The sequence below is a fragment of the uncultured Cytophaga sp. genome (assembly GCF_937863595.1).
Lineage (GTDB): Bacteria > Bacteroidota > Bacteroidia > Cytophagales > Cytophagaceae > Cytophaga.
Genome location: NZ_CALMGQ010000066.1, coordinates 1 through 57671, shown reverse-complemented (window position 1 = coordinate 57671; position 57671 = coordinate 1). Strand labels below are relative to the sequence as shown.

51 protein-coding genes (1 of these 51 running past the window's edge) are annotated in these 57671 nt (G+C 33.8%); 25 read left to right on the top strand and 26 right to left on the bottom strand.

What is annotated here, in order from left to right; translation table 11 throughout:
- Positions 1 to 1280, top strand: the 3' portion of a protein-coding gene (locus tag Q0543_RS06020) for a hypothetical protein (RefSeq protein WP_299250394.1). Its footprint begins 409 nt before the window's first position; 1280 of the gene's 1689 nt are visible here — the last part of the coding sequence; its start codon lies beyond the left edge, outside the window; the stop codon is at positions 1278 to 1280.
- 73 nt (positions 1281 to 1353) lie between these two features.
- Here the strand turns inward: Q0543_RS06020 and Q0543_RS06015 are convergent, their stop codons facing one another.
- The 6 genes from Q0543_RS06015 to Q0543_RS05990 all read right to left on the bottom strand — a co-directional run bounded on the left by Q0543_RS06015 (position 1354) and on the right by Q0543_RS05990 (position 6236).
- On the bottom strand, positions 1354 to 1914 hold the full coding sequence (locus Q0543_RS06015) for a hypothetical protein (RefSeq protein ID WP_299250392.1): 561 nt from the start codon (positions 1912 to 1914) through the stop codon (positions 1354 to 1356).
- 324 nt (positions 1915 to 2238) lie between these two features.
- Positions 2239 to 2577: a hypothetical protein gene (locus tag Q0543_RS06010; protein ID WP_299250390.1), complete on the bottom strand. Its 339-nt coding sequence runs from the start codon at positions 2575 to 2577 to the stop codon at positions 2239 to 2241.
- 42 nt (positions 2578 to 2619) lie between these two features.
- The gene (locus Q0543_RS06005; RefSeq protein ID WP_299250388.1) at positions 2620 to 3978 is read right to left on the bottom strand and encodes a hypothetical protein; all 1359 of its coding nucleotides are present in this window, start codon (positions 3976 to 3978) and stop codon (positions 2620 to 2622) included.
- A gap of 347 nt (positions 3979 to 4325) precedes the next feature.
- Positions 4326 to 4955 carry a hypothetical protein gene (locus Q0543_RS06000; RefSeq protein WP_299250386.1) on the bottom strand — a complete coding sequence of 210 codons (630 nt, stop codon included), beginning with the start codon at positions 4953 to 4955 and terminating at the stop codon, positions 4326 to 4328.
- A gap of 416 nt (positions 4956 to 5371) precedes the next feature.
- Complete coding sequence (locus Q0543_RS05995) at positions 5372 to 5596, bottom strand: hypothetical protein (protein WP_299250384.1); 225 nt, start codon at positions 5594 to 5596, stop codon at positions 5372 to 5374.
- A 10-nt stretch (positions 5597 to 5606) separates the two neighbouring features.
- Complete coding sequence (locus Q0543_RS05990; protein ID WP_299250383.1) at positions 5607 to 6236, bottom strand: hypothetical protein; 630 nt, start codon at positions 6234 to 6236, stop codon at positions 5607 to 5609.
- 134 nt (positions 6237 to 6370) lie between these two features.
- Between Q0543_RS05990 and Q0543_RS05985 the strand changes: the two genes are divergently transcribed.
- Positions 6371 to 6574: a helix-turn-helix transcriptional regulator gene (locus Q0543_RS05985; RefSeq protein ID WP_299250382.1), complete on the top strand. Its 204-nt coding sequence runs from the start codon at positions 6371 to 6373 to the stop codon at positions 6572 to 6574.
- Positions 6575 to 6607: 33 nt separating this feature from the next.
- On the opposite strand, the gene Q0543_RS05980 is transcribed toward Q0543_RS05985, so the two are convergent.
- The 9 genes from Q0543_RS05980 to Q0543_RS05940 form a co-directional block, all read right to left on the bottom strand.
- A complete protein-coding gene (locus tag Q0543_RS05980) occupies positions 6608 to 7339 on the bottom strand; it encodes a DUF5712 family protein (protein WP_299250380.1) in 732 nt (243 codons plus the stop codon).
- Complete coding sequence (locus tag Q0543_RS05975; protein WP_299250378.1) at positions 7339 to 7824, bottom strand: BfmA/BtgA family mobilization protein; 486 nt, start codon at positions 7822 to 7824, stop codon at positions 7339 to 7341. The genes Q0543_RS05980 and Q0543_RS05975 overlap by 1 nt, the downstream gene beginning before the upstream one ends.
- 185 nt (positions 7825 to 8009) lie before the next feature.
- Positions 8010 to 8426 carry a hypothetical protein gene (locus Q0543_RS05970; RefSeq protein WP_299250376.1) on the bottom strand — a complete coding sequence of 139 codons (417 nt, stop codon included), beginning with the start codon at positions 8424 to 8426 and terminating at the stop codon, positions 8010 to 8012.
- 509 nt (positions 8427 to 8935) lie between these two features.
- Complete coding sequence (locus Q0543_RS05965) at positions 8936 to 9703, bottom strand: ParA family protein (protein ID WP_299250374.1); 768 nt, start codon at positions 9701 to 9703, stop codon at positions 8936 to 8938.
- A gap of 13 nt (positions 9704 to 9716) precedes the next feature.
- Positions 9717 to 9944, bottom strand: coding sequence for a hypothetical protein (locus Q0543_RS05960; protein WP_299250372.1), 228 nt, complete (start codon positions 9942 to 9944; stop codon positions 9717 to 9719).
- 254 nt (positions 9945 to 10198) lie between these two features.
- Positions 10199 to 11410 carry a primase-helicase family protein gene (locus Q0543_RS05955; RefSeq protein ID WP_299250370.1) on the bottom strand — a complete coding sequence of 404 codons (1212 nt, stop codon included), beginning with the start codon at positions 11408 to 11410 and terminating at the stop codon, positions 10199 to 10201.
- Between the two features lie 108 nt (positions 11411 to 11518).
- A complete protein-coding gene (locus tag Q0543_RS05950; RefSeq protein WP_299250368.1) occupies positions 11519 to 11860 on the bottom strand; it encodes a helix-turn-helix domain-containing protein in 342 nt (113 codons plus the stop codon).
- A 64-nt stretch (positions 11861 to 11924) separates the two neighbouring features.
- The gene (locus Q0543_RS05945; RefSeq protein ID WP_299250366.1) at positions 11925 to 13220 is read right to left on the bottom strand and encodes a hypothetical protein; all 1296 of its coding nucleotides are present in this window, start codon (positions 13218 to 13220) and stop codon (positions 11925 to 11927) included.
- A complete protein-coding gene (locus Q0543_RS05940) occupies positions 13132 to 14379 on the bottom strand; it encodes a site-specific integrase (RefSeq protein ID WP_299250364.1) in 1248 nt (415 codons plus the stop codon). Before Q0543_RS05940 ends, Q0543_RS05945 begins: the two co-directional genes overlap by 89 nt.
- A gap of 359 nt (positions 14380 to 14738) precedes the next feature.
- Here Q0543_RS05940 and Q0543_RS05935 point away from each other — a divergent pair, with 359 nt between their 5' ends.
- Positions 14739 to 16598, top strand: coding sequence for an ATP-binding protein (locus tag Q0543_RS05935; protein WP_299250363.1), 1860 nt, complete (start codon positions 14739 to 14741; stop codon positions 16596 to 16598).
- A gap of 590 nt (positions 16599 to 17188) precedes the next feature.
- On the opposite strand, the gene Q0543_RS05930 is transcribed toward Q0543_RS05935, so the two are convergent.
- Complete coding sequence (locus tag Q0543_RS05930; protein WP_299250362.1) at positions 17189 to 17476, bottom strand: hypothetical protein; 288 nt, start codon at positions 17474 to 17476, stop codon at positions 17189 to 17191.
- Positions 17477 to 17756: 280 nt separating this feature from the next.
- Between Q0543_RS05930 and Q0543_RS05925 the strand changes: the two genes are divergently transcribed.
- The 12 genes from Q0543_RS05925 to Q0543_RS05870 all read left to right on the top strand — a co-directional run bounded on the left by Q0543_RS05925 (position 17757) and on the right by Q0543_RS05870 (position 32566).
- The gene (locus Q0543_RS05925) at positions 17757 to 19364 is read left to right on the top strand and encodes a class I SAM-dependent DNA methyltransferase (RefSeq protein ID WP_299250361.1); all 1608 of its coding nucleotides are present in this window, start codon (positions 17757 to 17759) and stop codon (positions 19362 to 19364) included.
- A gap of 106 nt (positions 19365 to 19470) precedes the next feature.
- Positions 19471 to 20901: an ATP-binding protein gene (locus tag Q0543_RS05920; protein ID WP_299250359.1), complete on the top strand. Its 1431-nt coding sequence runs from the start codon at positions 19471 to 19473 to the stop codon at positions 20899 to 20901.
- A gap of 188 nt (positions 20902 to 21089) precedes the next feature.
- Positions 21090 to 22850 (top strand): hypothetical protein, encoded by a 1761-nt coding sequence (locus tag Q0543_RS05915; protein ID WP_299250357.1) that lies wholly within the window; start codon positions 21090 to 21092, stop codon positions 22848 to 22850.
- A complete protein-coding gene (locus Q0543_RS05910) occupies positions 22851 to 24047 on the top strand; it encodes a restriction endonuclease subunit S (RefSeq protein ID WP_299250355.1) in 1197 nt (398 codons plus the stop codon).
- A gap of 5 nt (positions 24048 to 24052) precedes the next feature.
- Complete coding sequence (locus Q0543_RS05905; protein ID WP_299250353.1) at positions 24053 to 27046, top strand: type I restriction endonuclease subunit R; 2994 nt, start codon at positions 24053 to 24055, stop codon at positions 27044 to 27046.
- A gap of 22 nt (positions 27047 to 27068) precedes the next feature.
- Positions 27069 to 27620: a hypothetical protein gene (locus tag Q0543_RS05900; RefSeq protein ID WP_299250351.1), complete on the top strand. Its 552-nt coding sequence runs from the start codon at positions 27069 to 27071 to the stop codon at positions 27618 to 27620.
- Between the two features lie 113 nt (positions 27621 to 27733).
- On the top strand, positions 27734 to 28666 hold the full coding sequence (locus Q0543_RS05895; protein WP_299250349.1) for a hypothetical protein: 933 nt from the start codon (positions 27734 to 27736) through the stop codon (positions 28664 to 28666).
- A gap of 80 nt (positions 28667 to 28746) precedes the next feature.
- Positions 28747 to 29103, top strand: a complete 357-nt coding sequence (locus Q0543_RS05890; RefSeq protein WP_299250347.1) for an STAS domain-containing protein — start codon at positions 28747 to 28749, stop codon at positions 29101 to 29103.
- A 193-nt stretch (positions 29104 to 29296) separates the two neighbouring features.
- A complete protein-coding gene (locus Q0543_RS05885) occupies positions 29297 to 30055 on the top strand; it encodes a metallophosphoesterase (protein WP_299250345.1) in 759 nt (252 codons plus the stop codon).
- A gap of 81 nt (positions 30056 to 30136) precedes the next feature.
- Positions 30137 to 31141, top strand: coding sequence for a hypothetical protein (locus Q0543_RS05880; RefSeq protein ID WP_299250343.1), 1005 nt, complete (start codon positions 30137 to 30139; stop codon positions 31139 to 31141).
- The gene (locus Q0543_RS05875; protein WP_299250341.1) at positions 31135 to 31905 is read left to right on the top strand and encodes a hypothetical protein; all 771 of its coding nucleotides are present in this window, start codon (positions 31135 to 31137) and stop codon (positions 31903 to 31905) included. The genes Q0543_RS05880 and Q0543_RS05875 overlap by 7 nt, the downstream gene beginning before the upstream one ends.
- 292 nt (positions 31906 to 32197) lie before the next feature.
- On the top strand, positions 32198 to 32566 hold the full coding sequence (locus Q0543_RS05870; RefSeq protein WP_299250339.1) for a hypothetical protein: 369 nt from the start codon (positions 32198 to 32200) through the stop codon (positions 32564 to 32566).
- Between the two features lie 250 nt (positions 32567 to 32816).
- Here the strand turns inward: Q0543_RS05870 and Q0543_RS05865 are convergent, their stop codons facing one another.
- Positions 32817 to 33929 (bottom strand): AI-2E family transporter, encoded by a 1113-nt coding sequence (locus Q0543_RS05865; protein ID WP_299250337.1) that lies wholly within the window; start codon positions 33927 to 33929, stop codon positions 32817 to 32819.
- 336 nt (positions 33930 to 34265) lie between these two features.
- Between Q0543_RS05865 and Q0543_RS05860 the strand changes: the two genes are divergently transcribed.
- Entirely contained in the window at positions 34266 to 34838 is a 573-nt protein-coding gene (locus Q0543_RS05860; RefSeq protein WP_299250335.1) for a DUF1543 domain-containing protein, read from the top strand.
- Between the two features lie 188 nt (positions 34839 to 35026).
- Here Q0543_RS05860 and Q0543_RS05855 read toward each other — a convergent pair whose 3' ends face one another.
- Entirely contained in the window at positions 35027 to 37903 is a 2877-nt protein-coding gene (locus Q0543_RS05855; protein ID WP_299250333.1) for a PAS domain-containing protein, read from the bottom strand.
- A gap of 391 nt (positions 37904 to 38294) precedes the next feature.
- Complete coding sequence (locus Q0543_RS05850) at positions 38295 to 38738, bottom strand: hypothetical protein (protein WP_299250331.1); 444 nt, start codon at positions 38736 to 38738, stop codon at positions 38295 to 38297.
- Between the two features lie 441 nt (positions 38739 to 39179).
- On the opposite strand from Q0543_RS05850, the gene Q0543_RS05845 reads away from it, so the two are divergent.
- From Q0543_RS05845 to Q0543_RS05820, 6 genes are all read left to right on the top strand, one after another.
- Positions 39180 to 39524, top strand: a complete 345-nt coding sequence (locus Q0543_RS05845) for a hypothetical protein (RefSeq protein ID WP_299250328.1) — start codon at positions 39180 to 39182, stop codon at positions 39522 to 39524.
- A 29-nt stretch (positions 39525 to 39553) separates the two neighbouring features.
- On the top strand, positions 39554 to 39700 hold the full coding sequence (locus tag Q0543_RS05840; RefSeq protein WP_299250326.1) for a hypothetical protein: 147 nt from the start codon (positions 39554 to 39556) through the stop codon (positions 39698 to 39700).
- A 312-nt stretch (positions 39701 to 40012) separates the two neighbouring features.
- Entirely contained in the window at positions 40013 to 40807 is a 795-nt protein-coding gene (locus Q0543_RS05835; protein ID WP_299250324.1) for a LuxR C-terminal-related transcriptional regulator, read from the top strand.
- Between the two features lie 131 nt (positions 40808 to 40938).
- On the top strand, positions 40939 to 41625 hold the full coding sequence (locus Q0543_RS05830; RefSeq protein ID WP_299250322.1) for a hypothetical protein: 687 nt from the start codon (positions 40939 to 40941) through the stop codon (positions 41623 to 41625).
- A 242-nt stretch (positions 41626 to 41867) separates the two neighbouring features.
- The gene (locus tag Q0543_RS05825; RefSeq protein ID WP_299250320.1) at positions 41868 to 42869 is read left to right on the top strand and encodes an LLM class flavin-dependent oxidoreductase; all 1002 of its coding nucleotides are present in this window, start codon (positions 41868 to 41870) and stop codon (positions 42867 to 42869) included.
- Positions 42870 to 43161: 292 nt separating this feature from the next.
- Positions 43162 to 44052 carry a DUF2911 domain-containing protein gene (locus tag Q0543_RS05820; RefSeq protein WP_299250318.1) on the top strand — a complete coding sequence of 297 codons (891 nt, stop codon included), beginning with the start codon at positions 43162 to 43164 and terminating at the stop codon, positions 44050 to 44052.
- A gap of 243 nt (positions 44053 to 44295) precedes the next feature.
- On the opposite strand, the gene Q0543_RS05815 is transcribed toward Q0543_RS05820, so the two are convergent.
- Positions 44296 to 45270 carry a c-type cytochrome gene (locus Q0543_RS05815; protein ID WP_299250316.1) on the bottom strand — a complete coding sequence of 325 codons (975 nt, stop codon included), beginning with the start codon at positions 45268 to 45270 and terminating at the stop codon, positions 44296 to 44298.
- Positions 45271 to 45586: 316 nt separating this feature from the next.
- Here Q0543_RS05815 and Q0543_RS05810 point away from each other — a divergent pair, with 316 nt between their 5' ends.
- Positions 45587 to 46909, top strand: a complete 1323-nt coding sequence (locus Q0543_RS05810; protein ID WP_299250314.1) for a hypothetical protein — start codon at positions 45587 to 45589, stop codon at positions 46907 to 46909.
- A gap of 114 nt (positions 46910 to 47023) precedes the next feature.
- Here the strand turns inward: Q0543_RS05810 and Q0543_RS05805 are convergent, their stop codons facing one another.
- The 5 genes from Q0543_RS05805 to Q0543_RS05785 form a co-directional block, all read right to left on the bottom strand.
- The gene (locus tag Q0543_RS05805) at positions 47024 to 48724 is read right to left on the bottom strand and encodes a sodium:solute symporter (RefSeq protein WP_299250312.1); all 1701 of its coding nucleotides are present in this window, start codon (positions 48722 to 48724) and stop codon (positions 47024 to 47026) included.
- 120 nt (positions 48725 to 48844) lie between these two features.
- The gene (locus tag Q0543_RS05800; protein ID WP_299250310.1) at positions 48845 to 51331 is read right to left on the bottom strand and encodes a PIG-L family deacetylase; all 2487 of its coding nucleotides are present in this window, start codon (positions 51329 to 51331) and stop codon (positions 48845 to 48847) included.
- Positions 51332 to 51431: 100 nt separating this feature from the next.
- On the bottom strand, positions 51432 to 51674 hold the full coding sequence (locus tag Q0543_RS05795) for a hypothetical protein (RefSeq protein ID WP_299250308.1): 243 nt from the start codon (positions 51672 to 51674) through the stop codon (positions 51432 to 51434).
- Positions 51643 to 52110, bottom strand: a complete 468-nt coding sequence (locus Q0543_RS05790) for an META domain-containing protein (protein ID WP_299250306.1) — start codon at positions 52108 to 52110, stop codon at positions 51643 to 51645. The genes Q0543_RS05795 and Q0543_RS05790 overlap by 32 nt, the downstream gene beginning before the upstream one ends.
- Positions 52097 to 52726 (bottom strand): hypothetical protein, encoded by a 630-nt coding sequence (locus Q0543_RS05785; RefSeq protein ID WP_299250304.1) that lies wholly within the window; start codon positions 52724 to 52726, stop codon positions 52097 to 52099. Before Q0543_RS05785 ends, Q0543_RS05790 begins: the two co-directional genes overlap by 14 nt.
- Positions 52727 to 52991: 265 nt before the next feature.
- Here Q0543_RS05785 and Q0543_RS05780 point away from each other — a divergent pair, with 265 nt between their 5' ends.
- Together Q0543_RS05780 and Q0543_RS05775 are read left to right on the top strand one after the other, a co-directional pair.
- Entirely contained in the window at positions 52992 to 55760 is a 2769-nt protein-coding gene (locus Q0543_RS05780) for a phosphoenolpyruvate carboxylase (protein ID WP_299250302.1), read from the top strand.
- 247 nt (positions 55761 to 56007) lie between these two features.
- Positions 56008 to 56343 carry a translation initiation factor gene (locus Q0543_RS05775; RefSeq protein WP_299250300.1) on the top strand — a complete coding sequence of 112 codons (336 nt, stop codon included), beginning with the start codon at positions 56008 to 56010 and terminating at the stop codon, positions 56341 to 56343.
- A 476-nt stretch (positions 56344 to 56819) separates the two neighbouring features.
- Here the strand turns inward: Q0543_RS05775 and Q0543_RS05770 are convergent.
- A partial coding sequence (locus tag Q0543_RS05770; protein ID WP_299250299.1) for a T9SS type A sorting domain-containing protein occupies positions 56820 to 57671 on the bottom strand: 852 nt, incomplete at its 5' end.

Here is a 57671-nt window from a genome sequence, read left to right as displayed (position 1 = left end):
ACGAAACAACAGGAGTTGAGCAGTTCGATAAAATGAGTATAGATTTTTTTAAAAAAGAAATTGTTGAACGCTTAATAAACGAAAAGAAAAAATCTAAATCATTTGATGAAAATAAAATTAGGTATGAGTTAAGAAAAATTATTAAAAGCCCTGATGGTAAAATGATCAGCTATAACACTACTTCAGAAATTGATGAGTATTATAATCAACAGGGGCACTATCATATTCTGCGTTTACAAGGTTATGACAATTTCGATACAACTGACAGATTTGGGGGAATTGAATATTGGAAATATGTTGATATTATTGAACTAGTAACTGGTGTAGGGATTATGCATATGGAAGCATGTTTAGAACTAGTTAAAATGAATCCCAATATCAATTTACTTAATATATTATCTTATACTCATTTTAAAGACAAGACGATAAGTGCTTTTTCAAATTATCTTGGAGTAAGCGATCAAGAAATTGAACAAATTATTTCTTGTTTAACACTTTCTAAAGAAAATTTCAATTACTATTTAGAATATCCTTCAACTTCTCCTCCAATGTATTTTCAAGTATCGGAGAATATTACTATTCGTTCTATTGCCGGCTGCCTTAGTAATCCTTTTGATCTATTAAATAGAGAACTAAAAAGAAAATATCGAAGTGATTACGATAAAGCTGTAAATCGCAGAGAAGATCGATTCAGGAAAGAACTATTTGGATTCTTTCCTGATGAAAGAATCATCAAAATTCCTAGAGAAATAAATATTTCATATAATGGGATTAAAACAGACATTGATGCAGTATTATTTGATAGTAAAACAGGAACATTAGGAATATTTCAACTTAAATGGCAAGACCCATATACTCAGGATATGACTGAAAGGTATAGTAGGATGAGTAATTTATTCCCGAAAGCGAATGAGTGGGTTAAAAAGATGAAATACTGGGCAACGAATAATTCAAGTAAAACAATTTTCAATTCTCTTCAAATCAATAAACAGTTAAAAGAAAATCAAGAAATAAAAGAAATTTGTTGCTTTGTTATATCAAGAAATCAAATGAATTTTACTGGAATGGAAATTGCTGATGAAACTGTTGCGTGGAGTTCTTGGTATCAAATGATTGAGGCGCAAGTTAGAATTAAAACTGATTTCGACGATCCAATTAGAGAAATGTTTGTGAAAATTAAGTCCTTTAGCCCAGAAGCAAGAGTTAGGATTGACGAATTACCTAAAGTTGAGGATGTAGAAGTTCAAATTGGGAAAATAAAAGTGTTTTACAAGAAATAATTTAAATGATAATATAAAATCCCTTAACTGTTTACTAGCAAACGAACCTATAAATTAAATGTATTCAAGTGTTTTATGATTTTTTTGTATTTAAGAATTCAACATGATTTGAAAGCTCTTCATAATGAAAGTTAAAACTTCTAAACCATCCTTCAATAATTGGCAACTCATCATGTAAACTTGTCCATTGTCCTGTAAATTCTATCATATCAATTATTGTGTCTCTATTCAATTCTTTAACATGTGTTGGAAAATGTTTTCCAATACACATACATAAATAGACATGTAAATAATAGATAATGACAAAGTCATTATCAAAATTGGGAGCGTTAATTTTAAGCTTTTCTTTTCTTTCAAAAAGTGAAGTTTTATCATTTAGTCTCAGATTATGGGCAACAAGTGAATTTCTAAATAATCTTCTTTCTGACCATTTATTAAACCTATCAATTGCAGGTTTAGATTCTCGCTTTAATAAAATGATTTTGTCATTATATTCTGGAAATACTCCAGGTGTCAATACCTTATTAAATTCTTCCAAAATTGATTCACTGTTTAAAAATATTAATTCTGTAGTTGTTGCAATTAATGATTTTCTTAAAGACACTACATTTTCATTCTCAGAAATATTAATCATATCAAGCTCAACTAAATTGCTCTTGAGATATGCGAACTGCTTATAAAAAATTTTCAATTTTGTTGTTAGAGTTAGAATAGTCTTAAGTGAATCATGAATCTGCATGTAGTGAAATTTAATAAGATTTTATATTTATTTAATTTTATACTTGGTTTAAAGTATCAGTTTTTATGTTAAATCAATATTGTAATTCTATTCTTAACCTTTAAAGATATAACTTGATTTTCAGACATATCTATATTCTGACTATATGTCCTATAAAATTATCCATAGATTATCCCGTTCTTAATTTTAGTTATCTATTGTTATCGAATTATTCATTTCTTATAATGGTAATGCGTTGAACTTATCAATAGTTTCCCTCAAAGGGTTAAGCCATTCTCTTAACTCATCTAGATTTGCTTCACAATGTTCTATCAAACCATTTAAGATAGGTATACTAAGATATGATGGTTCACAAAACCATAATGGATAATTAGCTTGCCCAGGATAACCTCTTGAAGTACTCCAACCATTCCATCTGCTCGCAATGCACCACTTTGGTATATCGTCTGCAGAGTGAGTATAAAGGCCCCAAATAACAGAGAAATTCTCAATTCGAGTGTCATTAAAAATTAATGTGATATTGCTCCATTTACCAGGGGTTACTAAACTTGGATCCATAACAATTTAAAGATTAAAGTATGAGTGTTAGAATAATATTGATTATTTAAAAAGATTATAAGTAAGTCCAAAGAAAAACCCTAGTTGCCATTTATCATAAGTTGGTACAGAAGAAATACCTGTTGGTAAAGTATCTCGAGGATCTTTACCATTATCCGACACAGTTTGAGACAATGTTTTTACTTTACTCGTAGCTATTCCTGCCGATATGGCTAGTTGATTTTTTCTACCTCTTATATAACTACAACCTAATAGATACCTTGTTTTACTGTCCAATGGTGAAAGTGCAACACCTAAGCAAAATCCAGCTTTAGCTCTACTAGTAAACCTATAAGATATATGACCTAAAGCACCAATTGCAATATCAAATTTTAATCCGTTCTCTTGCTTTATTTGTCTGATACTATCGTTTGTTAAATAGTAATCTCTATTATATAAAGTATTGTAGAAGAATCCCGTAGAAAAACTAAAATCCCAATCATGACTTGCATAGAAAAATTGGTTACTTTTTAATATAGTGTCTTGGGAGGCATCAGTACTTAAAGGTGTATTTTTAATCATTGTAGTCGTAAGTGTGACATAATCGCTAGTGACTTTAAATGGCTTTGTTTCGACATAGTCGTTTGCATTTATAACCGTTTTTATATAAGCTATGCATTTAATAAAAACTTCCTTGTTAGCTTTCACATTTGTGTATTCTATTGAAAACTTAGTAGAATTATCTAAAAATTCTTTTGTTAATGCAATGTTAGTGGGTATTTTAGAAATTATTTGAGAAAATACTTCATATCGACTTATAAAGTTAGATGATGAAGCATTTATAGAATCTTTCAACTGCTCAATATTTTTTTCTGGATTATTATATAAATATGTAACACCATAATGTCCACATAGCTTTTCTAAGGCTTCGTGACCTTTAACTTTACAAATAGTTACATCATCCCAATTAGAATTAACATAATTTATTAAGGCCTTTGACTCTGTTAAGGTCATCGAAAGTTTTTTGTAGCTCTCATTAGCACTTTCAAAGATCGCATTAATTTGATCCTCTATGGTTGAGCCTCCTGTTAGGCCTTTCATAAACCCTCTATTCGGACTAGGAATTAATTCTTCATTTCCTGTAATACCAGGCATAATTGCTTTAAGAATATCTGGAATATCATTTGATCTATTAACAGCTTTAGGATTGATATTTATTATATGATAAGCGGTATTGATATTTGTGATTTTAAAAATATATTCTGTATGATTTTTTTTTCTATTACGAATTAACTCATCAGCGTTAGCATTAGATAAGTTTAATTTGTTATTAGTCTTATCAAAGTTAAGTATGATTGGAGTTTGAGAGTATGACTCATTTAAAAAGCTAAAAGTTACGAGTAGTAAAATGAAATTTTTCATAGATAAAAATGAGTTTGTTCTTTATGAATGTAACAGTTAATTTGGAAAGTAGAAAATAATATAACCGAATTTAAAAATATTTTTTTTTAACAAGGGGCAAGTGATTATTTTTATATTTAATATGGTATAAGCAATACTATTTTGTTCATCCATATAATATTAACGATAAGATTTAATCAATTTTATATATAGATTAAGTATTTATAAATTCGTTATTAGTTAGGGTTTTATAAAATATTGAGAATAAAATTTCCCTATATCTTTTAACATAAGACCATGATTGTCGATTAATCCTAGTAAAATTTGAATATAATCTTAAGAAATATGTTTCTGGAGATTATTGTTCTTTAAACCCGTTCAAACAAAGATCTCTTATTTTGCTCATACCAGTAATAATGCCAACTGCCGTAGTCGTCAAATGATATTTTTTCACTTACTCTATTTGGGCAATTTACTGAGAATTCTCTTTGCTGGATTTCTGGTAAATCCTTAAAATAAATATACTTTCTACCCTCAATCAAAATAGGAGGGATCCTTCGTAAAACATTTTCTTTAACGAAGTTTTCACCATCATACTTAAAAAGAGGAGATTGGTAACCACAAGCAATATGAGTTATTTCAAAATCGTTCAGGTCCGAATAGGTAAAGGAAAATAGATTCCCAAACTGATCCATTGTTATACCTTCAGCAATTTTGGGTAGGGTTAGTGTCAGTTTTTCTGAAGAATTTAATATTGGATTTAGATTACTGGTACTGTAGGATAATTTTTCAATTTCAATATCAGTACTGTTAGTATCCTTTTGCGATTTAGTTAACGCAACTTCTCTTCCATCTAGCCAGACAAAAATTGTTAAACCGTTTCTAGAAATCATAATTGGTCGTTTCAGCATATCCCAATGCTTTCTTAAAACACTTAGTCCCATCCTTGGGACAATTGGTGAAATCACAACTATATAACCTTCAGCTTTATATTCCATAATAAACCAACAATTAAAGATGAATTTTAATTCTATTTACTTCAGCTGTTTCATGCAATGAAAAACTGCTGATTCAACATCTTCTTTTCTCATTAATGGCTCCTGATTAACTAGAATACACGGGTACTCAAATAGTGCTTCTATATAATCTTTTTTCTTTATTAATGGGAAATTTTTAAAAAGATCATCTAATTCAATTTGTAGAAACCCTTCTACAAAAAATGTTTTATAAGTGTAAATGTAAAAACTAGCTAGCATATGGTTGAAAGTTTGATAATTAAAAATAAAAAATAGTATGGGTATTTACAATTTAAAGGAATAAAAATAAAACAATCAAATTGGACTCACTTACTCTATTCCTTTGCACCCTTCAATTTTTAAAAATACACTGGTTGAATTTATTTTGGTATTGGATACTAAAATTTAGGGATCTTATTATTATCTCGGTTATGTATTTTATCAATGTATTTATTCAGATCAGTTAATAGATACTCCAGATCTCGTTTCATCGCACCCTTTTTAAATGGACTTTCTCCTTCGTACGTTAGTTCGCCAAGTATAGGTTCTATAGTCTTTAATTTTTCTATACACGAATTGATTGCATTTTCAATCAATACATATTTTTGATTATCCGTTTCCATTACAAATTTTTTAATTTATACCAAAACAATAGATTCGATAATTACCAGAAGGAGTAGTTATACTAGTGGCTTGCGAACCTTTATAGATTGGCATAAAAGCATATTCCCCTGCTTCCAGCTTAGGAAGTATAATTTGGTATTTGTCGGTGCCAATCAATTTTAATTCTGGTATTACTTGGTGCGAACTCATATCTTTTGAACCAGCCATTGAAATACCAGATTTTACAAATCGTCTGTAGGTTTTATTTTTGACCACATCTGCTTTTACAATCAAAACCATTTCAAATACATCCGTTCCTGGATCTACTGTAATAATAAATTTTGGAATAGAATCATGATGAAAATGAACAGATGATTTTGGACTATCAAAAATAGTAAAATAAGAGTTAACACCTCCGTATCCCATTCCAATGGCTTTTGATTCCATTTTAGCTCCAACCTTCTCAAAATTCATTAAGGAGTCATTTTTCAAATATTGAGGTGTAAAAGTAGTCTTAGATCCAGTTGTATTGGTTGGAGTTGTTGTCTGGGTTCCTTGCGCTGCATCCAGCAAAGCATTTCCTGTTTGAGCAAAGGATAGGTTAGAATTTAAAATAATAGTTCCTAAAAGAACTTTAACGTAACTCTTAAAATTGTACATAATCTTTAAAATGAATTGTATAATGGCGGTTGATTTAAAGCCTCAATTTAAATAAAAAATCCATTAGGTTGTATGTTCGTACAACCTTTTTTAGTCGAGAAAAATTTTCATTGCCAATTATTAAAACAATGAAAATGATCGACAAAGATACATTTACGCTAAAGCTTGGTGCTCAGCTTAGAAAAATTAGGAAAGAAAAGGATATTAGTTTATCTGAACTTGGACTTAGGGGCGATTTTGATAAGCATGCACTTTCAAAGATTGAAAATGGTAAAAAGGAGATTACGGTATATTCACTACAAAAAATCTGTCATTCGTTAGAAATTACAATCGAATAGTTTTTCAAAGGATTTTAAGGTCAATAGGAGGGATTAAATCTCCGGACCTTTATCATTTCCTTTTTTAGGCTTAATTTCCTTATTTTTAGGGTTGATTTTTTCCACTATTTTAGGCTTTACATCCAGCTTATGATGTTTTTTAGCAAATTGGTAATCCCAACTTTCTTCTAGAGTTCTATTATAATTAAAGGATTTGTCAAATAGCTTCTCGCTTTCAATCATTAAATCCTTACGGCAAAATCCACCTTTAACCGGGCCTGATTTTGTATTTTGGTGGTTTGTCATCGGGCTTAATTTGTAATATTGGTTCTTGTCCCTTCTGCTGACTATGATATGTACATGTAGATTATTGCCATCTTTAATATCTTTTTTCTTTTCATCATATCGATTCCACTCCACTTTGGCATAATAAACCAAATCGCTTCCTTGAAGTCCTTTATTGAAATTTGCTGCATAGGCATTCATAAATTCACGCGTATATGTTTTAAGCTTATCTGGGTCATTTCCCAAGAATTCATTTTCCTTTTCAGACGGACTTAAAATCAACATATAAAACTTAGCATCATTTGCGCCTAGTTTTTTTTTGTTGTTATCTATCCGATTGATAACATCTATTGGGAATACAGTATTATTCTCATGGTCAAAGAAATATTCGCGGTCTCCAATACTTTTGTCCTTATTCTCCTTTTCAAGATAGTTGACTAGGGTTCTAACAGATTCTTTGTTTCCAATCTTTTTTTCACTTGCTGTAAATTTAAGGTTCATTAAAGTAGTTTTTTAGATAGCTTGTTTTGAACGGTTTCATTCAATTGTCTTAGACTTTCAGTGTTCTCTTTAATGTGTTTTGAAAAAATGGGTAATGAATTGTTATTATGCTCTACTAATTTTTTGTATTGCTCACTCATGTTTTTATGAATATCAAGTAGTTTTAAATATTGATCTGAAGGTTGGCTTGTAGTATTGACCATAGGTGATACTGGCTTATTTAATTTCTCAATTACATAATCAAGCTTTTGTAAAATGGGGTCTAGCTTTTCTTTCTCCTGAGTTTTAATAAAACCAACAAGAGAATTTCTTAATGCTTTCAATTCAGCGGCAGAGTCATTGGGTTTTATATTTTCGGGATTGATTTTATTCTTATATATATATCGAATGCATAATTGAACAATTTTTTTTTTGTCCATCTCATGAATTGTTTTTAATTCATTTAACATATCGTCAAATTCTTTTTCTATATGTAAGCTTGCCATAGTATATTGATTATATATTTATAAGTAATGATTATGAATGAGTTATTTTGAATAGTATATTCAAAATATATTCATACACTAGAATAGTGTATGAAGGGATACTGATTTTCAGTATCCTAGCCCCGCAGGGCAAGTCAGAACGGTGGCTCTGCCCCGTTCCGACTTGCTTGTCCGAAAAGGACAAATTAGTTTTTTTTAAGTGACGATCTAAGTACGTCTGAACGGTGCAATTCTTTTTGGATTACGCTTTGTGGCCGTTCAATTATTGCTATATCTTTAAAGAGTAATTCAAGAGCATCTTTAAATGCATTCTTTTGAGAGTAATCATATTCACCATTTATTCGCCTGGTATGAACGTAATTTTTTAGTCGTTCAAAATTTGACGGACTTATTAAAATAGTTTGTCTTAAATCTTTAGTAGAATCTTCGTTTTTAGGGCTTTTGGGAGGAGTAATACTAGTTACACTAGTAATATTATGTTCCTTTTCTTCGATTGTTAAATCTAAGATGTCCTTCTGTGACTCAGGTTTGATGATGGTTTTGAATGATTTGCCCATAGTATTATAGTTTAATTGAAATATTTCAACTTGTACTAAAATCATACTAAAATCGTACTAATCTGATTTTAACTTAAAAACAACTCCCAAAATCATACTAATTTGTTACTAATATCTTACTAATGATTTTGATCTAGCATTGAGTAAAGTCGAAGTAATATTTAAGTAATTAGTTAAATCGTTATTTTACTCAATAAAACATTTAGTAAAATTCAAGTAAAATCTAAGTATTCACGTTTTCGATTTGTAGTTATTTTGTAGCAAAATTGTAGTTGTTTAAAATTGAATTTGAAATTTGTAGCAGTTTTGTAGTAAAATTGTAGTAGTTCCAAATCGAAATTTATATTTGTAGCATATTTGTAGGAGTTTTGTAGTTGTAGTAACATTGGATAAATCTTAATCAATATTACTGATGTTACTAGTATTACTGATGTTACTAGTATTACTGATGTTACTAATGTTACTAATATTACTAATGTTACTAATATTACTAATGTTACTAATATTACCAATGTTACCAGTATTAACTATATTACTAGTGTTACCGAGTAATACTAATTTAAATACTGAGTTAGATTTTCTCTTCGCAGAATCTCTTCAGTTAATTTAGAATAGTCTACACAACCAATTGCATCATGGTCGTATCGGAAAATATCTTTGCCTACATGCGGAGCTTCGCTTAAAGAAATATTTTCTCGAATATTTGAATGAAGAATCAAATCTGGATACTCTTCTGAAATGGATTCCATAATATCTCGTTTCAAAATTTTTCGTTTGTCGTATCGAGTGAAGAAAATCCCCTTTAATTGTAATGAAGGATTTAATCGATTTTTGATTTTATGAATCATTTCAAAAACCTTATTCAAGCCATCGGTAGAAAATAACTGAGCTTCTAAAGGTGTGTAAACCGAATTGGACGCAACAAGTGCATTGATGGTTATTAGTCCCAGGGAAGGAGGGCAGTCTAAAATAATTACATCAAAATTATTTGAAATAGTTTTCAACTTTTCTTGAAGTATAAATTCTTTGTCAATTTCATTGGCAAGAGAACGTTCCAAACCTGATAGGGCAGGAGTACTAGCTACAATAGATATATTCTTTTCAACTTCAAATGCTTTAAATGGATATTCATTTAGAAGTGTTCCATAAATGGTATACTCAGGATCCTTGATTCCGAAGGCTGCAGTAAGATTCGCTTGCGGGTCCAAATCAATGATTAGGACTTTATAGCCAAGAATAGACATCCAGCTGCCGACATTCATAGAGCTCGTGGTTTTACCTACACCACCCTTTTGATTTAATATTGATATGATAGTTGCCATAGTTTTTTTTTAATTAAAATCCTTTTTGAAAAGACGCTGGTTGAATACCATTGTTCTTTATTACTTCTTTTTCATTCGTTATCCTGTCATATATGGTCATGAATTTCCATGAAGGATACTTTGTGTCAACATAACCTTGAAAGCGTTTCAGAGAGGTTTGTTTTCGGTATTTAACGAAGCCATTATTGCCTGTATTTACATCTCCAGTAAATACGATAACATTGAAATCTTTATAATTCATAAAATTCAACCAGCGTCTTTTTATATACTGTTTATACTGTAGAGAAAATTCTCTCAAAAGTTTGATGAAAGATGAAAATCGTATTTAAGTATTTAATATTTAATTTATTAAGTGCTCATCAAAGGCTCATCAAGTCCTCATCATTGGTAGTGAATGATGAGCGTTTTAGTCTTTTTGCTCATCTTTCTTTTTATTGATGAGTAAAAGATGAGTAAATGATGAGCCCGTAATTGTTTGAGAAATAAAATATTAAATCAATAATTCATCAACTCATCATAAATCTTGTCGAAATCCTCTTTTTTTAAAGAATAATATCTGCCGACAACATCTCTTTCATAGATAAATCCTGTTCCGTCATAATAGAATTCTTTATAGGTTAATGAATTTGATTGTTGCGTTAAGCTGAATTTTTCTTCAAGAATTTTTCGGACATCATTTCTCGAAAGCTTAATTCCTGCTCGTTCTAATAGTGCCTTTACATTAGTATTGGTAAAACATAATTTAGCAGGTTCTTTAGCTTCCATGATATCCCTGAAAATTTCTAATAACTCCATTTCTGCTCTATTCAAAAACTTTCGCTTAACCCGTTTTAAAGCATCGGTTGCTATTTGTTCAGAGCTGAACCACATTCTTGTGATGACTTTAGGCGGAACAAGTGTTCTTTGAGTTAGAAAATATAAAAACTGGGGGATCTCTTTTTCAAGTTCATTTAATAGATTTTCATTTTCACTCGTGAATGGTTCTATTTTTCGGATCCAATACCTTGTTTCTTCAGGCTCTATAATGATAAAATTGTCTTCATTGTTTGAGCACAGTATGAATTTGCCAATAAAGACTTCCTCAAACTTGTCCTTATTTTTTGCTTCTGTTTTATAAGTCTTTGCTGTACTAAGATTTTTAATCCGTTCAGAATCCTCTCTTCGGTCAAGTAAGGCTTCATCAACTCCGACAATCAACTTATCCGACCAGTCAGCATTAAAATTTGATCTGAAATCCTCGTTGGTATTTATGGTCATGTTATTTTCGAAAATTGCTTTCAAAAACATTAAAAATGTGGACTTACCTGTATTTCGCTTTTTACTTACCAAACATAAAATAGGCAACCTTCTTGTAGGTTGCAGATATAGTAGTGATATATAGTCTAGTCCTAGTTCGTATTGCTCGCCAAATATGTGACGGATAAAATCTGTAATTTTATTGCATGTGCCTTCCATTGGTTTGTTATTTATAGAGTGATATTTATTAATGAATCCAAGGTTTTCGTATTTATAGTCTATGTGGCCAGGATAAAAGCCAAAGCCATCATACTTTGGTACCTCACTCAAATAGTCTTTACCGTGGTCTTGTTTGATGGTTTCTGAATCCCATCGAACCAATAGTTTAATTTTGTCACCATACAAGTTGGGTTTGTATATTGTTTTATAATAAACTGTTCCAACCCGCATATAGCTGCATTCTTTTTTCATAGGTCACAATGATATTTTAATATCATTCCCTATCTTTGTTCTAGGAAATGATTCAGGAGTGAATTGTTTTAAAGAATTAGTAAAAGCACCGCGTCAACGGTGCTTTTTTTATTTTCTAGAGTATTTGGTGAGCTTTGGCTCTTGCTTGAAAGCTTCTTTTAATTCTTCAAGTTCATAAAAAACGGTACCTCTTGCTTTCAACTGATAGAAAGGTACTAGACCGGCATAGCGCCATTTAGTTAATGTTGTTTCCGATACACCTAAAACTTTTGAAGCCTCTTTATGCGATAGCCGTTTTGGCTCTGCAGGGATATTGGGTTCAGTAGAATTGGTTCCCGATTTAAAGAATAGACTTAATGCATTAATGAATGCATTTTGGATATCATCAGGTGATAATAAGACAAGTGTTTGTTTAGAATTGCTCATGATTTCTATGTGTTTGTTTAGCATGATGCAATTCTATAGATAATAAACATGTATTGAAGTAAGTTAATTGTTAACCTACTTATAAAACCTACTCTAAGAAAGATTTCACTGTACTTATTGATATGTAATTGTTGTCTTCCCTTATTTTATTTCTTCTTTCTTCAGTAGATAGATAAGTTAAAAAAGTAGACTTGCTAATTTTATTGCTTCGAGAATTTTGGAAAAAAAATGATAATGTATCTGACAGTTCAATATTTGTTGCATTTACATATCCTTTAGTTTTTAATTCATGCCACATAGAAGCCCAAATTGCACCTGTAACCTCAATATTAAATGATGGAATGCCCGATTCATTAATTCCAAAGTCAAATAATGAATTTATAAAGTTTGCTAAGTCACATTCTTTGATGTTAAGCCATTCATACTTTGACTTATATTGTTTAGAAATTTTAGAGAAGAATATATGAATACTTTCGAATGATTTACCTGGAGTTAAACGTTTATTTAATATTAGTTGGCTAGTGTTTGTTTCATTTTGGTTAATTACATGAATCTTTTGATCAATAAAATTTGAAAATGTCTCATGATTTTTGACAATGTGACAAGGGAAAATATAAAGTCTTCTTGTGAATGCCTTTAAAGACTGGTTTAATTTTAGCTCCTTGAATTTATTTGAAGTCTCTGTTATCGGTAATGAAATTATTGTGTTTACTATTTTATCTGTTTTTTTTACTTTACCCGATTTATATTCATCAAATGTTGGAGGGGTATTAATGTAAATCTCTGGAAAAGTTCCTGTATTTCGATCATAATGAAATGTATACATGTAAATTCTCATTTCTAATTTTTGAATTACAGTTTCATGTATTTTTGAATACGTATAAAAGTTTTCTTCAAATAGATTTAGATAGTGAGGATCAGACAGGGTTCTTATATATTTATATTTTAGGTTATTTAGATATTCATTATTAATCTTTAATAATCCAATATGCTCTATTTTTTTATTATTTAAAAAGTCGATGTCATCACTATATAAATCATTTATTATTTTTATTTCTACAGATTCATTGAAATAAAATATTCTATAATTTATTTCAAGAAATGATTTATTTAATAGAAATACCCAACTATATTGTCTGAATAAGTCTTCTCTCAATTTAATTAATTGATCAAAATCTAAATTTTGTATTGAGAATTCATACTGCTTAGCTCCACTCCAATTCCCTTTAATATATTTAGGGAATTGTTCTACAAATTGATCATGACTATATAAAGTCTCAAAATAACCAACAGTATCATATTTTATCGACTTGGTTCCAAGCTTTGTCCATTTCCACTTTTTTATTTTCGTCAGTGTATTTGATATATTTTCTGAAATGTTCATCTCGTTTATGACCAGTTATTAGTTTGACAGCAGTTTCGGACATCCCTTTTACAAGAGAAAGTGTAGTGAAAGTTTTTCTACCTACGTGTGAGGTAATTAATTCGTATTTAGGGTGTATTGTTGATGTACATGTGTTTCCTACGTGCCGTGAAATCGAAGTGGGAGTGTCTATGCCTGCAATTCTGCAGCATTCTTTTATGTATTCATTATACTTAGGTCCGGAAATAATTGGTAAGGGACCTGTGATTAAGTCATTATACTTCTCCAATATTTGGATAGCATGTTTTGTTAATGGGATGCGAATTTTTTGTCTTGTTTTAACAACATCCTTAATTAAATACCCATTAATAATATGTTCACTTTTTAAAGAAAGAATATCTGAAAGTCTCAAGCCTGTATAACAAGAAAAGCAAAAAACATCTCTTACCTTTTCTAGTCTTGCTGTATCATATTTGCAATTCAAAAGTTTGTTTAATTCTACTTCATCTAATGCAATAATATCAACTTCCTTTTCTATAGCTTTGAATTTCTTATAATTCTGATTGTTTGTATATCCTCTCTCTTCAGCCCAACTCATAAATGTTTTTAGTGTAGCAATAACTTTTACGAAATAGTTTGAAGCATATTTTTTATCATCAAACATATAAGATCTGATTCTTTCGTAGAATTCAGTATTGATGTTTTCAAATGATATTATATATTCTTTTTCTTTTTCAAATTCTCTTATTTTATTGAAGCAGGTCACAAACCCCTTAACAGTCTGAGCTGCTTTTATAGGAGGCTTAATCATTTCTACATATTCATCATATTTGTCATAGAAATAGTTGTCATATTTTGTTTTCCTATTATATGAAAGTCTTTCCAAAAGTAAATCCTCTGAAAATGTGACGTGTTTAATTCCTATTTCTTTTTTTAAGTGGATTAGTTTTTTTTCGTACTCCAAGATTACGTCATTATACTCATCAGCATAATTATCTAACTCATTTTTCGTATGATGTTTTATTCTTTGCTTTTTAGCATCCCAATTATTAATTGATGATTTAACATTGGGAATTGCCTTTCTAATTCTTTTATAATTATAGATTATTGTAAGCTGAATGGGGCAAAGTCCATGTCTATCCTCTTTTTGAATTATGATATTGAAATTGTATTTAAACATGGGGTGGCAGATATGGTGGCAAAATTTTGTATATTTGATGATAATAGATGCTAATAGAATGTAAGAATATTTACACTTTTATGTAAGTTTCTTTACATCAGTAAGTTATATACAATATTAGTCTATTATATTCTAATATAAAAATGGGGGATTCCGACTCTAGGTACAGGCTAAAAATCCCCTGAAGAGCAATCTTTAGGGGATTTTTTTTGGACTATTAATGTAAATATTGATTGTTACAGGTCTAAATGTCAATCAAGGTTACTTGTATTGTTTTTATTACGTTATAATCTAAAATCTTATATTTAAAATAAAATTTTTCACTTGCATCATTAATAGATAATAAATATAAATTAATAATGGAGTCATCCAAAGAATTAATAGATCAGTTAAATATCACTGATGAGTGCACAACCATCGAAGCTAAAAGAGGATCTGCTATTGATCGCTCCATTATGGAAACGGTTTGTGCTTTTTCCAATGAACCCGGTTTGGGCGGTGGCTATATTCTATTAGGTGTAGAACTTGAACTCCAATCGTTATTTCCTGCTTATACAGTTACTGGCATTGAATTTCCTGATAAATTACAATTAGATATTGCTACTCAATCATCGAGTATTTTTAATCAACCGGTAAGGCCAGATATTGAAGTTGAAAAAATGGCTGGAGGTAAGCTTGTAATGAAAATATTCATTCATGAATTGCCCGATGGACAAAAGCCATTATATTTTAAAAATGAAGGTTTGCCCAGAGGCGCTTTTCGTAGGATTGGCTCTAGCGATCAAAGATGTACCGATGATGATCTTTTTATTTTTTATAATAAAGAAGATACGTTTGATAGTTCTCCAGTAAAAGATACTTCTATAGAAGACGTAAGTGATGAGGCACTTTCTTTGTATCGTTCCTTAAGAGGAAAAGTAAATCCATATGCCGAAGAACTTAACTATTCAGACGAAGAGTTACTACAATCCTTAGGTTGCATTAAAAAAGATAAGCAAGAATTAATGCTTACCTATACTGGACTTTTAGTTTTTGGTAAAAGACAAGCGTTGAGAAGGTTATTACCCATGGTTCGGGTAGATTATATTCGAGTGCCTGGTAATGAATGGGTGGCTGATCCCGAAAATAGATTCACGACTATTGATATGCGTGGTCCTTTAATTGAACTTGTACAGCGCACGTTTAGTGCCATTGCCGATGATTTGCCAAAAGGGTTTCTGTTGCCAGAAGGGCAACTCCAAGCCGAAAGCATCGGTTTGCCTGCTAAGGTATTACGTGAAGCCATCGTTAATGCATTTATGCATCGAACATATAGAGAAAATCAACCCATTCAGATTATTCGTTATGGAAATAGAATTGAAATAAAAAATCCTGGCTTTTCATTAAAGCCAGAAGAACAATTAGGTGAGCCGGGCTCTAAAAACCGCAATCCATTTATCGCAGCTATTTTTCATGAAACCAATTTGGCTGAAACCAAAGGAAGTGGTATACGCACCATGCGGTTGCTGATGGAAAAAGCTGCCATGGTTCCGCCAACTTTTGAAAGCGATCATGGTGCCAATCAATTTAGTACACGATTACTTTTACACCATTTTTTAAATGAGGAAGATATCGTATGGCTGCAAGAATTTAAATCATATGATCTGAATGATCCTCAAAAACGTGCGCTGATTTTTGTGCGCGAAGCAGGGGCTATAGACAATGCTACTTACCGCCAGATTAATGGCGTAGATTTAATGAAAGCCAGTGTCGAACTTCGTGTATTGCGCGATGCTGATATTATAGAACAAAAGGGCAAAGGACGTTATACGTATTACATTACAAATAATTCCTGCAAATCATGGTTCATTTATGCTACAGATCTTGCAGGTAATCAGATAAATACTTTTAGTGCACCAGTTGACGATCTTAGTGCACCAGTTGACGATCTTAGTGCACCAGTTAATCAGGATTTAGTGCACCAGTTGCCCCTAAATTTGCAAGAAATAGTTAAAAATCTCCCTGTACGTATTATAGATGCAACTGTTTTACAAGATGTTGTTTTGCAATTATGCACGTATAAAGAATTTAAATCTGCTGAACTAGCTGGTATATTAGGACGTAGTGAAAAATACTTGCTGCGTAATTTTATTACTCCGTTGCGCGAAGCTGGTATGTTGGAATACACGTTCCCAGATATGGCTAATCACCCGCAGCAGGCGTATAGAACAGTTGCTTAATAAAAGTAATGATTTCATAGTTGACAATCTAAAAATCCCCTGAAGGTAAAATTTAGGGGATTTTTGTTTTTGGGGCAAATCATTCTACAATCGTTGATTATAGTTTTGTGTTTTGGGGAATTTGTTTTTTACAGTTTGCTTATTTGGGCGTGCCCCTACGGGTCGGGCTATCCGCTCCAATCTTTTGCGAAAAGCAAAAAGGATTTCCGCTGCTATCCCTCACGCATGTGGTTTATCAGACATCCGTGTAAAGGAATACGATTTAAAAATCCGTTGAATTTATTAATTGACTAAAATTGAGAAATAGAGTAAATGGAATGACGCTATTTTGTGTATTTGTAAACGAACACGGTATCTTCGCCACTGCTTCATACAAACTTACACCTGCCTGTAAGACTTAAACTTCCTGTTGTATTACCTGTTGCTCGTCTATCGGAAGACACGGCCTTGATCTCTTTGATTGGTATAACATTTTATGCAAGCGGTAAGTTGATGACTGGTGTGAATGCGATGAGAGTGGCGTGGGTGGGCTGATTTATAGGATTTAGGAAATTAGTAGCAGTTGTTCAAACATGTGTGATTGAGGAAGCCTATTTTAATTTGAATGTTTTAGCGCTTTGACTCAATGTTTTTGGAAGTGCCTTAATAAACGTTTCAGAACCATCTAATTTTACTTCATATAACGCATCGTGTTTTACTACAATGCTTGGTAAGTCAAATTTTGAGGCATCTTCTTTTGCTTTCAAGGATGCCATAAGGGCTGTGCGAGCTATAGATCCTATCGTAGAAGATTTATTTGCTATTAAAAAAATACCATAGGTTGTACTAATTAAACCTTCCTTAATTAATGATTCGAATAGTTGATCCTCTTTTTCCATATATCGATCTGTATTTTTTGTTGATTGAATCAAAAGCAGATTCCGTCAAAGCCTAATTCTGTAACCTTACAATTAAAATCTATCGTGGATTCTAATTAGTAATTGGATACGTATTTGTTAATACGATGTTCGAATAGATTTATTTCTTGTTTTCCATCACAAGGAAATTTTCTTCTTGGTGCAATTAATTGTTTAAATGAAATTTACTGATTCAATTGAGTGCATCCCCTTTGCTCCCTTCCATATTAATAGGTAAATTACGAACTGTTACACAATCCCTATGGCTAAAAAAGCACTTGATAACAAACCAAAAGCAGACATTGATTTTGAAAAAGAATTGTGGAATGTCGCCAATGAACTGCGTGGTGCTGTTGCTGAAAATCAATACAAAGACTATGTATTGTCGCTGATTTTTTTGAAACACATGAGCGAACGCTATGAGCTTCGCAGAGATGAATTGTTGAGTCAGACCAATGAGCCTGCATCTCCCTACTATACAAAAAACAAAAAAGAAATTGCGGCGATCGTTAACGATCCCGACGAATATATTGCGAAAAACACCTACATCATTCCGGAAGAGGCGACCTGGCAATACCTTCAGGACAATGCCGAGCAGGATGATATAAAAGTAAAAGTAGATGATGCGTTTGAACTGTTGGAAACAACTGTTGCGCAATATCGACCTGAGTTGAAAGGTGTATTACCGCGTATCTTTGTAAAGAGTCAGCTTACACCGCGCCAATTGGGCGGACTCATCAATTTATTTTCGAACGATAAATTTTCTGAAAAGAAAAATCCGGAGAGCGATGTCTTAGGACGCATCTATGAATTTTATATCGGTCGTTTTGCGCAGGCAGAAGGGGCGGGTGCCGGACAATTTTTTACACCCGGTTGCATTGTACGTCTCATGGTAGATATGCTGGAACCATTAAAAGGACAAATCGCCGATTTGGCCTGTGGTAGCGGCGGTATGTTTGTACAATCATTGAAATTTATTCAAGCACATGGTGGTAGTAAAAAAGATATTTCCATTTACGGACAAGAGCGTTATGATGGTACATTGCGTTTGGCCAAAATGAACCTTGCCTTGCGTGATCTTAATTTTCAATTGGAGTTAGGAGATTCCTTGTTGCAAGATAAATTGCCCGAATTAAAAGCGGATTATATTATTATGAATCCTCCCTTTAATGTAAGTCAGTGGCACCCCGAAGATTTACCCGAACACGATCCACGTTTATTTAAAATTAATAATTCTACAGATGCTTCTGTTACCGATGGCAATGCCAATTATATGTGGTTTCAAACGGTATGGAGTCATTTAAGTAATACCGGTACGGCTGCTATTGTTATGGCAAACGGTGCTATGACTTCCAATAACAAAGGCGAACGTAATGTGCGTGAACACATGCTGCATGAAGGCATGATTGATTGCATTGTGCGCTTGCCCGACAAACTTTTTATCACAACGGGCATACCTGCTTGTATTTTCTTTTTAAGCAAAAATCGTAAAGGAACCAAACAACACCGCGAGCGTAAGAAAGAAGTTTTATTTATCGATGCCAGTAAAATGGGCGAGATGGTGAGTCGTAAGTTGCGTGTATTGACCGATGCTGAAATGGAACGTATTTCAGATGTGTATCACCAATGGCGCAATGTAAAAGGAACGTATGCCGATGTGAAAGCGTTCTGCAAATCGGTTTCGTTGGATGAAGTAATCAAACAAGATTTCAAACTTACGCCGGGTATTTTTGTTGGTAGTGAAGATGCGGCTATTGATGATGTTTCGTTTGAGGACAGAATGCAGGTCTTAAAAGCAACGCTCAAAGAACAGTTTGCTAAAAGCAACGAATTGCAGAAACGCATCGAGAAGAACCTCCAAAAACTATAAAATAAGGATTAAAACGCGCCATTTATTTCTTATTTTACTAAATGTGTTAAAATAGAGTCAATTAATTGATCTTATTTTGTATATTTATAGTGAAATAAGTAAAATTATGCTGCAAAATGTTTCTAAATCGCAGGTGCTTGAACGTCTGCGCTTTGAAAATTCTTGGTGGGTAAATGGACATATTGAAGAAGACTATCTTCAGATGTCGCGACGCTTGTATTTTGAGTTGTTCAAACCACTGGCTATGGATACTGACGTGCGCCGTGCCTTGGTATTGATGGGCCCACGCCGTGTAGGTAAAACGGTGATGCTTTTTCATTTGGTAGAAGAGCTGATATTGAAGGGTGTTAATCCGCAGAAAATTATTTTTATTACCATTGAAAATCCCATCTACATCAATCGTGGTTTGGAACAATTGTTTGAATATGCCAAAGAAGCTGTTGGCTCAGACGATGCCAATGGCTGGTATGTTTTGTATGATGAAATTCAATATTGCAAAGATTGGGAAGTACATCTGAAAACATTGGTAGATACACATCGCCAATGCAAGTTTATTGCTTCGGGTTCTGCAGCGGCTGCCTTGAAATACAAAAGTCAGGAGAGTGGTGCCGGGCGCTTTACCGATTTTCTATTGCCTCCGCTTACCTTTCATGAATACATTTCGCTGAAAGGATTGGATGCCATTATTAAACCCATAGATATAAACTGGCAGGGAAATAGTGCCACCTTTTATACCTCTACGCATATTGATCAGCTGAATAAACATTTTATTGATTACATAAATTTTGGCGGCTACCCCGAAGTTATTTTCTCTGAAAAGATACAGGCTAACCCTGGGCGCTTTATCCGTCAGGATATTGTAGACAAAGTATTGCTGCGCGATTTGCCCAGCTTGTATGGCATCAGTGATGTGCAAGAATTGAATGCCTTATTTACCTATATTGCTTACAATACAGCCAACGAATTTAGCTACGAAGCCTTAAGTACCAGCAGTGGTGTACCTAAAAATACGTTGAAGAAATACATTGATTATTTAGAGGCGGCTTTTTTAATTAAGCAGGTACGGCGTATTGACCAGAGTGGGAAACGTTTTCAGCGCGACAATTATTTTAAGTTGTACTTAACAAACCCATCGTTGCGCAGTGCACTGTTTGCACCGCTTACCGCAACGGATGATTTGATTGGTGCCATGGTAGAGACTGCAATCTTTGACCAATGGATGCACCGCGAACAGTTTACGCCTTGGTATGCACGCTGGAGCAAAGGCGAAGTAGATATGGTGGGCTTAGATGATAAAACATTAAAACCACAATGGGCCTTGGAAATAAAATGGAGCAACCGCTATGTTGAAAATCCGAAGGAGTTAAAAAGTCTCATTCCGTTTTGTTTGGAAAATGACTTGGACGCTGCTTTTGTAACCACCATTGACAAAGAAAGCAAGCAGGTATATAAAGGTGTTCACTTGCAATTTATGCCCGCTGCTGCTTATGCGTATACAGTAGGGAAGAATACGCTGGAAAGTAAGATGAAGAAGTGAGAATGATATATAGTTCTATTATTTTATTAGATTTAAAAAATAAAAAAAGACCTGAATTTTGTTCAGGTCTTAAATTTCTTAGGGGCTGGGAAAATAACTTAATCTTCAAATTGTAAAGATTAGAGGATAAAATCCAGAGCCCCTTTCTGTACTTTAAATGTTTTTGATAATACAATATAACACATAATATGTATAATATAAAAATAAAATACGCAGTTACTGACATTCAGTTACTTTTTATTGAAAAAAGCATAGAATTATTGTATAAAAATACAATTGATACATTTAGGTTGAGACTAAATAATCCCAAAACTGTTATAAAAGAGCTTATGGAAATATGCAGTTTAATGGAAAGAAAGGAACTGACCAATAATGAATATGCAATTTCTTTATCAAAAGAAGTAGTGCGTCTTTTAATACAAGAAAATGAATTGAATTTTCAAAAAGTGAATAAAAAATATTATTTGAACTTATTAAATACACCCAAAGAATATGTTAAAATATTACAAGCAAGTCGAATTGTTTTAAGTGAAAACGACAATTATTTAAAAGTGCTTTTTGAAAAAATAGACAATTTAATTAATCAATATCCTGATTGTGTGATTGAAGATTCAGTAATTTATAATTTTATGGATCTTATTCAATATTTATTTATTGAATTGTTAAATCTTGGTTATTCAAAACAATATTTACATAAATTTACAACTTCAATTTTTTATTTTGGGGAAGAAAATTTTTTAGCTCGATATGAAATTTTGGAAAAACTTGCTCAACGAGAAGAGGAAGATTTTGAATTGATCTTTTGTGTTGAAAATAATAAGGGATTTAATATATCTGATTTAACAATTGTTAACCCAAATATTTCTATTATAAATGCAGGGGATAGAAAACGAATTCGAAATATTTCAAATTCAAAAGTTGCTGATTATTTAGATAAACGCGCAAGCATCGGTGCTGGAGCTTTGTTTAGTATAAAACAAAAAGCTTTAGATTATTACAAGGCTGTCAATATTTCAATAGACATTCTTTCATCTGATTTTGACGTGTATCATTTAGGTCATAGTGATGCAGAGTTTAAGTTGCAAAAGGAAGTTGTTGTAATTGGTTCAAAAAATCCTCAAAAAGCAACTATTATACCATGTGATTATCAAATCGATGGTTATTACAGAAGTAGTAAAAAGGTTTTTGATATGTTTATTCAACGATTAAATAAGCTTACAGAATTAAAGGTTAGTGAAGAAAGCAAAAGGAAAATTAAATCTGCAATTCGGTATTTACGTTTAGGGACAGAATCTCCTCAATTAGAGAATAAATTATTGAATTATTGGATAGGTATAGAATATATTTTTACTAATCATATCGATGGAAGTTCAACACTAATAAGAATAAAAGATATATTTCCTAAATGCCATTCAATAATCTATTTTAAAAGGAATATGTTTCAATTTCATAAAGAATTGGACATGTTAAATGAGAAAGAATATATTGTAGAATATAATAAAAATTTAGAATATCTTTCCAAGCAGGATACCTATCAATTAATTATTGGGAAAACTGATTCTGTATTGATGCGATACAGAGCAAAATATTATTTACAGTTTTTACAACATCCAGAAAAAATTAATACTATTTTAAATACTCATCAAGAAAATTTAAAGCAAAATATTATTCGTTTATATCGAATACGAAACGAAATTGTTCACAATGCTGCAATTAAATCTGGCATCGCAGTTCATGCATCACATTTAAGGTATTACTTAACATTTATTTTAAATTCTATATTAGAATATTTTGTCAATAATCCAGTAGATGTGGATTACGATGATAAACTTACTATTGAAGATTTTTTTATTTCTCAAGATATTATGTTGGGATCTATAGATATAAAAGGGAAAATTAAAATTGATAAACTGTTGAATGTTGCTAACCCTTTAGAATTGCTTAATTAAATGGAACAGTATAAACTAAAAGAGATTACCATTAAAATTGGAAGTGGGTCAACACCTAGAGGTGGTGATAGTGCGTATATAAATGAAGGCATATCTTTAATTAGAAGCCAAAATGTTCATGATTTTATTTTTTCAATTTCTGGTTTAGCTTTTATAAATGAAGCTCAAGCTTTAGAATTGAAAAATGTTACATTGGAAAAGGATGATATATTAGTGAATATTACAGGCGATTCAGTTGCAAGAGTTTGTAAAGTTCCAGACAATATTTTGCCAGCAAGAGTTAATCAACATGTAGCAATTTTGAGATGTAATGTTGAAAAGCTGAATTCCGAATTTTTAAAGTATTATTTGCTTCAACCACAAGTTAAAAATGAGTTGTTAAGCCTTTCATCGTCTGGAGCGACTAGAAAGGCTTTGACTAAATCGATGCTTGAAGAATTGAATATCACCCTCCCGCCACTTAACGAACAAGAAGCCATAGCAGAAATACTATCTTCTCTTGACGACAAAATAGAACTCAACCTGCAAACCAATAAGACACTTGAAGAAATGGCCAATGCTTTGTATAAGCATTGGTTTGTAGATGGTAGCCAATTGCAGTCTACTTTGTCAGATTATATTGAACTAAATCCTAAGTTAGTTTTAAAGCAAGGAATTGGAGCTCCCTTTGTTGAAATGAAAAGTGTTGAAACAAATTTGTTATCAGTATCCAATGTTGACTTTGAAGAATTTTCTTCCGGCTCAAAATTTCAAAATGGGGATACCTTATTCGCACGTATTACTCCATGTCTTGAAAATGGTAAAACTGCTTTTGTTGATTTTCTTAAAGATGATGAAATTGGTTTTGGTTCGACGGAGTTTTTAGTAATGAGAGCTAAAAGAGGTATATCTAAATATATGATTTATTGCTTATCGAGAGATATGAATTTTAGGCAATTTGCTATTTCCACAATGGTAGGAACTTCAGGAAGACAACGGGTTCAAAATGAGCCATTCTTAAAATATGATTTACCTGAAATAAATATTGAAACACATAATAATTTTAACGAGCAAGTTGATCCATGGTTTAAAAATATTAGAGCTAATACAATAGAGAATCAGATTTTAAAACAAACGCGCGACTACCTCTTGCCTAAATTAATCAGTGGAGAAATACGCGTAAACGAAGCACGTAAAGCGGTTAAAGAATTGATATGAATGCAATGAAAGAATATCACATTGAACAGGCCGCTATTGAATGGCTGCAGCAATTGGGTTACGGCTACAAACACGGCAGTGCTTATAGTCGTGATGTGCGCACGGTTGTGTTAGAAGATGTACTGCAAGGGTTCATAGCTTCAAGGTATCCGCAGCTTCCTGCTGATATTGTAAAAGAAGCCGCCAAAGAATTTACCAATAACGCTGGTACCGATGTTGATTACCGCAACCGCGACTTTCATTTAAAACTTACCAAGGGCATAGACATCAGCTGGAAGGATAAAACAGGCAAAGAATGTGCTTTACATATTTATCCCATCGATTTTGAAAATCCTGAAAAAAATACCTTTACCTGTGTCAATCAAATAGAGATTGTAGGCCGCAACCGTCGCATTCCAGATTTGCTTATTTACATCAATGGCATCCCGTTGGTGTTGTTTGAATTTAAAAACTGGTTTGATCACAGCACCACCGAAAACGAAGCGTTTAATCAGATACAACATTACAAACAAGACATACCCGTTTTATTCGAATACAATGCACTCACCATTATTAGTGATGGCAAGACGGCACAACACGGTATGTATCCTGCCAGCATGGAGTGGTTTGCTCCCTGGAAATCCATCAACGGCAGAGACATTGTGGATGCAAACGATTTTCAGTTACATACCTTGTTGCATGGTTTGTTTACCAAAGAACGCTTACTGAATTACATCAAATATTTTATTTTCTTTGAAGACCATAATGGCAGCTTAATTAAAAAAGGTGCGAAGTACCACCAATACTTCGGTGTAAATTTTGCTGTTGAAAAAACCAAACAAGCCATCAAACCCATAGGCGACGGCCGTATTGGTGTGATCTGGCATACACAAGGTTCAGGCAAAAGTATTTCAATGGCCATTTATACCGGCATGCTGCGCCAATTGACCGCCTTGAAAAATCCAACCATTGTTATACAGGTAGACCGCAACGATCTCGATTGGCAGCTGTACGAAAACTTTGTATTGTGTAAAGACATAGTTGGCGATGTAAAACATGCAGAGTCTACCGATGAATTAAGACAATTGTTAGATACCAATGCCGGTGGAGTTATTTTTACCACCATTGAAAAATTCAGAATTCGAAAAGACAAGGAAGAAACGGAACACCCTGTGTTGTCTGCCCGAGATAATATTATTGTTATAGCCGATGAGGCCCACCGCACCCAATACGGCTTGCTAGATGGTTATGCCGCAAACTTACGCACCGCCTTGCCCAATGCGTCGTTCATTGGTTTTACAGGTACACCCGTAGACAATAAAGATGCCGATACCGAACAATTGTTTGGCGAGGTCATTCACACCTACGACATCAAACAAGCGGTAGAAGATGGCGCAACCGTGCCGATCTATTACGAGCCACGCTTAGCAAAATTGCATCTTGCCAATGCAAACATAGATGCAGACATGGAAGCCATTGCCGAAGGAAGCGAAGAAAATGCTTCCTTAAAGTGGGCCGCCATAGAAGATGCTGCTGGCTCAGATGATCGTGTAGAGAAGATTGCTGCGGATATCTTAAAACATTTTATAAGACGTACCGAAACGCTGGATGGTAAAGCCATGGTAGTGTGTATGAGCAGGAGAAACTGCGTGAAGATGTACGATGCACTTAAGAAGCTTGAAGGTTGTCCGGAAATAGCCGTTATTGTAACCGCCAACATATCCAAAGACCCTGCAAGTTGGAAAGAACACGTTCGAACTAAAGAACAGTTTGAAGCTATTAAGAAACGCTTTAGAGACGCCGATGATCCCTTGAAGATTGTGATTGTGCGTGATATGTGGCTCACCGGATTTGATGCACCCATCATTAATACCATGTATGTAGACAAGGTAATGACAGGGCACAATTTAATGCAAGCCATTGCACGAGCCAATAGAGTATTTGCCGATAAGCAATCGGGTGTCATTGTGGATTACATTGGTATTGGCGATCAATTGAAATCTGCTACAAAAAAATATACGCAAGGCGGCGGCAAGGGCGAAGCCAAAATTGATATGGAGCAGGCATTGGAAATGTTCTTCAATCAATTAGAAGCGTGCAAAATCTATTTGCCCGATACGATTGATTACAGCAGCTGGAGAGGTTTGTCGGATGGAAATAAATGTTTGTTGATTAATACAGGATTAAATGCTGTTTTAAAAACCGACGAGTTTGCAGAAGGCTTCATGAAAGATGAAAAGAAGCTAACCGGTTTATTGAGTATTGTTAAAAGCAGCGAAGAGATTGTACCTTATGTATTGGATATATTATACATTCAACACGTATCTGCAGCGGTTCGCAAAGCCAAGTCGATAACCGGAGGTAAAAAAGACAATCAATCACGAGTGCGCGAATTGATTTCGCAAAGCATAGAATCGGAAGCATTGATTGATGTATTTGCGATGGCTGGAATTGAAAAACCGGATGTGTCGATTTTGAATGAAGAATTTTTACTGGGTGCCAAAAAGAACAAATCAAATTTGTCGTTGCAGATTGAATTATTGCGGAATATTCTAAAAGGTGAAATTGCACTGCGTTTGCATAAGAATATTAAAAAGTATACTTCCTTAAAAGAAGAAATAGAAAAAGTAATTGATAAATACCACAAGAACGCAATTGATTCGTACACGACCATATTGGAATTGATTAAACGCGGTCAGGATTTGCAAGAAGAAAAACGCCGCCAGCAGGAGTTGGGTATTACCGATGAAGAGCTCGCCTTTTATGATATTATTCATGCTAAAAAAGAAATCATTCAGCAGGCCGGTCCAATACAAGATGTGGTGCATGCTGTATGCAAAGCGGTAAAAGATAATTTAGAAATAGACTGGACTAAAAAAGAAGACGCTAAAGCGGCAATACGTTTGGCGGTTAAGAGAGAATTACGCGGGAAAGTGAGTCTGGAAGAATTGACTCAGATTTTAGCCGAGATTATGGATCAGGCAGAAGGGCAGTTTAAGGATTGGCCGATTGTGGGGTAGTAGTTGAATTTTAAAAGAGGCTATGAAAAATGTGTTCGTGGTTTTTCTAATGTTGGTTGCTGTATTTATGGGTGGCTGTGTTCTGTTAAATGTCCAAGGATCTATAATTCTATGCGTACATTTCTTGCTTATATTTAGTTTGTATAGATGTAGTGAATATTTGAAAGATCAATTGAAAAGAATATATTTTGACATTCCTCCAGATGCTTCGCCTGCATGTATTGTATTTGGAAAAGACTTGAAAAATGTCATCATTACTCTTATACTTGGTGCTTCAGGTATTGGTGTTTACTCACTATCTATTGCATTTTTTAAAATTAATATTTCTTATGTGGAACAATTGCGTAATTCAATTATGGAAAATTATTCATTTGTAATGGTTATTATTTTGACATTTAGTATTGCATATTATTTATTTTTGACTTTTTCTGTTTTTGCAATTTGGATTAAATCATTTTGTATTCGTTTATCTCTTATCTACGCACCAGCCACACCGAGCAATAAAAAAATAATTGAGGCGTTGGATGCAAAAATGAAAAAGTATACAATTTCTGGTTTTGATTACAAACGATAAAACCCCATGATCCTCCAATACGCATCCGACCTTCATTTAGAATTCTCTCAGAATAGAGATTATATAAAAGTCCATCCGATACAGCCGAAAGGAGAGGTATTATTTTAACATCTATGAGTCCACTTATTTTAAAAATGCCAGAACGGATTTCTGAAGATTTTGGAGATTCCATTCGCAAGCTTGCTGTTCTTGTTGAACGTATACATTCGACAGGTGGAAATGAAATTATGTTCGATTTTTCGAATTGCAAATTTTCTAGTCCCCTTTTCTTAGGCGGTATTGCAGCGATTGCATTTAATTTGCGCCATAATGGAAATACCGTAGATTTTAATTTGAATTGTATAGACTATAGTTTCAAAAAGTATCTGGAAACTATATTTTTTCCTGCGGGTTTTTGTCCGCAAGAATCAGAGCTTCATTCATTGCATTCAACCTTTGAGAAATATTATACGTGTACTTATATTCCGCTTGTTGCTTTTCCAACAGCTAAAAGTAGTGTTGAAGATACCATTAGAGAAAAAACATTGTCGGCTGTTAATGTTATTTTAAAAAATCAATTAGGTTTGACAGGCTCTTTTAGAGATGCAGTTTATTATATGATTGATGAGTTGAGTAATAATGCATCTGATCACTCTGCTGTAAGTCGAGGGTTTTTATTTGCCCAATATTATAAATCGAAAAATTTTATGGATTTATGCATATCGGATGGAGGCAAAGGCGTGCTTGATTCCTATATCAGATGTGGCAAATATCCAGAAATTACCAGCCATTCAGAAGCCATTAAAGCTGCCATACAAGGTAAATCTACAAAAGACATACCCGAATCGCGTGGGTATGGCTTGTCAACCTCCAGAAGCATATTAATTGATGCATTAAAAGGTAAATTTATGTTGTGGTCTGGTGCTGCACTGGCTAGCCATACGGTTGAGCAAAATGATGTTGTTGCATTAAAGAATGAATTGTTCTTTCCAGGAAGTCTTGTAGCGCTTCGAATACCTACAAACGACCGAAAAAACTTTGATTTTCATGCATATACGCAAGGGTAAAGAAACTAATTCTAGGTATCTTTCGTTATTAATCTGACGAATCTTATATTTGTTATACGAACCACATTACAATTACCATTATGAAAGCAGTATTAGAAATTCATATTGCCTCAGAAATTGATTCCATTATTAATACGCGCGAGGCTGCCCTTAACATTAAAACTCAAATTCAACAAACTGCATGTACGCAGGTTGAATTGAATTTTGACGGTGTTGAATTTGTGTCTAGATCTTTTGCAGACCAACTGCATAAAGAAAAAGTGGAATTGGCGAATCAAGGAATCTTGGTTGTATTGGTAAATGCATCAACTTCGGTAATGGATATGTTTAGAACGGTTGCAAAAACACAAGATGCAACTGATCGTGAAAGACACGATATTCCAGTATATAAAATTACAACGATGGATGCCTTTTCAGAATATTTATATTCGATATAAAACGTTGAAAATATAGTTTAGAAACGCTTCATCGAAAGGTGAGGCATTTTTGTTTTTACAGGAAAAGTTTTTTTCAGCGTCTATTTCTATCAACTAATTATATATACATTCGTTTGTGTTTTCTGCCAAGAATAAACTACAAACACCTACCATATTCCCGAAGTCAGGAAAATGGTTTTAACAATACGATACCATGACCCTCCAATACGCATCCGACCTACATCTGGAATTTTCTCAAAACAGAGATTTTATGAAAGCCAATCCAATACAGCCGAAAGCAGAGGTGTTGGTATTGGCGGGAGATGTGGTGCCGTTTAATGTGATGCACAAACATGCAGATTTTTTTAAGTACGTGTCTGATCATTTCGAAGCCGTGTATTGGGTGCCAGGCAATCACGAATATTACAATTCGGATTTAATGCACTATGCGGGAAGCTTGCTGAGAGAAATCAGTACCAATGTTTTTCTCGTGAATAATACGAGTGTACAAGTAAAAGATGTACACTTGATATTCTCTACCATGTGGACTAAAATAAGCGATGCGTGTGCTTGGGATATAGAACGTGGCATGAGCGATTTTCATTGTATCACCAAGGATGGGAAACGCTTTTCTGCAGCTATGTACAATCAGTTACACGAAGAAAGTTTGGCATTTCTAAGACAGGAGTTGAAGTCTACAGCAGCAACTAAAAAGCTCGTTGTTACACATCATGTACCCACCTATATGCATTATCCTGCGGAATACAAAGGTAGTGTTTTAAGCGAAGCCTTTGCGATAGAATTATTTGATCTGATAGAAGCTAATGGTCCGGATGCATGGATCTATGGGCATCACCATGGTGCTACCCCAGATTTTGAAATTGGTAAAACGAATATGCTGACCAATCAGTTGGGTTATGTGAAGTATGGGGAGCATGGTTTATTTAATCCTGAAAGTGTATTTAATATTTGAAAATCAGTATAATAAACCTATATTTATACAATAAACCTTATAGGTTTATTGTAGCTTAAAGTAGTTTATTTGATAGAGATAATGCAAATTAAGGCATATATAGAGGAAATATTAGGTGTAGACATGAATCTGCAACCTGTGCCTAAAGGTGATATGGGGTCTATTCCTATGTTTATTGGGGCTGCATATCGACTTCATTATGGTATGGTGTTTCATCAGAATCTTGTATTGGTTGAACCCATGCATATAGAAGATTTCAGCATCGCACAGATTGAAAAGCATTTTGACGTGTTGGCTGAAGCATTCTTTCACAAAAAAATAGTATTGGTTATTCAAGAGGTATCTTCTTTGAATCGGAAACGGTTGATTGAAAAAAGGATCAATTTTATTATTCCGGGCAAACAACTTTTTTTACCCGATATGCTGATGGATCTGCGGGAGACTGGAATTACTAGGAAAATAAAAAAAGAAAGCTCTAAACTTTTACCTTCGGCACAGTTTATTCTGATTCATCATATACTTCATAAAAACTTGGAGATCGAACAATATTCCTTTAAAGAATTGGGTGAAAAACTTGGATATACAGCTATGGGTATTACCAAAGCAATTGACAATCTAAAACAATTGGAAGTGGTTGAAGTTGTAGGTGTGAAAGAAAAGTATATCCGTTTTAAGTTGGATCGGCTGGAGTTGTGGCGTGATTTAGAACATCGTGAAAGTTGGGTAAGTCCTGTATTAAAAAAGGTTTATGTAGATGAAAGACCTTTGAACATGGTTATGTTACACAGCAATACCTCTGCCTTGTCTGAATATACAGACATGAACCCAAGCAGACAACAATTTTATGCGGTTGATAAAAGCATCTTTTATGCCTTTCAAAAAAACAATGCATTGGTAAATGCGAATGCATACGAAGGCGAATATTGTTTGGAAGTATGGAAGTATAATCCTGTAACACTTGTAGGGGAGCTGCCAAACGATGGTTCGGTAGTTGATCCGCTTTCCTTATATCTAAGTTTAAAAGATACGCATGACGAACGTATTGAAATGGCCATGGAACAAATTATAGAAAAAATTTCATGGTAACTGGATTAAATACATTTAGTGAATATTTTAAAGAATACCAGAATTGTTATTTAATCATTGGTGGCACTGCTTGTGATATTATTCTGGAAGATGCTGGATTTAGTCCACGTGTAACAAAAGACATTGACGTCATTTTGATCGTAGAAGTAATTGAACCAGCTTTTGTACAACGTTTTTGGGAATTTATAAAAGATGGTGGATATGAAATAATGCAAGAGGAATCAGAAAAAAGAAACTGCTATCGTTTTTCACGTCCTCGAACAGAAGCATTTCCAAAGATGGTTGAACTTTTCAGTCGAACACCAGATGCTATTCCGCGGAAGGAAGGCATGTATTTAACGCCAATTCCTACAGAAGAAGGATTGTCAAGTTTGTCTGCTATTTTATTGAATGAGGCGTATTATGATTTTACTAAAATACATAGTGCGTTTAAAAACAATATACATTTTGCAAAACCACATGCCATTATTTGTCTGAAAGCCTATGCGTATTTGAGCAACCAAAGCAGACAGGATGCAGGACAAGCAGTAAGAACTGATGATATCTTAAAACACAAATACGATGTGTTTAGAATGGTACTAATGTTGCGTCCGGATGATGTATTTGAATTACCTCAAAAAATACAAGCCGACTTACAACAATTTGCAGATGTTATAAAAGATGTTTTACCTGATCCTGCCATCTTTAAAGCAAACGGATTTGGTACGGTAAATGTCCAAGCTGTATTTGAGCAATTGCTAAAATCGTTTAACCTGAAAGCGTGATGAAGGAGGAAAGGAAAGTGAAGCGGTTAATAATCCAAGATTGCTAGATCTCTAAGACTGTGGAATCATGGACAATAATGTCTGTTGCGTTCAGGTCGCCGGCGCAAGAATTTTCAAAATCCTTTAATCCTTAAATCCTGGTTCAGACAATTAGCAAATGATTGTTGGTGCTCCGCGCAAGTTTGGATCATTTAATACGGATTTGTTCCGGCGGTAACACCAACAATAGTAGCTGATTCACACTTTAAAATAATCATCAATCCCTACCACCAAGTTCTGTTAATACTTATCTTTGCATACACAGGACCTTCACAATCGCATACACAACATGGATATAGAATCGCTCCCATCCAGAAATAGAGTCAATAAAATGATTACAGAAAATACCCTTCTTACTGAAGAGGAGTTTAATGATCTGTATGAGCAGCTTTATGCGAGAAGGGATTTTTGGAATATCGGAATCACGATTTTTGATAAGCTGATTGATATCGTTTATGATGACGACGAGGAGCGGGAGCATTGGAGAACACTTTTTGCTGAAACATTTGAAGAGGATCTTTCCATAAAAGATGGTGTCATCTTAGAAATTGGAGGCTTAAAAAGAGACGTGCGCAAATCCTTACGCACACTGATTACTGAAATGAGAAGTGAAAATGTCTGAACCGTTGATTGACCTGATTCAATTGATTTACTGTGGTTATTCTCTTTGATTGATTATGTTTTTTTTGAGCATGAATTGTTAGTACTTGAATATATGATGTTTTGATAACCGTTCCTTAGCACTATCAGTTTTTAATCAGAATAATCAGCTTAATCAATGGTTCAGACAATGAGATGCATACGATAACATACTTACCTGACCAAATGTTACCGTACATATCTTTTCAATGCTACTAATGTATCAAACCATACTACTCTTTATTATTCTCCTTATTTTCTTTTTTTGTATGAAGTTTAAGCGAACCTCTTTCTTCTTCTTCTGGCATATCATCCCCAATTAAATAACCAAAAGGTTCGAGCGCTTCTACGCGGTCGAATATAACTTTAAGGATTGCAATTAAAGGTATGGATAAGAACATGCCTGCAACGCCCCAAAGTGTGCCGCCAATCAATACAACAATGATTGAAATGAATGCATTTACTTTAACTTTTGATGCTACAATTTTTGGTACTAAGAAATTGTTGTCGACAAACTGTATAAGAATATATGCAATCAAAACATAAAGCGCCGATATTGGATCATCTGTCATGAGGCCCATAATCATGGGTAATGCAATAGCTATGATGCCACCGATGTAGGGGATTAAATTAAGAATGGCGCCGATTACTCCTAGTAAGATTGCGTATTTAATACCAATGATCATTAAGGCAGCACTATTCATAGCCGCTACAATAACCATTTCAATCATCAAACCGATTAGATAGTTCTGTATAAGTCCTTTTGTTTCGTTTAATACATCAGCTACAACTTTATGTTTTTCACTTGAAAATAGTTTTCCTATAAATTGCAATAACAACGGTTTATAAAAGAGAAAGAGGAAAATATAAACGGGCAATAAAAATAATCCTACAAAGAATCCCGAAACAGTTCCAAGCGTTGCACCTACGACGCCGCTTGCGCCTTGCATTCCCTTAGATTTTTGTTCATTGATCCAACTGGTTAATTTGGGTGTTGTAATATTAAATGTTTGGGAGAACCACGATAAGCCCTCTTTTGCAAGTTCATTCACTTTTTGCTTTAGTTCTGGAAGCATGTCTGCGAACTTCGAAGCCTGAGAGCCAATAAAGTATAGAATACCCGCAGCAACCAACATCATTAAAATGATAGAGAGGACAATGGCTACAATTTTATTAACTTTTTTTCTTTGTAGAAAATTAACGATGGGGTTTAGTAGTATCGCTAACAGACATGCAAAAGCCAATGGAACTAATATTTCTTGACCAATAAATAAGATGTAAAAAAACACAACTATTCCGATAAGGATAACGGAAAGCTTGTGATACAAAGGTAATTTTTCAGTCATGGTTCTTGTTATTGATTATCTGTTTAATAAACGTTGAGGCACTATTTTATTAATTAAATACAAATATCCAATTTAATAGATCTTTTATTATTATATCATCATGTATTTCTGTTGTATAAATCCCATCGAAAAACCATTTCTAGTACATTAAACGTGTCATCGTTTGCAGAATGGAATCGATGACAGATAAATTTATTCTTTCAAAGGCTAGTATACATACGTGTGAGCCATCGTTTCGCTAAAGATAGGAGTCAGAAAAGACATAGAACAATAAAATGCACATTCAATTGTATAATGCTACTTATTTTGTTAATTTAATAGTATTACACAAATGTTATGAAGAAACCCGTTCAACCAAAATTATTTATGCTTCTGCTGGGATGCAAGCCTGAAGGCCGCAATGTCGAACAACACGATGTGTTTTTCGGTATTGGCACTTCATTGAAAGGTCTTGTGCCTGCAATAAAAGCATTTTGGCCAGAAGGTAAAAAGGGGATTCACATCGATGCATGGCGTGAAGTTACGCGGGTGCAGAACTATGTCATTCGGCCACGGTTAAAAACAGATGTTTTAGAAAAGCAGGGTGCATTAAAATTATTTTTTATAAACTTGGGAGGATATCGCAGAGGGGAGTTTGAAGAACTCCATTATAAAATACTTGTTGTTGCAAAAGATTCTGCAGGTGCAGTACGTTTGGCAAAGAAAGAAAAATTTTATAAGCAAACGGGCTTTAAAGAAGCACCTTCACACATTGATGAAAAATATGGGATTGATGTAGATGACATCTATAATGTAAAAGAAATTTTGCCAGAAGTTTTTTCTGCGAAGTACGTACTTGAAATTATTAAAGAAGAAAGCGAAGAAGATATCATCGAATTGGGATATCTTCCTGTATCGAAAATTAAATAAGTTATTGTTTTCTGAAAGATGAAATTCAATCTGATGTTCCTTGAGGACTATAGATTACATATGCTCTTCACTTTTGTATGTATGCTTTGTAAAATAAAAGAATCCGAGAATCTATTTTTTTTATTTGTGTTTCATTCTGAATACTATTTTTTCAACTCATTTAATTTTCATTAAACGGAATCGCCCACTTAATTCTTCGGAAGTAAAATGTGAAATACGGCTCCTCCATTTTTACCTGTACTCGCAGAGATATGTCCACTGTGGTTTTGAATGATTTTTCTACAAATAGATAAGCCAATGCCTGTGCCTTCGTAATCTGCTTTACTGTGTAGTCGTTGAAATATTTTAAAGATGCGGTCAATATCATCTTCTTTAAAACCGATGCCATTATCACTAAATTCAATTAAATGGTATTCTTTTTTTGTATTCAGTTGGGGATGTTTTTCAAAAATATCTTTTTGGGCAGCAGTACATGTAATTTGAATAATAGGTTTCACATCCGCTCGCGCATACTTTAGGGCATTCGACATTAAGTTGCTAAAAAGTTGCATCATTTGTGCAGGTATTGCATGAATGATGGGTAGGTTTTGTATGATAATTTTTGCGTCTTTAGAATCAATTATCAACTCGTAATCGGATCCTACATGCTGTACCGTTTGTGCCAAATCTACGTGAACAAAATCAGCAGTACTTTGTGTTACTTCTGAAAAGGCCAATACATCCCGAATCAACTTGGTCATGCGTTCAGTAGAGGTATTGATTTTATCAAAATATTTCTTAGCCTTATCATTCATTTCTGGAATATTTTGTTCCAGCATTTGCGTAAATAAGCTAATTTTTCTTATTGGTTCTTGTAAATCATGCGAAGCGATGTGGGCAAATTGTTCCAGTTCGTTATTGGATCTTATAAGGCTGTGATTTAATTCAGCAAGTTCTTTCGTTCGTTCAATTACTGCTTGCTCAATCTCTTTTCGTGTTTCTACTTGATGTGTTACTTCAATGCTGAGTATAATAACTTTTGTAACCTTGTTTTCTGAATTAAGTACAGGGAGATATTCGAACGTGGTAAAAACTTTTTCTTTTACACCTCCTCGAATTAAATGCAATTCATTTTCTTCGCTGGCAAATTTTTTACCCGTTGCAAAAACCTCATTCATTTTTTCTTGGAATTGAGCTGCAATTTCAGGTAGTACTTCCCAATACAAGGCATCTGTAAATTGTGCACGTGTTTTACCTGAAATTAATATAAACCGATCGTTTACCTCTTCTACTCGAGCAGGATTTCCGCTTACAACACAGATACCAATAGGTGCGGAGGTAATAAGTTCCCGAAGTTCTTTTTCTTTTACTTCAATGTCTTGTCTGGCTGTAACTAGTTTGGTGATTTCTGTGGCTGTAACAATGGTGCCATAAATTTCTCCAGATATACTTCTAAGCGCTTTACATGTGTAAGTATAATATCCAACATATTCTTTTCCGAATCGGAGGAATAAAAGTTTTTCTTCTGGCTGTATATAGGTTTCTCCTGTTCGGAATGTTGTTTGCATTCTTTCTAAAATAGGAGTGTTTCTTAACTCGGGTAATACTTCATCAAATGTTTTTCCTAAAATGGAATTGTCTCTACCAATGAGTTCCAACATATTTTCATTGGCAATTTTTATATGCATCTCTTTGCCGATATAAACAATTTTTGCAACAGGTGAATGGTTGATAACAGATCGTGAAAAAAATTCACTTTCTTCTAATTTATCGTGTGCTATTTTTTGTTCGATAACGTCCAATGCCAACTGCTTTTTTAAGTGAGCGTCTTCTGTTACATCTTGCAACGTGCCACTTAACTGATAGGCTCTTCCATTTTCATTAAATAGAGCTTTACCTTTAGCATGAACAATTAGTTCTTTTTTAGTTAATGGGTTAATTATTGAGTACTCAATGTCATACTTTCCGCCAGAAGCTGGTTGAAGTGCATTGGAAATTGCATTTTCAACAGCATGTCTATCTTTATCTGCGATGGCATCTGTAGCTGCTTTAAGGCTAATTTTTTCATCATCTTCTAAGCCAAACCAATCCTTTAATCGATTGTTGCCTGTAAATGTGTTGGTAATGGGGTTTAGATTCCAAATTCCTAATTGGGTTGCTTCTATTGTAAAGTCAAGCTGACTTTTATTATCATGTAATTCCTGTAATGCAAGTACTTGGGATGTTACATCTGTAGCCATATTTAAGATGCCATATACTTCACCATTTGAATTGCGAATAGCAACATAACTATAATCAAAATAAGAGGTGGTAAGTACGCCATCAATTATGATGTGCGCAGGAGAGGCCTTTGCTTCAAAGGTTTTTCCTGTGTTGTACACTTCTTTTAATAAGTTGGAAAAAGGCTGATCTTCTAATTCTGGCAATGCTTTTTTTAACGGTTTTCCAATAACTTCTGGGCCTTTAGCCCAAATTTTTATCATAGATGTATTTGCAATCTCAATGATCATATCCTTGCCTGTAAAAAAACAAATCGCAATTGTTGCTACTTCTATAATCGAACGTAGTTTTAATTCGTCTTCCTTGGTTTGTCTAAAAGAATGGATTTTATCTGTCGTATCGAAAATAACTGTTTGCACGCCACCTATGGTCCAATCGTCGTTACAAATGGGCGCGTAAAAAATATCTACATACCGTTCTTCTATCAAACCATTTGTTTCAATTTTCATTAGCAAGTCTCGTTGCTGCTCTTTACCGCCCGCCATAATTGAAGCAAATACCGGATCTAGGATTTTCCATATCTGTGGTCTGCTTTTTACTGAACTACCTAAGGCAGCGGGATGTCTTCCTTTATCAAAAGTAGATATAGCAGCATCATTGTATAGTTGAATGTAATCGGTACCCCAGCTAATATGTGTTGGCACACTGGTATGTAGCATTGCATGTACAGCAAACTTGAGCGCTGTAGGCCAAGATGAAGGAATTCCTATTGGGGTTGAATACCAATCAAAATTGCGTATCAATTCTCCAGTTTCTCCGCCTCCTTGCAAGAAGGTGTCGCTGTGTTTTGTACCTAATGATTCCAAATTGTATTTTTTTAAACGTGAAACGTGTTTAATATAATTTTTTGCCCTAATATGTTTGAACGGGGACTTTATTTCACGTATAGTTTGGAGTAGTTATATATATAGAATTGCCTTTTTAAGAATAAGGATGAAGTATAAAGTCCTTTTTACCCTTCTTAAAAATTACTAATCCAAATTAAACTATACTAAAATTATGCTATTCCAAAGATAAATATTTGCTGTATATTTTAATAGTTTAATTGTTATGGTAAAATTACATTTTACAGAATGCGTTTTTAATTTATATAAATACATGTGTGGTGTATTTGATTTTTTATCATACTCTAAACAACAACAGCCACCAAAATATCAGCAGCTGTTGTAATTGAAAATAAACAAAATTGTTAAAGCATTACTTTCTTTTAATCATTTCTGTAGTGCTTACATGTTCTCCAAAAGAATTGTAAATCACCTTTTTATTGGGAGAATTTATTTCATAACTCACAAATCCTTTTGCATCTGTTCTTTTATATATTATTTGGGCAGGATTCGCTTTGCTTTCTGGTATAGAATCACGAATCATTTCTGGAAGTTCAGCAGAAGTTACTTTCCACTTATTTTCTAGTAATAAACCTGTATTGTCGTATGTAGTCCACAACGTTGAGGTTCCTTCTTTAAACGTTGCTATGTATGTGCCATTTGTACGCGACCAATTGACCAATTTAGCATTGGGGTGTGCTTTGTTAAAAGAACTTGTTATTTCTTTAGGTACAGTTGGGTTTTTAAGCGTATCGTGCTGTGCAAAAGATTGGCCTACCAAAACAATTGTAAGAAATAATATGAATACGTTTTTCATAAGCTTTTAATTTATAACTCAAAGTTCTATTATTTTCATTTTATTGTATTACATGTTTTTCGATGAATGTTACAAAAAAACCAAAGATGAATGAGCGTAACTATCAATTTCTATGTATAATATCCATTTACATCTGGTTTGTGTAGAATAGTTGGTTTTAAAGGCTAATATCCTTTGAAAAAATGGTTTAATTGTGTAACTTATATGACATCAGATATGAGCTATTTAGTTTTAAAATTTAATACCTATTTAAATCTATAAATGGATGGTTTTGGCTTCTGGGTTATATTTAATGTATTGTAAAATAGTGTATTATGTTATTATGTGAAATGTGTAACAAAATAAATTTTTCATGTAAATACTGGTGGATTATAAAACCATAACTTGCATGCATCAATCAAAGACAATTGTTATGTTGAACAAAAATAAATAAGTACGAATATGGAAGTTAATAATAGCATTGGTACTGAAATGAAAACGCTTTCTGCTTTAACAACCTTGTTAGAGAAAGAAGGATTTAATACAACATTTCAAGTTGATGAAAGTGGATTAAAATCATTTGCATCGGATAGAGTTTATTCACCAAATGAAGTTTGTGTTTCTAGCTTTTATCGTTTTGAAGGCGAATCAAACCCAGAAGACAATTCAATTTTATATGCAATAGAAGCTATAAGTGGGGAAAAAGGATTGCTGATAGATGCATATGGATCACAAGGAGATATTAATATTAGCAACTTTATTGTTGAGGTAGAAAATATTCAAAAGAAAGTACATACTGATAAATAATTTTTAATTAACCTTTTAATTATACTGCTATGAAAAGAATTACAAAAAAACTAAAAGAACTTACAGGTGCCATTCAAAAGCCCGTTACTCAAAAAGAAAAAGAGGTTGTAATACATACTGCTTCTGATATGGGTATTGGATTAAGAGTTGTACGTTTTAAAGCGGCTCAAATGTAACATTGATAAAATCTTTCAACCAGCTAAAAGCTGTCAAAAACACATTGGTTTTTGACAGCTTTTTTATTTGATCCAAATTGTTAGTCTATGAACTTAATATCTATGAGCAAAGAAAATTGATACGTACAATTAGAATGTTGGAATGATTTGTTCCAAGTTTTGATTTTAATGTCACATACCTTGTTTATATGCTTCTTTAAGACAATTAATTATCAATCGCTTGTTTTTTTTGATCATGCGAATGTATTTATTTGAGACGAAAATAGTCTTTATGATCTCAAATAAATACATTGAAGAAACGAACCGTGAAGTATGAAGAAGTCTATTGAAGAGAAATTTGTTTTGAGTGCGAATGATGCGAATGATTTTTTAAATAAATACAAAGAATATGCTACCGCTAAATCTTATAAACCACAAGATATGGGGATGAATATTCTTTCTCGTGTGCTCGATAATATACCCGGAACAGTTATGGTTATTGATTTATCGAAGAATACCTATGTGTATGTAAATGGTCCCGAAATTTTGGGCTTTGATAAAATTGAATTTTTAGAGGGTGGTTTAGCGCGAGCACTATTAGCTTTCCCTGCAGCACATGGGTATGTTATGACACAACAAATTTTCCCTCGTATGTTTCAGTATTTTGAAGAATATTGTACAAAAGTAGATTATAAAGACATACACGTTACCTACCAAACCCAGCTAACCCACAAAGATGGAAGTACGCATTGGTATGAACATTCTATCAAAGTTATTTCTACAGATGAATTACAAAGACCTCGTTTGATACTCAAGAATTTAAATAATATTCAACAACATAAGAAGGATGATACGATCGATTTTGTTGTGTCCTATACCAATAATGAAAACCTTACCACAATTCTTTATGAAGATCGGTATTTGCCTGAAATTACAGATACCGTGTTATCCGCTAGAGAGTGCCAGGTTTTAAGTTTGATTAGCATGGGTATGACAAGTGCACAAATTGCAGATAGACTTTGTATCAGTCAACATACTGTAAATACCCACCGTAAAAATATTTTGAAAAAAACCTTCTGTAAGGGGACAGCAGATCTTACTATTTTTGCTATGAAACAAAAAAAGTGATTCAAATAATTTTATTGACGATTGGTTATTTTTCATTTGTTTATTCTAATTACCGTTCACGGATGTTTTAGATAGCTACATATTCGTTTTTTTTAACAATCTTTGAATAGATAAATGGGTTAAGGACATATATGTATAAGCATTTAAATATTGATAAAATAACAGATGTTATTCAAACATTAAGTTTACGCATTGAAGATCGATTTCCTCAAGCAGACCTGCTGCAGGTGTGTTTGGAGTTAAAAGAATTAGCGATAAAAAGTAAAGGCGCAAATTTGAAATTAGCAAAACCTTATATACTTATTCGAATTGCTTTAATACTTTTAATTATCATCGCTTCAACCTCTATTGTGTATACCTTATTGATGCTGAAGTTTGACGAATCATTGTTTCGGGTAGGGAATTTTATCACAGTAAGTGAAGCATTTTTAAATGAAACCATTACCATTGGTTTCGCATTTTATTTTTTATATAAGTATGAAGATATCCTGAAACAAAAGAAAATTTTAATAGCCTTGCAAGAATTACGAACCATTGCGCACATTATAGACTTGCACCAACTTACCAAAGACCCCACGCATATTTTAGCAGAAAAAACAAAAAATTCTCCCAAACGAGAATTTACGAAAGCAGAAGTAAATAGATATTTAATTTATTGCAGCGAAATGTTGTCGCTTACCTCTAAGGTTGCCGCAACGTATGCATTCAATAATAAAGACGAAATGATTTTGAATACCATTCACGATATAGAAGTTCTTTGTTCTACTTTATCGAGTAAAATGGTTCAAAAGATTGATATGAATAAGGTATTGAAATAAAGAATATATTTCGGAAAATGAATGCTGATAAATGAACACAAGTTCATTTATCAGCATTCTACATTTTTTTCTGGTGTAATGAGCTATTACAATTAATAGGATGCATAAGTGATTCATTTAATGAGATTCATACATTTCACATTAACTTTCATATTATTTTTTACATGACAGTTAATGTTTAATAATGTGCTAATGGAACTTTATTGCCTTATTCAGCCTTATTAGTTTTGATAGAAGGCTTTATGAAAAAAATAAAATTAGGGATATTAGATCAATCGGTTGTTCATACGGGCTCAACTGCTAAAGAGGCTATTGATGAGACCATTTCGACAGCAATTCTTGCAGATGCATTAGGATATTCTCGCTTTTGGGTTTCAGAACATCATAACTCTACTTTTATTGCTGGTTCTGCACCTGAGATTTTAATGGTAAAATTAGCTTCAGAAACAAAGTCCATTCGCATTGGTTCTGGAGGTATTATGTTGCCCAATCACAGCGCATTGAAAGTTGCAGAAAATTTCAGAATGTTGGAGACACTTTTTCCTGGCCGTATTGATTTAGGGATGGGTAGAGCACCAGGAACTGATCGTTTAACATCTTCCTTATTAAATCCTTCTAATGATTTTGCAGAAGAAAGTTATCTGCGACAATTGGATCATCTTCAAAACTTCTTTTCAGATACCGCATATACCCGAGATAACAGAAGAATTCTAGCCGTACCACAATCGAATAGTGTTCCCGATCAATGGATATTAAGTTCTAGTGGTGGTAGCAGTTTGATCGCTGCTAAATTTGGATTGGGCTTAGTTGTAGCAAAATTTATAAATGGTTTTGTCACACGCGAAGTGATTGATACCTATAAAGAAAACTTCAAACCTTCTGAATATTTCCCATCTCCCAAAGCAATGCTTTCTATTTTTGTATTGTGTGCAGATACTGAAGGGAAGGCGAGAGAAATGCGGAAGTTTATGGATTATGTATTCATGCAATTTGAAAAAGGGAACTTTCAAGATTTTGCTACTTTTGAGCAGATTCAAAAATATGTTTTTACGCAGGAAGAACTGCAACGCATCAAATACAATAGCGGCCGCATCATTTCTGGCACCAAAGAACATGTAAAAAAACAATTAATCGATCTTGCCGATGCATTTGATGTGGATGAAATAATTATTTCTACAATGGCAGGTAATGTTGAGGATCGGAGACGTTCTTTTGAATTAATTGCAGAAGCATTTGAATTGTAGTCTATTTGTTTTAAAAGCAGCATTTTCGATGGATTCATCCGAATACGTTTTGTTTGATTTTTCTATCAACGTGTTGTTTTATCTTGTTGCATAAGGCTTGTTATTTATGGGATTCATGAGAATAACTGCTCATTATACTTTTAATTATTAAAAATATAATGAGCAGTGAACAAATTGCATTCTTGCTTGTTATATTTTTTCATTTAATGCCGATTTTATAAAAAGTAAAAGCTTTTTTATTCGTATTAAAAATGGTAACTTATCTATTATTCATAAAACACACAGTACCACAATGAACAAGTTTACAGTAATTGCTAGTGCAATCGCATTATCACTAGCTACGCTTACATCTCAAGCGCAAACATTAAAAACTCCTGCACCAAGTACTTCCCAATCTATTAAACAAGCATTTGGCTTAGGTGATATCACAATAGATTATTCTCGTCCTTCTGCTAAAGGAAGAGCGATATTTGGCGATGTTGTTCCTTTCGGTAAAATGTGGAGAACGGGTGCAAATGCAGCAACTAAAATTACCTTTTCAGACGATGTACAAGTTGAAGGTAAAGCAGTAAAAGCAGGTAGCTATGCTATCTACACAATCCCAAATAAAGATTCATGGGAAGTTATTTTGTACAGCGATTTAACAATGGGTGGTAACACATCTAATTTTAAAGCTGAAAACGAAGTGATTCGTGTAATGGTAAAACCAATGATGTTATCTAATGCAGTTGAAACATTCACTATTGATGTAGCGGATGTTACTGCAACAACTGCAACATTAGAATTCATTTGGGAAAAAACTTCTGTGCCTGTAAAAATTACGACAGAAATTGATTCTAAAGTTATGAAAACGATCGAATCAACTATGGCTGTAGATTCTCGTCCATATTTTCAAGCTGCAACATATTATTATGAAAATGGTAAAGATTTAAATCAAGCATTGGTTTGGATCAACAAAGCGGTTGAACAAAATCCAAAAGCATTTTGGGTTGTAATGATGAAAGCACGTATTGAATTAAAATTAAACGATTCAAAAGCTGCTATTGCAAGTGGAGAAAAAACAGTAGCTATGGCTACAGAAGCAAAAAATGATGACTATGTAAAAATGGCCAATCAATTAATTGCTGACGCAAAGGCAATGCCGAACACAGATACAAAAACAAAGACGAAGTCTAAGAAATAATTTATTCGAGCTTCGAAGAATTCATTTTAATCGTTATTAAAACAAAAAGGCGTTCATTGAACGCCTTTTTGTTTTAATAACGATTAAGTTATTTTAATAAAATACAATTTATATAATTGTATTTTATTGATTTCAGAGACTGTGAAATGATACGCTAGAATTGTTTTGTTTCGAGGGTCATAACTTCAAACGTAAAACTTCACTGACCACTGTACACTTTTTCACTGACCACTTTTTAAAAAACTATTTCTTTGTAAATTTAACTACCTCATTTTTAACCGGAGTAGTTGTTTGTAAATACACATAAATCGCTGCTAAATCTTCACGTTTCATTGTTGCATACATCATCCAAGGCATAATGGTATTGAAATCTGCTGTACTTACTTTTGCTGGAACATAAGTACTGTCTGCATACATTTTGAAACGGTTTATAAACGCTTCTTCACTCCAATCACCAATACCTGTTTCTTTGTCTGATGTAATATTAGAAGAATGAAGCATGCCACCCGTCATTGGGAATTCAAAACCACCTGCATAGTCCATACCTGGAATTGCTTTTCCTTTTTCTTGTTTGGTATGGCAGTCACCACAAGAAGCAGCATTCAGTAAATATTTACCATAGGCAACTTTATCTGTAGTATTCGGTATAGGTTGAGGGTTTGCTTTTGCCGGAATGGTATTGATAATGAAATTCATTGGGAAATCTGATTCAGATTTAGGGATCTCATTTTTTATAGAAGGTAGGGTTCTTAAATAGGCAATGATTGCATAGATATCTTGTGTGTCCATTTTACCATAGCTTGGGTGTGGCATAACAGGAAGCAATGCAGAACCATCTTTGCTTACTCCAGAAGTTATAGCACGATACAATTCACCGTCTGTCCAATTGCCCACTCCCGCAGGCGTAATGTTTTTTGCGTAATACGTACCTGGAAACCCAAAATTACGATCGAATATTTCGCCTCCTTTTCCCCAAGTTGTTGAATCTGCCGGACCAGTAAACTTTGTCCAATCTCGCGTTGAGTGGCAATCCATGCAGGCTGAAACAGAATTGGCAAGATAACGACCTCGTTCAACTAAGACAGGAGTAGAAACAATTGTAATTTCTGGCGCAGGGCCAACATTTGGTAAGACTGTTTTGATATAAGTTAATGCCCCTGCAATAATTAATATAAGTATTACTGACACGTATAGTGTGATTCGGATGAATTTTTTCATGGTTTTAATTTTGTTAAAAATATGGGTTACGGAACTATTTGAAATATAAAAAGTATAAAATGCTTTTATATGCTCTAGTTTTAATTCTTGTTACACTTTCAAATCTATTGATTTTTAGTTGAAAATAAATCAATGCTCTTTTTTTAATATTATTGATAATGAACTAGTTAAATTCTATTTTTATTCCCACTTAACACAATTTCACCCCGCGTAATTTTATAGAAAAGTCGACTTAACATTAACATAACATTGGGATAACATACCAGTTAAATCATAACAATACATTTGTTATTACATAATCATCAACTAATACAAAATGTTAAAGAACTTATTACTTAGCCTTTCGTTATTAATTTTATTGCAAATTAGTGTTAAGGCACAAATTGTTAAGACACCAAACAAAATACACCCATACTCGATTCACTTATCTGAAGATGGTTCGCGCTATATTAAATTTGGAATCAATGCCCAATTATGGGGACGTTATTCAAATTTGAATCCTGGAAGTAAAGTAGGAAGCAATACCACACAAAATAATTTTGATGTTGTTATACGAAGATTAAGAATACAAGCAATGGGGATGCTTACCGAAAAAGTATATTTCCACATTCAATTGGGACAAAACAATATTAATTTCACACAAAATTCAGGTCCTTCAAACGCACCCTTTTCTATTTTAGATGTATTGGGAGAATATCATTTTAATAAGAAGTTTCAAGTTGGTGGTGGACTTTGCGGTTACGGTGCTGGTACTACACGTTATTCTGCGCAGAGTTCTACAACACAACTAACTTTAGATGCTCCCATTTACCAGCAAAATAATGTTTCTTCTACTTTTGGGAATAGAAATTTAAGTGTGTATGCAAAAGGTATGATCGGTAAGTTTAATTATCGTGCTGTTGTTACAAATCCCTATAAGCAAAATACAAGTAGTATAAATACAACATCTAGTATATCTACCTTAACGCCCAAACCACAAGTTTTGGGAATGCTTACTTATCACTTTTTAGATAAAGAATCTATTGAACAACCGTATAATAGAGGTACGTATTTGGGTACAAAAAAAGTCTTTAATATTGCAGCTGGTTTTATGTATGGTGCAAATGCCATGTGGCATATATCAGAGAATGTTGCAAAAGATACCATCAAGCAAGATATGACGGTGTTTGGCTTAGATGTTTTTTACGATGCGCCTTTAAGTGATAAAGGGAATGCGTTAACACTTTATGCTGCATATAATTATTGCAACTATGGTAAAAATTATACGCGTATGATTGCTACACCAAATCCTGCATCTGTTGGTTCTGGTACTGGTTTTATAGGAATTGGTACGGGGAATATTTTTTATGCCCAAGCAGGATATTTATTTAACAAAAAAGTAACGGAGGATGGAAAAGATAAAGGTAGAACACAAGTATTTGTCGCTTCTGAAGTGGCCGTGCTTGATGGATTGAAGTCGCCCATGTCAATGTTTGAAGCAGGATTTAATTATTACATAACAGGTACATTTGGTCCTAAGATTTCTCTTTCTTATCAAAATCGTAGTGTGTATGAAGCAACATTACAAGCAGGAGAAACAAAATTAAATTCAAGTGCACGTAAAGGAATGCTTGTATTGCAATATCAAATTTCGTTTTAAAAAATGGGTCTCTTTTAAAGGATAACTTAGATTTCAATCTTATACGAATAGCTTTTTATATTCAGTCTTGAAGGCTTGCCTTCGCTTTAAGCGAAGGCAAGCCTTCATTCGTTCTTATCGTACCTTACTAAACGTATTCTGAATGTATTGCATCATCAGTGAAATAAGCATTACCAACATGCAACCAATTGCATTCAACCACAAGTATGCCATAAGATCGTTCCACCAAATGGCAATGATGAAAATCTCTGTAACAATTGCAGCATAAAACACAGCGGAACCTTTCACTTGTTTTAGATAAAAGGCTACTAAAAATATTCCTAAGATATTTCCATAAAATAAAGATCCGAGTTTATTAACTGCTTCAATTAAGTTTCCTAGCTGTCCTGCATATAAGGCTACTACAACGCAAAATACACCCCAAGCAGCCGTTGCCCAGCGAGATGCATTTAAATACGTTTGTGGATTTGCGGTTTTATTCACAAAGCGTTTATAGAAATCTACAATACTTGTAGAAGCCAATGAATTGATACCACTTGCAGTTGAGCCCATGGATGCTAATAAAATAATAGCGATTAAGAGACCTACCAATCCTACAGGTAAGTAAGTTGTAACAAAAGTTAAAAATACATAATTGGTATCGTTGGTATCTGCGAGCGAATCATTCTGAGTCATTAAATCGGTCGCTTCTTTCTTTAATTTCTTTTCAGCAATTACAGTCTTGTGAAGCTCTTGCTGTGCCTGATCTATGTATGCTGTTGCTTCATGATTCTTAATTGCTTGTACCAATGTTTGGGCTTGATTTTTTTTAACTTCGTACAAATTTTTATGCGCTGCTTCGAGTGTATGATATTCTTGTGCATGAATACTTGTTTCTATCCGTGCAACTTCTGTTTTATTAAAAAATAGGGGAGGTGTATTGAATTGATAAAATACGAAAACCAATATCCCAATCAGTAATATTGAAAACTGCATGGGGATTTTAATTAAGCTATTCATCACCAAGCCCAATCTACTTTCTTTAATGGACTTGCCCGTCAGGTATCTGCCAACTTGCGATTGATCGGTTCCTAAATACGATAATTGTAAAAAGAAGCCTCCAATCAAACCAGACCAAACGTTGTACGGATCGTTAATATTGAAACTTAAATTGATTGCATTGAGTTTGTCCATTTTGCCTGCTAAATGTAAGGTCTCTACCAAACCCATTTCTTCGGGAAGTAAATGCACAACCATAAATGCCGCTATAAATAAGCCTGAAAAAATAATAGCCATTTGAAACATTTGCGTATAAGCTACCGCTTTTGTTCCGCCATATACAATATAACTAATTACGAGTCCGCCTGTAAAGAGCGTTGTATAGGTGATGTGTATGTCAAGAATGGTAGATAATATAATAGATGGTGCATAAATGGTGATTCCGGTAGATATTCCCCTTTGCACTAGAAATAAAAATGCCGTAAAGGAACGTGTTTTACTGTCAAATCTATTTTCTAAATATTCGTAAGCGGTGTATACATTTAGGTTTCTAAAAATTGGTATAAATGTTTTACATAAAATAATCGTAGCAAGGGGTAGTCCAAAATACATTTGAACGAATCCCATTCCGTCGCTATACGCTTGACCGGGTAATGAAATGAATGTAATAGCGCTCGCCTGTGTAGCCATAACAGATAAGCCTACTTGGTACCAAGGAAGCTCTTTATCTGCTAATAAATAACCTTCTATATTTTTTGCGCCTCTACTTTTCCATAAACCATATACTACGATGCTTATGATGGTAATTGCTAATACAGCCCAGTCAATAAAACTCATTTATAATAATTTGTAAAGATGTAAAATAGCACCATTGTAAATAGAAGCCATCCAAGTATAAAAGCATATACGCGATTCCACGTTCCTAAAAAAGGTGGCATGTCTTCTTTTTCTTCCATGTTATTTATTTTTTGGAATGCTTACTATATTTACAAACAATCTGTAAGCGCCTGGTATACCTGCGGGCAATTCTCTAAAGAATACCAATCCTGTATACACAAAATTCCCTTTGCCATATTTTGCAACTATCAAGCTGCCTTCATGTGGATTTTCTGCGGGATCATTTATCGATAAAAGAGATTGGTAATGTGTATCAACATCGGTTGCAAAATAAATTCCACGTTCTTGTATCCACCCTTTAAAATCGGTTGAGTCAATTTTGTTGGGATATGTAAATACAGAATTTTTCGTATCTAAGATTCGTACTTCTGCCAATTCATTTGTAACACGATCTCTTGAAATCGTAAATGGATACGGTCCCATTTTTGATAGTACAGGTCCAATCCGGTTGTTTGTATTGTATTGAACAATTAAGTTTCCTCCTTGTTCAACATATTTCATAAGAGTATTGTAATAGACTTGTAATCTATCGTTCGTGTTGTAGGCTCTAATGCCTGTTACAATAGCATCATACTGGCTCAAGCTGCCTTTGTCTAGTATGTCATCCGTTAATATTGTTACAGTATATCCGATTTGTTTCAAACAGGCAGCCACATCATCTCCCGCACCTGGAATATATCCAATATTTTTACCTGCTGTTTTTAACGGAATAAACGTTACGTTCGCTTCAGCATTTTTTAAAATGTATTGATAGGGTATGTGATCGTATTCAATACGTGTGATGCCTTTTGTATACACGTCCGAATCCATTTTAACGGTAGCTTCAATTTTTCCATTGATGCATGTAGCAGATGCTTGTACCAGTACAGTTACGATTATTTCTTCTCCTTTTTCTGTTAGTTTGAACGATGGTTGTGCACATGTTGCTGTCCAGCCTTTAGGCAAGGTCCATTGTAATGTTCCTTGAATATTAGGCTCGTTGGCTTTGATGATAAATTGTATGGGTTTAGGTTTGGTGTCAACAAATGCATACACATGCTCAACCGTATTGATGGTTATTTTAGGAAGCACTTCAAGTGGTCTATATAATTCGCCCTTTACGGGGTCGGTATATTTGTATACAATCGGTCTGCTAATTTTCAATGCGGTTCCATTTATTTCTATTTCAAATACTACAGATTCCGCAGCATCGTTTTGCGCTTTACCAATCAGTAGTTGATTTGTTACGGTGTACAATCCACTTGTATGTGGTGCATTCAGCCAATATGGATTTGAATGAGGTGTTTTCTCTGAAATTTTTTCAGAATGGGTGAAGGTATATAATTGATTCGGTTTTAAATTCAAGGACAAAGTGGTATCGCTTTCAATAAAATTGATACTACGTAATGTTACAGAAGAATTATTTCGATTGATAATTTGAATACTTGTTTGAAGGATGTTTCCTGGGATGATTATGTAATCTGCTGCGTAAGCTTCTACCCAAAGTCCGGAACAATCAAGAATAATAGACTCTAGCTCTTTTAATTTTGCGTGTTTCCAAAGTGCAATGGTTTTATTTTCTTCTGAAATTTGTTCGATGTTCTTATGCAGTTTTACAAGATCGGCTAAGCTTGATTCTGGATGCATTGGATTGAATGCAGCAAGTATGGCATCGATGCTTTTTGTTTCGGATTGTGTGTTGTTAAATCGATTCCATGTGGTATTAATATTCTCAAAAATATCCTTCGTGACTTTATTACTATCTAATTGTTTGAAATACTCGATGTTTTCTCCACGCGTTTTTGCTGTTCCAAACCCTTGACTTTTATGCATGGATCTGTTTTCTGAAGCCAGTTCTCCATATGATTTTCCTAATAAGGGATTATAGCCACCAATATCTATTTTAATTTGATCTTCAGATGTTGTGTTGATGCTTCCAAAGCGAAAAGTATTCCAAAAAATATGTTGTGCTTGCCACACGGTTGTGTATTTTAATTGTTCTGGAAAATGTGTTGGGTCTGCAGCAGCTTTAAACGCTTCAACTGCTAATAGTGCAGATGCCGTATGATGGCCATGTCCCCCTTCGCCCGTTGTTGGGAATCGTGTAATAATTACGTCGGGTTTGAATGTACGGATAACCCATACAACATCTGCAAGGATACTATCTCTATTCCAAAATTGGAATGTCTCTTCGGGATTTTTTGAAAAACCAAAATCGTTGGCACGTGTAAAGAATTGTTCTGCACCATCTATTCCCCTTGCCGCTAATAATTCTTGTGTGCGAATTAATCCAAGAGATTCACCTTGCTCTTTACCAATTAAATTTTGTCCGCCGTCTCCACGCGTTAAGGATAAATAACCTGTGCGATATTTTCTTCCATAGGTCAAATAGGGAAGTAGTCGCGTATTTTCATCATCCGGATGTGCCGCAATATATAATACAGAACCAAGGGTATTTAATTTCTCTAGTTTTTGAATGATATCTGCTGAGTTAGCAAGGGGTGTTTGAGCAAATAAGGATAGTGTGTATGTAAATTGAAGCAGGAGAAAGGAACAAATTCTTTTCATAAATTAAGGTAATAAGTAATAATTGGGGAATATAAATTTTAAGATATATATAATAGATTTGTATACCTAGTTTAGTAGACCAATCCGGTTTAAAAATAGACTAAAGTACAATATCCCACTTTCGGATATATACAAGTGGCTTGCGAACGATAAGTTCTTTTTTAAAATCACTAGAAGCTTCGATTGTTATGTAGGTATCAGTATGATTGCATCCTGGATCATTACACGTTACTTGTCTCGTTTGTACGCGAGCATCTCTTGGGATGGACTCCGTTTCTAAAACCCATTCTGTAATTTTAGCATTGATTATTTTATTGTCCGGGTCTCTCGGGTTCGTGAACATAATCTACTTTTTTAAAAGAAGCAAGTTTCTTTTTGCTTTCAAATAATATCAATGTTTTACCTTGTATGGTGTAATTGCTAGATCTTGAAAGCGTTTTTTTTAGTTTGTCTTCCATATCCATGAATGTTTTGTTGCAGAACTTTCTGGATTGCAAAATAGTTCCAAATTGAATACTGTCTTGGTAAATTCTACACGTAGTTCTAAACATATTGCAGCCCATAAAGCCAGTAGTCATACCGTCTTTTTCTATTACAATTTCAATAAGTTCTTTGTGCGAAAAGGTGTCTATTTTTTTGGGGAAGTATTCTACTAAAGCCCATTTACCTACAATCGTATCGTGTAGTGTATTGGGTTCCTTTTGGGTGAAAGAAATAAACGCAATACAACATACGATGAATGCTATGAATGTTATGAATACTGATTTAATAGTCGTCATCTTCAATTGATTTTTTGCCTTTTTTAATTGGTTTGTTGTATATCCATTTATAGGATTGAAATGTTTGAATGCTATTTGAAATGTCTTTATTTACTTCAATCAATACGTTTTTTGTATATGCTTGTAAGTCTGTCTGAATCATAGGTATTTCGACACGTTTAGATTCTGTACGCATAGATCTGCTGCTACCTGTTGTTTTTCCCATGTAGGTAGATTCTTCCGTGTAGGTATAATAATGTACCAATCGTTTTACTTTACAACGAAGTCCAGTTTCAGTATAATAAATAATATAATCAAATGTCATGGAACAATCACTATAAATAGGCTTGTGCGTATTCTTCAACATTCCATGACTTTTTAATTTATTAGTAATTCGAATCTTCATTGATTTGCCTACTGAATCGATTGCAACGATTTCATATCTATTTACATAGAAGCTATCTAAAAATCTTTTTGTAAAGAATAATGTACTATCCCATGACTTGGGACTGTTAAAAGGCACATCGAAATAATAACAATAGTCTTTTCCTGTGCTGTCTTTGGGAGGTAAAGCAGGTTTGGCAGCAATACTTGTAAAGGACAATAAGCCGATACATATGATTAAGAATGGTTTCATAGTGAGAATGTGAATGCGTTCGTTTTATTAATAATAGGGGGTGAATCAAAATTACAATAAATTCGGGAAACAGAAGAAATTGTAAGGTAATAGTCTTTGAATTAGGCTGATTCCAAGAATTAAGTTAAAAGAACAGATTTAAACGATTTTATTTTGAACAATTTCAATATTTTCAATTTAAATATTTTATCTTGTAGGGAAATGACACGTGGGAGCAAAGATTTTTTTTGTTTAAGTCGAAGATTTACTAATTAATTACTACCAAATGAGCGCATTAACGGTAACGCAGGATAAGCTAGGTAAGACATATCACAATTTGGAATTCCTTTTAAATTGTTTCAAGGAAGTTTTGGTTGAAAATGGGGAGGAGGAAACTGCTCGCTATATACCTTGGATTAATAAAAAAGGTAAAGCAGTACACGATTCCATTACTGAAAAGCATATTCAAGTGTATTCCATTGCTTTTCAACTATTGAACATGGTTGAAGAAAATGGAGCCGTGAAATTACGTCGTCAGCATGAAAGCGATAAGTCATTATCGAGTGTTAACGGACTTTGGGGTAAGAATTTATTGATGCTGAAACAAAAGAAGATTACTCCGGAGCAAATTGCCGCAGAGCTTTGTAATGTTCGCATTGAACCCGTACTAACGGCTCACCCTACGGAAGCGAAACGTACCATAGTACTTGAGCATCACAGACAATTGTATTTGTTATTTTTACGTTGGGAAGATTCAACCTATACCGTATTAGAAAAAAACGAAATTAAAAGAGAGATTAAATTGGTGCTAGACCGCTTGTGGAGAACAGGCGAAATCTATCTTGAAAAACCTGATTTAAGTTCTGAACGCTCTAACGTTTTACATTATTTAACAACCGTTTTCCCTGAAGTTGTTTCTATTCTTGATCGTAGGTTAGGAATGGCGTGGGAACAAATGGGTTTTGATCCTGAATTAATAATCTCCTATACAAAACTTCCAAAGGTTTCTTTTGGAAACTGGGTAGGTGGTGATCGTGATGGACACCCACTTGTTACGAGTGAAGTTACTAAAGAGACACTTGAGCTGTTTCGTTTGAATGCATTTATTTTAATGCACAGACAATTAGAAAAGCTTGAGAAAAATTTGAGCTTTACCTGCTTATATAAAGAAACAATTAAGCCTTTACAAAAAAGGATTAATGAGTTGTTAGAGGAAACAAATAGCCAACACTTGTTGGAATTAGAATCGAATAACAGAGAAATTTTTAGATTTTATATTGAATTATTAATCATGAAACTTCCTTTAGAAGAAAACAAAGGAGATGGATTGAGATTAAATGAAAAACCATACAGTTATAGAGAGTCTAATAAATTATTAGAAGATCTTATTATTTTACGAGATGCGTTAATTTCGTTTGGCGCAAAAACGATTGCCTACCATGATGTGCGTGATATGGCACGTTTGGTACAGACGTTTGGTTTCCATTTGGCGCATTTAGATATTCGTCAAAATAGTAAGTTTCATGATAACGCAATTTCTCAATTGATGAATGCGGCTTCTATGGATGGAGATCGTTTCTTAACTTTGAATGAAGAAGAACGATTGAAGTTTATTAATAAAGAATTGCTTTCCTTAAGACCATTCTCTTATCCAAAAACGAAATTAGGACCCGAGGCAGAAGCTGTAACGTCTTGTTTACGTGTAGTAGCAGACCACGTTGAGAATTATGGAACGAGTGCACTTGGTTCATTAATTGTGAGCATGACACGCTCTACATCGGATTTGTTATTGGTTTATTTATTAGCAAGAGAGGCAGGTTTATTAATCAAGACAGATAAAGGTATTGTTTGTAAACTGCCTGTTGTTCCATTGTTTGAAACAATAGAAGATTTACAAGGAAGCCCTCAAATATTAAGTAAGTTTTTAGAGCATCCAATTACTAAAAATAGTTTGGATTATCATCGTTTGGATCGCAACGAAAAAGATCGTGTGCAACAAGTAATGATTGGATATAGCGATAGTAATAAAGACGGCGGTATTCTTGCAAGTCAATCGAATTTATCCAATACCCAATTGAAACTCGTTGATGTTGGTAAAAAATACGGTGCACGTATTCGTTTCTTTCATGGTAAAGGTGGTTCAATTAGCCGTGGTGCTGGTCCTACGCAATGGTTTATTAAAACCTTACCACACAATTCTATTCAAGGCGATATGCGCTTGACCGAACAAGGGGAAACGATATCGCAGAAATATGCAAACAAAATTAATGCGGCTTTCAACTTGGAATTGTTAGAAGCAGGTACTGCTGGATATTCTATACTGCATAAGTATACAAAGCATAAGAAAAATCGTTTTGATAAATATCTGGAATTCTTAGCTGCTAAAAGTCAGGAATATTATACAGATTTAATTAACAATAAAGACTTCATTATTTTCTTTGGTCAGGCAACTCCTATTGATGTTATTGAACAAAGTAAAATTGGATCTAGACCCGCACGAAGATCAGGTAAAAGAACGTTGGCAGATTTAAGAGCTATACCTTGGGTGTTTAGCTGGGCACAATCACGCTTCAATATCACAAGTTGGTATGGGGTTGGTAATGCTTTGGAAATGTTCATGAAAGAAAATCCTGAAGAGTTTGAATACTTGAAGAAAATGGCTGCGAGTGATACCATCATTCGTTATATCTTTACCAATGTAGATACGAGCTTGGCTGCAACGGATGAAAAAATATTCAGAAGCTATGCAACCTTAGTAGAAGACGAAGTTATTCGAACAGAGATATTAGACATGATTGTTAAAGAATATAATAGAACCAAAAAAATGTTGGCCTTATTATTTGACAATCCGTTTGAAGTGCGAAGATCATTCCATCACTATTCGAATGTATTGCGTGCAGAAGCATTGAATGATTTGCACTATGATCAAATTGAATTGCTCAGAAAATGGAGAAAGGTGAATGCACAACCTCAATCTGAAAAAGCAAATAAAATATTAACGGAACTTCTTCTCACAGTAAATGCAATTGCAGGAGCGTTACGAAACACAGGTTGATACCATCAAAAAAAAATCCCGCAAGCAGCGGGTTTTTTTTTGACTTTTTTATAAGAGATCAATGCTGCCGATTATGGGATTTAACAGCTGAATTAGAATAGGTATTACATCTATGCTCTGTAGTGCAAGAAATAATTAGTGCAATACTCACTGCTGTTAAAAAAAAGAGTGGATATCTCATGGGTATTGGTTCAAACGTTTGTTACTAAAATAGTGAAAAATCGCAACAAATTTGATAAGAATTGAAATGGCAAAGAAGGAACATAAAGGCAGGACAGGTGTTGTTTACTCAACTAGTGAAGAATTTAATTATTCGTATGAAGGAGAAGCGGAAGCAGATACACTAGCAGCTGAGAATCAAAAGCTGAAAGTTGTTTTGGATAGTAAAAGACGTGCTGGCAAAACAGTAACCGTAGTGAGCGGTTTTATTGGCACTACGGTAGATTTAGAAGAATTAGGTAAAAAGCTGAAAAATAAACTAGGTGTAGGTGGTTCTGCTAAAGATGGCGAAATATTGATTCAAGGAGATTTTAAAGTTCGCATCATTGCCTTATTGACTGAATTGAAATATAAAGTGAAGTAGTGCGCTGGATTGCTATGGCTGATTTTAGTAATGCTTGAACTGTGAATATTTGAATGAACGACTACCTCAATGACTAAATTTGACGAATGAGTACATTATTATTAATAGGCCTTATTATAATCCTATTTGTGGTAGTGCCATTTGGAATTGGACTTTTATTCTATTTTATTCCTAAAAGACTTGGCTATCCTCGAATAGCAAAATATTTAACAATTTCCTACCTAATGATAGGTTTGGCAATTGGATATTTGTTTTTCTGTTGAAAGTTTTTTCGCTAGTATTAGTTTACTCGACGCCACTAAGCACTACCCAAGGGATAGAGTTATGTAGCAATCTAATTTTAAGTTGGACTACAACATAATTGTAATGCGTATAAAACGTTAACCTCTCAAATAAGATACAGTTATTCATTCAAACGTACATAACAAAAAAAGGGAGCACATGCTCCCTTTTTTTGTTATGTACGTTTATTACTGTTATTGTTTCAATAATCTGAACGTGTTTGTATTTCCATCATACTGCGTTGTTACAATATATGTTCCAATTGGTAAGCCAGAACCAAGATAAATTGTTTGGTTTGTTTGCCACGTATTAGATTGCCATACTGTTATCCCATTCATGTCTACCATTCTAATGCTCAGTACTACATCAGATGGATAAGGGATTAAAATAGTTGTTTGATCGAAGAACGGATTTGCACCCATTTGTACTCCATTAACCAATGTTACATTTGTAGGTGGAGTAATAGCAGGGCTTGAGGAATTTGAGTTTGCTGTTGTTGGGCATACAGAGATGTTTTTAATAAACATATTAACTGCACTGTTTGGCTGTCCATTAAATGTGAACTTATATGCCAAGTAAATTGCCCCAGTAGTTGTTGAAGTAAATGTTACCGACTTAGTGGTATACGATGCTGGGAAACCAGAGCTTACTGTTGTAGCAGGTTGTGCTAAAATTGCTCCGTCCCACACTTCACCTGTAGCAAAACCAAGAGTAATTCCTGTTGCTGGGCTTTGTGCATCATTTTTGAAATCAAAAGATACCGTATAGCTTTGACCGCTTACTACATTGATAGACTTACCTGTTTCGATTGCCCAAAGTTCTGGATTACCCCATTGACGGTGTTTGATATTGATTGCTCCTGTCGAAGCTGCTACAGAAGAACCATTACCTTGATCTGCCCAATTATTTCTAACAACCCATTGAGATGCATTTGGAACAGCTTCTGTAACACAGTCACCAACATTACCAGGATTCGTAGGATTTGTAATACTTATTGATACTGCTGCAGAAGTAGTTGCTGCGCCAGAGTTATCTGTTGCTTTTGC

Bases quoted from the DNA above. Each gene is read 5' to 3' on its own strand.
- Q0543_RS06015 (WP_299250392.1), bottom strand. From the start codon at position 1,914: ATGATTAATATTTCTGAGAATGAAAATGTAGTGTCTTTAAGAAAATCA.
- Q0543_RS06010 (WP_299250390.1), bottom strand. From the start codon at position 2,577: ATGGATCCAAGTTTAGTAACCCCTGGTAAATGGAGCAATATCACATTA.
- Q0543_RS06005 (WP_299250388.1), bottom strand. From the start codon at position 3,978: ATGAAAAATTTCATTTTACTACTCGTAACTTTTAGCTTTTTAAATGAG.
- Q0543_RS06000 (WP_299250386.1), bottom strand. From the start codon at position 4,955: ATGGAATATAAAGCTGAAGGTTATATAGTTGTGATTTCACCAATTGTC.
- Q0543_RS05995 (WP_299250384.1), bottom strand. From the start codon at position 5,596: ATGGAAACGGATAATCAAAAATATGTATTGATTGAAAATGCAATCAAT.
- Q0543_RS05990 (WP_299250383.1), bottom strand. From the start codon at position 6,236: ATGTACAATTTTAAGAGTTACGTTAAAGTTCTTTTAGGAACTATTATT.
- Q0543_RS05985 (WP_299250382.1), top strand. From the start codon at position 6,371: ATGATCGACAAAGATACATTTACGCTAAAGCTTGGTGCTCAGCTTAGA.
- Q0543_RS05980 (WP_299250380.1), bottom strand. From the start codon at position 7,339: ATGAACCTTAAATTTACAGCAAGTGAAAAAAAGATTGGAAACAAAGAA.
- Q0543_RS05975 (WP_299250378.1), bottom strand. From the start codon at position 7,824: ATGGCAAGCTTACATATAGAAAAAGAATTTGACGATATGTTAAATGAA.
- Q0543_RS05970 (WP_299250376.1), bottom strand. From the start codon at position 8,426: ATGATTTTAGTACAAGTTGAAATATTTCAATTAAACTATAATACTATG.
- Q0543_RS05965 (WP_299250374.1), bottom strand. From the start codon at position 9,703: ATGGCAACTATCATATCAATATTAAATCAAAAGGGTGGTGTAGGTAAA.
- Q0543_RS05960 (WP_299250372.1), bottom strand. From the start codon at position 9,944: ATGAATTATAAAGATTTCAATGTTATCGTATTTACTGGAGATGTAAAT.
- Q0543_RS05955 (WP_299250370.1), bottom strand. From the start codon at position 11,410: ATGAAAAAAGAATGCAGCTATATGCGGGTTGGAACAGTTTATTATAAA.
- Q0543_RS05950 (WP_299250368.1), bottom strand. From the start codon at position 11,860: ATGCTAAACAAACACATAGAAATCATGAGCAATTCTAAACAAACACTT.
- Q0543_RS05945 (WP_299250366.1), bottom strand. From the start codon at position 13,220: ATGAACATTTCAGAAAATATATCAAATACACTGACGAAAATAAAAAAG.
- Q0543_RS05940 (WP_299250364.1), bottom strand. From the start codon at position 14,379: ATGTTTAAATACAATTTCAATATCATAATTCAAAAAGAGGATAGACAT.
- Q0543_RS05935 (WP_299250363.1), top strand. From the start codon at position 14,739: ATGGAGTCATCCAAAGAATTAATAGATCAGTTAAATATCACTGATGAG.
- Q0543_RS05930 (WP_299250362.1), bottom strand. From the start codon at position 17,476: ATGGAAAAAGAGGATCAACTATTCGAATCATTAATTAAGGAAGGTTTA.
- Q0543_RS05925 (WP_299250361.1), top strand. From the start codon at position 17,757: ATGGCTAAAAAAGCACTTGATAACAAACCAAAAGCAGACATTGATTTT.
- Q0543_RS05920 (WP_299250359.1), top strand. From the start codon at position 19,471: ATGCTGCAAAATGTTTCTAAATCGCAGGTGCTTGAACGTCTGCGCTTT.
- Q0543_RS05915 (WP_299250357.1), top strand. From the start codon at position 21,090: ATGTATAATATAAAAATAAAATACGCAGTTACTGACATTCAGTTACTT.
- Q0543_RS05910 (WP_299250355.1), top strand. From the start codon at position 22,851: ATGGAACAGTATAAACTAAAAGAGATTACCATTAAAATTGGAAGTGGG.
- Q0543_RS05905 (WP_299250353.1), top strand. From the start codon at position 24,053: ATGAAAGAATATCACATTGAACAGGCCGCTATTGAATGGCTGCAGCAA.
- Q0543_RS05900 (WP_299250351.1), top strand. From the start codon at position 27,069: ATGAAAAATGTGTTCGTGGTTTTTCTAATGTTGGTTGCTGTATTTATG.
- Q0543_RS05895 (WP_299250349.1), top strand. From the start codon at position 27,734: ATGAGTCCACTTATTTTAAAAATGCCAGAACGGATTTCTGAAGATTTT.
- Q0543_RS05890 (WP_299250347.1), top strand. From the start codon at position 28,747: ATGAAAGCAGTATTAGAAATTCATATTGCCTCAGAAATTGATTCCATT.
- Q0543_RS05885 (WP_299250345.1), top strand. From the start codon at position 29,297: ATGACCCTCCAATACGCATCCGACCTACATCTGGAATTTTCTCAAAAC.
- Q0543_RS05880 (WP_299250343.1), top strand. From the start codon at position 30,137: ATGCAAATTAAGGCATATATAGAGGAAATATTAGGTGTAGACATGAAT.
- Q0543_RS05875 (WP_299250341.1), top strand. From the start codon at position 31,135: ATGGTAACTGGATTAAATACATTTAGTGAATATTTTAAAGAATACCAG.
- Q0543_RS05865 (WP_299250337.1), bottom strand. From the start codon at position 33,929: ATGACTGAAAAATTACCTTTGTATCACAAGCTTTCCGTTATCCTTATC.
- Q0543_RS05860 (WP_299250335.1), top strand. From the start codon at position 34,266: ATGAAGAAACCCGTTCAACCAAAATTATTTATGCTTCTGCTGGGATGC.
- Q0543_RS05850 (WP_299250331.1), bottom strand. From the start codon at position 38,738: ATGAAAAACGTATTCATATTATTTCTTACAATTGTTTTGGTAGGCCAA.
- Q0543_RS05845 (WP_299250328.1), top strand. From the start codon at position 39,180: ATGGAAGTTAATAATAGCATTGGTACTGAAATGAAAACGCTTTCTGCT.
- Q0543_RS05840 (WP_299250326.1), top strand. From the start codon at position 39,554: ATGAAAAGAATTACAAAAAAACTAAAAGAACTTACAGGTGCCATTCAA.
- Q0543_RS05835 (WP_299250324.1), top strand. From the start codon at position 40,013: ATGAAGAAGTCTATTGAAGAGAAATTTGTTTTGAGTGCGAATGATGCG.
- Q0543_RS05830 (WP_299250322.1), top strand. From the start codon at position 40,939: ATGTATAAGCATTTAAATATTGATAAAATAACAGATGTTATTCAAACA.
- Q0543_RS05825 (WP_299250320.1), top strand. From the start codon at position 41,868: ATGAAAAAAATAAAATTAGGGATATTAGATCAATCGGTTGTTCATACG.
- Q0543_RS05820 (WP_299250318.1), top strand. From the start codon at position 43,162: ATGAACAAGTTTACAGTAATTGCTAGTGCAATCGCATTATCACTAGCT.
- Q0543_RS05815 (WP_299250316.1), bottom strand. From the start codon at position 45,270: ATGAAAAAATTCATCCGAATCACACTATACGTGTCAGTAATACTTATA.
- Q0543_RS05810 (WP_299250314.1), top strand. From the start codon at position 45,587: ATGTTAAAGAACTTATTACTTAGCCTTTCGTTATTAATTTTATTGCAA.
- Q0543_RS05805 (WP_299250312.1), bottom strand. From the start codon at position 48,724: ATGAGTTTTATTGACTGGGCTGTATTAGCAATTACCATCATAAGCATC.
- Q0543_RS05800 (WP_299250310.1), bottom strand. From the start codon at position 51,331: ATGAAAAGAATTTGTTCCTTTCTCCTGCTTCAATTTACATACACACTA.
- Q0543_RS05795 (WP_299250308.1), bottom strand. From the start codon at position 51,674: ATGTTCACGAACCCGAGAGACCCGGACAATAAAATAATCAATGCTAAA.
- Q0543_RS05790 (WP_299250306.1), bottom strand. From the start codon at position 52,110: ATGACGACTATTAAATCAGTATTCATAACATTCATAGCATTCATCGTA.
- Q0543_RS05785 (WP_299250304.1), bottom strand. From the start codon at position 52,726: ATGAAACCATTCTTAATCATATGTATCGGCTTATTGTCCTTTACAAGT.
- Q0543_RS05780 (WP_299250302.1), top strand. From the start codon at position 52,992: ATGAGCGCATTAACGGTAACGCAGGATAAGCTAGGTAAGACATATCAC.
- Q0543_RS05775 (WP_299250300.1), top strand. From the start codon at position 56,008: ATGGCAAAGAAGGAACATAAAGGCAGGACAGGTGTTGTTTACTCAACT.